Origin of the sequence: Mycobacterium sp. Marseille-P9652 (assembly GCF_902652685.1) — a bacterium.
Taxonomy (GTDB): Bacteria; Actinomycetota; Actinomycetes; order Mycobacteriales; family Mycobacteriaceae; genus Mycobacterium.
Window position 1 is genome coordinate 1 of record NZ_CACRUY010000039.1, and the last position, 50,946, is coordinate 50,946.

Below are 50,946 nucleotides of genomic sequence, written 5' to 3' on the forward strand. Positions count from 1 at the left end.
GTCCAGCTCCGTGTCGATGCGGCGCGGGTCGAAGGTTTCAGGCTGGAACATCTCCAGCTGGATGGCGGCGCTGGACGTGATGTAGTTGACCACGACGAGCCAGCCCTGCGCCTGATGCCACGTGTTGGCGCGCCCGGGAGGCCACCGCCTCGCTTGCGGCGGGTCGGGGGGGGGTTGCGCGGCGGCGCCGGGGGGCCCGGTGGCCCTGGCGGCGCGCTGGGCACCGGCGGCGCCTTCGGCACCGGGTCCACCAGCAACGGCAACCCCGGCGGCAACGGGACCGGCGGTGGCCCCGGCGCGCCCGGCCAGCACGGTTAATCCTCCCTGACACCGATACGGTGTCCGGGTGACCCGCGACCATCCCAGGCACCCCGGCGGCGGCTTCAACCCGCCCGAGCCCACTACCAAGGGTGGGCCCGATTATGGCCGGTTCATCGACGCGGTCCGCAAGATGCAGGACCACGCCCGCGCCGTCGACGCCCCCGACAAGGTGATCACCGAGGCCGCCGACCTGCTGGAGAAGGTGTCGGCGCTGCTGAGCCCGTTCGACGCCGACGAGTGGCACTCGCCGTCGGGGCGGCGGATGGACCTGCCGATGCGCGGCAACATCCTCACGGTGCCGATGGGGGCACGCAAAACCGATGACGGGCGCATCGAGGGCTGGGCCCGGTTCGGCAGGTACCACCTGGGCCGCAATGGCGCCGTGCACGGCGGCTGCCTCGGCATGCTGTTCGACACCGTGCTCGGCCTGGCGGCGGTGATCCTGACCGGGAGCCGTCGCCAGCGCACCGCCTACCTCAAGATCGACTACCGCAACATCGTGCCGATCGAAAAGGAGTTGCGGTTCGACGCCGGGGTGGATCGGGTGGAGGGCCGCAAGATTTTCGTGTCGGGGCGGCTGATGGACGGCGACACCCTGCTCACCGAGGCCGACGCCCTGTTCGTGCGGCTCAAGCCTGGCCAGCCCTGAGGCCAGTCGTCCCCCGATAGCATGGGCACGATCAATCACCCCACACTTTTGGAGACCCTGCCGCATGAGCGCCCCCGCTGACCCGACCCTCGCAGCCCCGATCCGGGTGCCCGCGGGGACCACCACGGCCGCCGCGGTCGGCGAGGCGGGGCTGCCGCGGCGGGGCGCGCCCGACGCGGTCGTGGTGGTGCGCGACGCCGAGGGCAAGCTGCGCGACCTGAGCTGGGCGCCCGACGCCGACGCCGAAGTGGTCCCCGTCGCCGCCAACACCGACGAGGGCCGCAGCGTCATCCGGCACTCGGCCGCGCACGTCCTGGCCCAGGCGGTGCAGGACCTCTTTCCCGGGGCGAAATTGGGCATCGGCCCGCCGATCACCGACGGCTTCTACTACGACTTCGACGTCCCCGACCCGTTCACGCCCGAGGACCTCGACAAGCTCGAGAAGCGGATGCGCCAGATCGTCAAGGACGGCCAGCTGTTCGCCCGGCGCGTCTACGAGTCGAAGGATCAGGCCCGCGCGGAGCTGGCCGACGAGCCCTACAAGCTCGAGCTCGTCGACGACAAATCGGGCGACCCGGACGTCATGGAAGTAGGCGGTGATGAGCTCACCGCCTACGACAACCTCAATCCCCGCACCCGCGAACGGGTTTGGGGAGACCTGTGCCGGGGTCCGCACATCCCCACCACCAAACACATCCCGGCGTTCAAGCTGACCAGGAGCTCGGCGGCCTATTGGCGCGGCGACCAGCAGAACGCCAGCCTGCAGCGCATCTACGGCACGGCGTGGGAATCGCAGGAGGCGCTCGACCGCCATCTCGAGCTGCTCGAGGAGGCGCAGCGCCGCGATCACCGCAAGCTGGGCGCCGAGCTGGACCTGTTCAGCTTCCCGGACGAAATCGGTTCGGGCCTCGCGGTTTTCCACCCCAAGGGCGGCATCGTGCGCAGCGAGCTGGAGGACTACTCGCGGCGCAAGCACGCCCAGGCGGGCTACGAGTTCGTCAACACCCCCCACATCACCAAGGAGCAGCTGTACATCACCTCGGGCCACCTCGAGTGGTACGCCGAGGGCATGTTCCCGCCGATGCACATCGACGCGGAGTACAACCCGGACGGCACGGTGCGCAAGCCGGGGCAGGACTACTACCTCAAGCCGATGAACTGCCCGATGCACCACCTGATCTACCGCTCCCGCGGCCGTTCGTACCGCGAACTTCCCTTGCGGCTCTTCGAGTTCGGCAGCGTCTACCGGTACGAGAAGTCGGGCGTGGTGCACGGGCTGACCCGGGTGCGCGGCATGACGCAGGACGACGCCCACATCTACTGCGCCGCCGAACAGATGCGCGACGAACTGGCGTCGCTCCTGCGGTTCGTGCTGGACCTGCTGGCCGACTACGGGCTCAACGACTTCTACCTCGAGCTGTCCACCAAGGACCCGGAGAAGTTCGTCGGCTCCGACGAGGCGTGGGAAGAGGCGACCGACGTGTTGCGGGAGGTGGCCGAAAGCTCCGGCCTGCAACTGGTTCCGGATCCCGGAGGTGCGGCGTTCTACGGCCCCAAGATCTCGGTTCAGGTCAAGGACGCGCTGGGCCGCAGCTGGCAGATGTCGACCATCCAGCTCGACTTCAACATGCCGGAGCGATTCGATCTCGAGTACACGGCCGCCGACGGCACGCGGCGGCGGCCGGTGCTGATCCACCGGGCGCTGTTCGGGTCGATCGAACGGTTCTTCGGCATCCTCACCGAGCACTATGCCGGCGCGTTCCCGGCGTGGCTGGCCCCGGTTCAAGCGGTCGGCATCCCCGTGGCCGACGAGCACCTGCCCTACCTGGAAGACGTTGCAGCACAATTGAAGTCGCACGGTGTGCGGGTCGAGGTGGACGCCAGCGACGACCGGATGGCCAAGAAGATCGTCCACCACACCAACCAGAAAGTGCCGTTCATGTTGCTGGCCGGCGACCGCGACGTGCAGGCCGGGGCGGTCAGCTTCCGCTTCGGTGACCGCACCCAACTCAACGGCGTGCCCCGCGACGACGCGGTCGACGCGATCGTGAAGTGGATCGCCGACCGGGAGAACGCCGCTCCGACAGCCGATCTGGTGAAAGTGGCGCGAGGTGAGTGACGAGCAGCGGGCCGAGCGCGCCGAGGAGACGATCCTCGACACCGGCGTCGGCCAGCGCGACCACCTGATCCGGCTGTGGACGCCGTACCGGATGACCTACCTGGCCGAATCGCCGATGAAGCGCGAGAACGCCGGGCCGGCGGAGCCTTTCACCGACATCCCACGGATGTCGGACGAGGAGGGCTTGGTGGTTGCCCGCGGCGACCTGGTCTACGCCGTGCTGAACCTGTACCCCTACAACCCCGGCCACCTGATGGTGGTGCCGTACCGGAAGGTGTCGGAGCTCGAGGACCTGAGCGAGGCCGAGAGCGCCGAGCTGATGGCGTTCACCCAGAAGGCGATTCGCGTCATCAAGGCCGTGTCGCGGCCGCACGGCTTCAACGTGGGCATGAACCTGGGCACGTCGGCGGGCGGCTCGCTGGCCGAGCACCTGCACGTCCACGTGGTGCCGCGCTGGGGCGGGGACGCCAACTTCATCACGATCATCGGCGGGTCGAAGGTGATCCCGCAGCTGCTGCGCGAGACGCGCCGGCTGCTGGCCACGGAATGGGCCAACCAGCAATGAGTAAGGTGCCGTTCCTGTCCCGGGCGGCATTCGCGCGGGTCACCACCCCGACCGCCCGCGCCTGCCTGCGCCTGGGACTCACCCCGGACATCGTGACCGTCCTCGGCACCACCGGGTCGGTGGCGGGAGCCGTGGCGCTTTTCCCGATGGGCAAGCTGTTCGCGGCCTCGTGCGTGGTGTGGTTCTTCGTCCTGTTCGACATGCTCGACGGCGCGATGGCCCGGGAGCGCGGTGGCGGCACCCGGTTCGGCGCGGTGCTGGACGCGACGTGCGACCGGGTGAGTGACGGCGCGATATTCGGCGGCCTGCTCTGGTGGATCGCGTTCGGAATGCACGACAAGCCGCTGGTGGTGGCGACGCTGATCTGCCTGGTGACCTCGCAGGTGATCTCCTACATCAAGGCGCGCGCCGAGGCCAGCGGTCTGCGCGGTGACGGCGGCATCATCGAGCGGCCCGAGCGGCTGATCATCGTGCTCGCCGGCGCCGGCGTGTCCGACTTCCCGTTCGTCGCCTGGCCGCCGGCCCTGCCGATCGCGATGTGGGCGCTCGCGGTGGCCAGCGTGGTCACGTGCGTGCAGCGGCTGCGCACGGTGTGGACGTCCCCCGGCGCGACGGAGCGCATGCCGTGATCCTCGATCTGGGCGGGAGGGCCACCGACTGGGCGTACGCGGCCGGCTGGATGACCGTGCGCTCGCTGCCGGAATTCGCCGCGCGCACCGCGTTCGACGCCGGGGCGCGCTACGCGGCCCGCGGCGGCGGGCCCGAGCAGCTGCGCAAGAACCTGGCCCGCGTGATCGGGGTGCCGCCCGCCGAGGTGCCGGACGCGCTGATGCGCGCGGCGCTGGCGTCCTACGCCCGCTACTGGCGCGAGGCGTTCCGCCTGCCGACGATGGACCTGCGCGCGGTGGCCCGCGAACTCGACAAGTCGATGCAGCCGAGCAAAGACAATTTGGACGCCGCGCTGGCGAAGGGCCGCGGGGCGGTGTGCGCGCTACCGCACAGCGGCAATTGGGACATGGCCGGGGTGTGGCTGGCGCAGACGCGCGGCACCTTCACCACCGTCGCCGAACGCCTCAAACCCGAGTCGCTGTATCGGCGTTTCGTCGCCTACCGGGAAACCCTCGGGTTCGAGGTGCTGCCGGCCTCCGGCGGCGAGCGGCCGCCGTTCGAGGTGCTGTGCGAGCGGCTCCGTGACAACCGGGTGGTCTGCCTGATGGCCGAGCGCGACCTCACCCGCTCGGGCGTGGAGGTCGACTTCTTCGGCGAGCCCACCCGGATGCCCGCGGGCCCCGCCAAGCTGGCGATCGAGACCGGGGCGGCGCTGCTGCCGGCGCACTGCTGGTATGAGGCCGACGGCTCACGCGTCTGGATACAGCCGCCGCTGGACTGCAGTAGCGGCGACGTCGGGGTGATCACCCAGGCGCTGGCCGACCGGTTCGCCCACAACATCGCCGGCCACCCGGAGGACTGGCACATGCTGCAGCCGCAGTGGCTGGCCGACCTGTCCGAGGCGCGACAGGCCCGGCTGAAGGCGACCTGATGCGGATCGGGATGGTGTGTCCGTACTCGTTCGACGTGCCGGGCGGGGTGCAGTCTCACGTGCTGCAGCTGGCCGCGGTGATGCGGGCGCGCGGGCACGAGGTGAGCGTGCTGGCGCCGTCGTCGCCGCACGCCTCGGTGCCCGACTACGTCGTCTCGGCGGGCCGCGCCGTCCCGATTCCCTACAACGGCTCCGTGGCGCGGCTGCGGTTCGGCCCGGCGACGCACCGCAAGGTCAAGAAGTGGCTCGCCGACGGCGATTTCGACGTCCTGCACCTGCACGAGCCGAACGCGCCGAGCCTGTCGATGCTCGCGCTGAACATCGCCGAGGGGCCGATCGTGGCGACGTTTCACACGTCGACCACCAAATCGCTGACCCTCACGGTCTTCCAGGGCATCCTGCGCCCGATGCACGAGAAGATCGTCGGCCGCATCGCGGTCTCCGACCTGGCCCGGCGCTGGCAGATGGAGGCGCTGGGCACCGACGCAGTGGAGATCCCCAACGGCGTCGACGTCGACTCGTTCGCCTCCGCGCCGCCGCTCGACGGCTATCCGCGGCCGGGCCGGACGGTGTTGTTCCTGGGCCGCTACGACGAGCCCCGCAAGGGCATGTCGGTGCTGCTCGACGCGCTGCCGCGGGTGGTCGAGCGCTTCGCAGGGGTGCAGCTGCTCATCGTCGGCCGCGGCGACGAGGAGGAACTGCGCGAGCAGGCCGGCGAACTCGCGGCCCACCTGCGTTTCCTCGGGCAGGTCGACGACGCCGCGAAGGCGTCGGCGATGCGCAGCGCCGACGTCTACTGCGCCCCGAACACCGGGGGCGAGAGCTTCGGCATCGTGCTGGTCGAGGCGATGGCCGCGGGCACCGCCGTGGTGGCCAGCGACCTGGACGCGTTCCGGCGCGTGCTGCGCGACGGCGAGGTGGGGCGGCTCGTGCCCGTCGGTGACGGCGCCGCCCTGGCCGCCGCACTGATCGCCGTGCTCGAGGACGACGCGCTGCGGCGGCGGTACGTCGCGGCCGGCGCCCAGGCGGTGCAGCGCTACGACTGGTCGGTGGTGGCGAGCCAGATCATGCGGGTGTACGAGACGGTCGCCGGCTCGGGCGCCAAGGTTCAGGTGGCCAGCTGATGACGTGGCTCATCGTGGCCGTCGCGCTGCTGGTCGTGGCGCTCGCCGTGGCCGGCGCCTGGGCGTACCGCACGGCCAACCGGCTGGACCGGCTGCACGTCCGCTACGACCTGTCCTGGCAGGCGCTGGACGGCGCGCTGGCGCGGCGGGCGGTGGTCGCCCGCGCGGTCGCGATCGACGCCTACGGCGGCGCGCCCGAGGGCCGGCGGCTGGCGGCGCTGGCCGACGCCGCCGAGAACGCGCCACGCACCGCGCGCGAAGCCTGCGAGAACGAACTCTCGGCCGCCCTGGCGCTCGTCGACCCGGCGTCGCTGCCGACGGGCCTCATCGCGGAGCTCGCCGACGCCGAGGCTCGCGTGCTCCTGGCCCGGCGGTTCCACAACGACGCGGTGCGCGACACGCTGGCGCTGCGTGAGCGATTCCTGGTGCGCACGTTCCGGCTGGGCGGAACGGCCGCCCTGCCAAGCTATTTCGAGATCGCCGAGCGGCCGCACGCGCTGGCGCACGGCGATCACGGCGTGCTCAACCACCGCACGTCGGCGCGGGTCGTGCTGCTCGACGAGGCGGGCGCGGTGCTGCTGCTCTGCGGGTCGGACCCGGCGGTCGACGAGGATCAGCCGCACACCGTCGCCCCCAGGTGGTGGTTCACGGTGGGCGGCCAGGTGGGGCCGGGGGAGCGGCTGGCCGAGGCCGCCGCCCGGGAACTGGCCGAGGAGACCGGCCTGCGGGTCGCGGCCGCCGACATGATCGGGCCCGTCTGGCGGCGCGACGAGGTGTTCGAGTTCAACGGCTCGCTGATCGACAGCGAGGAGTTCTTCTTCGTCCACCGCACCCGCCGGTTCGAGCCGTCCTGCCTCGGCCGGACCGAACTCGAGCGACGGTACATCCACGGGCACCGCTGGTGTGACGCCGACGACATCGCCGGCCTCGTCGCGGACGGGCAGACCGTCTACCCGATCCAGCTGCCCGAACTGCTCGGCCAGGCCGCCGAAGTCGCCGCCAGCCGCGCGCCGCGGCAGCTGCAGTCGATCCGCTGAGCCACCCCTTGACGCCCAACGTCGAGTTGTAGCGGCTAGTCGGCGCTCGGGACGACAACAACTCGACGTTCGGCGGGAGCTTTTTGGCCACCACTAGACTGGTGCACGCACCAAGACGATCGAAGGAGAGTTGTGGATACCCACGCCCAGTCCGGCCAGACCGGAACGGCGCGCGTCAAACGCGGCATGGCCGAGATGCTCAAGGGCGGCGTCATCATGGACGTCGTCACCCCCGAGCAGGCCCGCATCGCCGAGGGCGCCGGCGCCGTCGCCGTGATGGCGCTGGAGCGGGTGCCCGCTGACATCCGCGCCCAGGGCGGCGTGTCGCGGATGAGCGACCCCGACATGATCGAGGGCATCATCGAAGCCGTCACCATCCCGGTGATGGCCAAGGTGCGCATCGGGCATTTCGTGGAGGCGCAGATCCTGCAGAGCCTCGGCGTGGACTACATCGACGAGTCCGAGGTGCTGACCCCCGCGGACTACTCCCACCACATCGACAAGTGGAAGTTCACTGTGCCGTTCGTGTGCGGGGCGACCAACCTCGGCGAGGCGCTGCGGCGCATCAGCGAGGGTGCGGCCATGATCCGCTCGAAGGGCGAGGCCGGCACCGGCGACGTCTCCAACGCGACCACCCACATGCGGGCCATCAGCGGCGAGATCCGCCGCCTGACGTCGCTGTCCGAGGACGAATTGTTCGTCGCGGCAAAGGAATTGCAGGCCCCCTACGACCTCGTCGTCGAGGTGGCCCGGGCGGGCAAGCTGCCGGTGACGCTGTTCACGGCCGGCGGCATCGCGACGCCGGCCGACGCGGCGATGATGATGCAGCTCGGCGCGGAGGGCGTGTTCGTCGGCTCCGGCATCTTCAAGTCCGGCGCGCCCGAGCACCGCGCCGCCGCGATCGTCAAGGCCACCACCTTCTACGACGACCCCGACGTGCTGGCCAAGGTGTCGCGCGGGCTGGGCGAGGCGATGGTCGGCATCAACGTCGAGGAGATCGCACAGCCGCACCGGCTGGCCGAGCGCGGCTGGTAAGAACGTCTCCGTGTCGATCGAGCAGATCCTCGATCTCGAGCAGCTCGAGGTCAACATCTACCGCGGGCGCGTGTTCAGCCCGGAGTCGGGCTATTTCCAGCGCACGTTCGGCGGTCACGTGGCCGGCCAGTCGCTGGTGTCGGCGGTGCGCACCGTGGAACCCGGCCACCTGGTGCACTCCCTGCACGGCTACTTCATCCGGCCCGGGGACGCCAAGGCGCCGACGGTGTTCATCGTCGAGCGCATCCGCGACGGGGGCTCGTTCTGCACCCGGCGCGTCAACGCCATCCAGCACGGCGAGACCATCTTCTCGATGTCGGCGTCGTTCCAGGCCGACCAGGAGGGCATCAACCACCAGGACGCCATGCCGGAGGCACCCCCGCCCGACGCCGACCTGCCGGGGCTGAACTCGATCAAGGTGTTCGACGACGCCGGGTTCCGCCAGTTCGAGGAGTGGGACATCCGGATCGTCCCGCAGGACCGCTTGCAGCGCCTGCCAGGCAAGGCCTCGCAGCAGCAGGTGTGGTTCCGCCACCGCGACCCCCTGCCCGACGACCCGGTGCTGCACATCTGCGCGCTGGCCTACATGAGCGACCTCACGCTGCTGGGCTCGGCGCAGGTCAATCACCTCGACGAGCGCGAGCACCTGCAGGTGGCGTCGCTGGACCACGCGATGTGGTTCATGCGGATGTTCCGGGCCGACGAGTGGCTGCTCTACGACCAGTCGTCGCCGTCGGCCTGCGGCGGGCGGGCGCTGTGCCAGGGCAAGATATTCAACCGGGCGGGGGAGATGGTCGCGGCGGTGATGCAGGAGGGACTGACCCGCTTCCCGCGCGGATACACCCACCGGTGAGCGCCCCGAAGATCGGCGTCCTGGCGCTGCAGGGCGACACCCGCGAGCACCTCGCGGCGCTGCGCGAGGCGGGCGCCGAGTCGATGCCGGTGCGCCGCCGCGACGAGCTGGAGGCGGTCGACGGGCTCGTGATCCCCGGTGGCGAGTCGACCACGATCAGCCACCTGCTGCTGGACTTCGACCTGCTGGAGCCGCTGCGGGCGCGGCTCGCCGAGGGGTTGCCGGCGTACGGCGCATGCGCGGGAATGATCCTGCTGGCCACCGAGATCCTGGACGCCGGCGCGCGGGGCCGGCAGGCCATTCCGCTGCGCGCCATCGACATGACCGTGCGGCGCAACGCCTTTGGCCGGCAAGTGGATTCGTTCGAGGGCGACGTGGCGTTCGCGGGCTTCGACGACCCGGTGCGAGGCGTGTTCATCCGGGCGCCGTGGGTCGAGCGCACCGGCGACGGCGTGCGGGTGCTGGCGAGCGCCGCGGGCCACCCCGTCGCGGTCCGGCAGGGCCCCATGCTGGCGACGGCGTTCCACCCGGAGGTGACGGGCGACCGGCGGGTGCACCAGTTGTTCGTCGACATCGTGACCGGCGAGGCGTGACGCCGACCGCCACGCTGGCGTGACACCCGGCGCCGAGTGCCACGCTGGCGTGACGCTCGGCGGCCCTCGGCGCCCACGTAGACTCGTTGGGCGAAGTTTGATGCAAGAGGAGAGGTACACCACGCGATGAGCGGCCATTCCAAGTGGGCCACCACCAAGCACCAGAAGGCCGTCAAGGACGCCCGCCGCGGCAAGGAGTTCGCCCGGCTGATCAAGAACATCGAGGTCGCCGCCCGTACCGGCGGTGGCGACCCGGCCGGCAACCCGACGCTCTACGACGCGATCCAAAAGGCGAAGAAGACCTCGGTGCCCAACGACAACATCGAGCGCGCCCGGAAGCGGGGCGCGGGCGAGGAAGCCGGCGGAGCCGACTACCAGACGATCATGTACGAGGGCTACGGGCCCAACGGCGTCGCCGTGCTGATCGAATGCCTGACCGACAACCGCAACCGCGCGGCCGGCGAGGTCCGGGTGGCCGTGACCCGCAACGGCGGCAACATGGCCGACCCGGGCTCGGTGTCCTATCTGTTCACCCGCAAGGGCGTCGTCACGCTGGAAAAGAACGGGCTGACCGAGGACGACCTGCTGACGGCCGTGCTGGACGCCGGCGCCGAGGACGTCAACGACCTGGGCGACAGCTTCGAGATCATTTCCGAGCCCACCGACCTGGTGGCGGTGCGCACTGCGCTGCAGGACGCCGGCATCGACTACGAGTCCGCCGAGGCCAGCTTCCAGCCGTCGGTCAGCGTGCCCGTCGACGTCGAGGGTGCCCGCAAGGTGTTCAAGCTCGTCGACGCCCTGGAAGACAGCGACGACGTGCAGAACGTCTGGACGAACGTCGACTTGTCCGACGAGGTTCTGGCCGCCCTCGACGAGGACTGACTACTCGTACCCGTGGCGCATGTCGTCGACGATGCGCGGGTTCTCCAGCGTCGACGGGTCCAGCGCACGCGGCCCGGTGTCGGTGGAGAACACCGTCGCGGCGTCGAGCACCTGCTGGTTGAGGAAGCGCAGCGGCGGCGCGTTCGGCGGCACCCGGGGAACCGGCGGGACATCCCCGCGGCGGGCCAGCGCGAAACCCCAGTCGCCGAACGTGGGCACGTGCACGTGGTACGGGGTGACCGCGTAGCCGGCGGCCCGGACCGTCGACACCGTGCGCCAGAAGGCGGTCGACGTCGAGAACGGGCTGCCCGCCTGCACCACCATCAGCCCCCCGGGCGCCAGCGCACGCGTGACGAGCGCGTAGAACTCGGTGGAGTACAGCCGGCCCAGCACCGGGGTGTCCGGGTCGGGGAGGTCGACGAGCACCGCGTCGAAGCGCTCGGAGGACGCCCGCAGCCACGTCATCGCGTCGTCGATCACGACGTTCACGCGGGGGTTGTCCAGTGAGCCGCCGTTGGCCTCGCGCATGGTGGTGCGCGCCAGGTCGATGACCGCGGGGTCCAGTTCGACCTGCACGATCCTGCCGATGCCCGGCTGGCGCAGCAGCTCGCGGGCCGCCAGCCCGTCGCCGCCGCCGAGCACCAGCACCGATCGCGCCCCGGCGCCGAGGGCCGGGTAGACCAGGCTCTCGGTGTACCGGTACTCGTCGCGGGTGGAGAACTGCAGCCCGCCGTCGAGGTAAAGCCGCATGTCGGCGCCGCGACGGGTCACCACGATCTCCTGGTAAGGCGTGTGCCGGTAGGCGATGATCGGGTCGGCGTAGAGCCGCTGGCGGCTGGTCGTCTCGACGTCGTGGGAGCGCACGAGCAGCGTGCCCAGGAGCGCGACGGCCGCCGCCAGCGCGCACAGCGCCGTCGCGAGCTGCCGGACGGGAACGGCGCGGCGCAGCAGGAAGACGGCCACGACGGCCGCGGCCGCCAGGTTGATCATGCCGGTCGCCGCCGCGCCGCGGATCATCCCCAGCTGCGGCAGCAGCAGGAACGGCCACACCAGCCCGCCGAGCAGCGCGCCGAGGTAGTCGGCGGCGTTGAGGTTGGCCAGCGTCCGTCCGGTGTCGGCGGCCGCGTCGGCCTCGCCCGCGACGCGCCCGCGCTGCAGCAACGTCATCAGCAGCGGCACCTCGGCGCCCACCAGGCCGCCGATCAGCGCCGTGCCCAGCGCCAGCACCCACGTCGACTCATCGTCGATGAACGCGAACACCGTGTACAGCGCGGCCGCGGACAGGCCGCCGACGACGCCCAGCAACGCCTCGACCGCCACGAAGGTGATCTCGGCGTGCGCCAGCAGCGGCTTGACCAGCAGCGCGCCGGCGCCCAGCGCGGCGATGTAGCCGGCCACGATCAGCGAGGTGGCGACGATTCCGCCGCCGTTGAGGCTGGCCGAAAGCGTCAGCAGCGCGAGCTCGTAGACGATGCCGCATGCCGCGCACGCGGCGACCGCGGCCAGCAGCACCGCCCGCCAGCGCGGGGAAACGGCCGTCATGAGATGGCGGCGGCGATGACCCCGCCCACGGCCACCAGCATGGTGGCCGTCGCGAAGGCCGCCGGGTGCAGCGTCTCCTCGTCGACGTGCTCGCGGAAATGCCCGGGCACGGCGACCTGCACGATCAGCAGCGCCCCGCCCTGCAGCACGACGCCGACCAGCCCGTACACCGCCACCCCGATCAACCCCTGGCCGAGCTGGCTGTAGCTGCTGGCGATCGCGCTGATGATGACGATCGCGAGCGCCACGTACATCGCCGACGCCAGCACGACCGCGTTGGGGCGGCGGTCGATGAACACGAGCCGGCGCAGATTCCCGGGCGTGAGCACGTCGACCATCAGGAAGCCGGCGATCAGGACTGCGACCCCGACGAGGAAATAGAGGACGACGGCGACCACGCCTTGGGCGATCGTGCCCATGTTGAGGGCGCCGAAATCGAGGGCCAGATACATGCCGATCTCCTTACTCACTTGATGCCGCCCGGGCCGCCCGGGCTGCCGCCGGTGCCGCCCGCCGGGGATCCCGGGCTGAACCCGGGGCCGAGGAAGATGAACCCGCCGTGGCTGTACCGGGCGCCGAGATCCTCGACGCGGATGGTGCACGGGCGGGTGCCGTCGGGGCCGACGATCACGATGTCGCCGCTGTAGCGCAGGTATTCGCTGTCGCCCTCGGCGGCGCGCGCCGCCGGGGCCTGGTAGCCGGCGAGCGTGTCGGCCACGTCGTCCGGCGACCCGCTGCAGTCGTAGCGTGTGCCGTCGGCGTCGCGGGCGTACTCGCGGTAGTGCGAGGCGATGTAGGAGTTGACGTCCGTGTGCAGCAACATGATTCCGGGCACCAGGCACGCGACGGCGGCGGCCGCCAGCCCGCCGGCGATCAGGAGGAGGCGGTTGCGGGTCACGGGCGCCACCGGCTCGTCGTGCGGACCACCATCCCGCCCGGGGTTCGGTGTTCCGGATACAGATGCCAGGTCTGCCAGCGCCAGCCGGCGCCGTCGGGTACGGCCGTCAGCGCGGTGAGCGCGGCGTCGTCGCCGGGGAAGGTGCCGCCGAGCCAGTCGGGTTCCCGGGCGCACCGCGCGCGCAGGTCACTCGCGATGCGCCGGAAGGTCGCCTCGTCGTGGGTGTCGGTCCGCGACTCGAGGTGGTAGCCCGGCGCGTCCGTGCGTTCCGGCAGCGCGGCGCCGCGCGCGGCGCACGACACCTGCTCGCAGAAGCGGTCGGCGCCGTGCTCGACCGCGACGACGTGCGAGGCGCCGAGGACGCCGAGCAGCAGCGCGCCGCCGTCGGGGTGGCTCAGCCGGCAGGTCGCGAGCGGGGTCGGCGCGGGCGCGTTGAGCAGCAGCCCGAGCGCCCGGCCGGACACGTCCGTCGGGGCGACGGCGAGCTGATGAAGCGGCACCGAGGCACTCCTATGGGGACGGGGGCGCCGCGTACACGGTGAGTTCGCCGGTCCGGACGGGCTTGCCGGTCGACACCTCCCAGGGCGTTTCGGGGGCCCAGCGTTCGAACGAGAGCAGCGTCTTCTCGTCGGCGCTGGCGCAGTCGACGAACTCCATCTCCCCGCCGGCGGGCAGGCCCGTCGTGCCCTCGGTCGTGTACGAGGCGCGACCGCGCTCGGACTCGTGGAAGGTCACGCCGTCGACGACGTAGGGGTCGCCGGGCTGCAGTGTCACGTCCTTGCGGGCGACCCACATCGCGAGCTCGAGGCGACCGTCGTCCTCCTCGACGCTGAACCAGAGGGGCTCATCGCCGCCCTCCAGCAGGTGCTCCCACCACACGAACGGCCCCTCGCGGTAGGTGACCGACCCGCGCACCACGTAGTCGACGCCGCCGTAGCTGACGATCGCGCCTGGGCCGAGCTGTCGCGGGCCGAACTCCGCGGGCGCGTCGGCCGAGAGCGGGTCGGTGCGCGCCGCGCGCGGCCGGGCCGTCGGCGTCTTACCCCGGCGCAGCGCCACGACGAGGACGACGACGGACGCGATGAACAACACCGCGGCGAGCACGAGGAGCAGCGGTCCCACGCGAGGAAATGTACAGCTTTTACGGCGCCACGCTCCGCGACTGCCGCAGAAACGCGCCGATCTCGGCGGCGGTGCGTTCCGGCTGGTCAAGCATCGTCAGGACGTACGCGTCGTCGATGTGGCGCCGGCGGGCACCGCGCAGCAGGGCGGCCAGCCGCTCGGCGTGGCTTCGGGGCATCACGGGGTTGTCGCTCCACAGCACCAGCGCCGGGCCGGCGAAGCCCGACAGCGCGTTGGTGGCCCGGATGAGTTCGCCGCGGTCGAACCGGGTGCGGCAGTATTTGACGAGGTCGCGGCGAATTCGCCGGTCGGCCAGCGCGGGTGCCAGCCACGCGTCGACAATGCGTTGCGGCACAGGGCTTTTGGCCATCATCCCGAAGATGGGATATTGCCGGCGCAGCCAGCCGGCCTTGAGCATTCGCAGGGTCGCGCGCACCGTGAGGTCGGTGCGGACCGCGAGCGCGACCACCTTGCCGGGAAAGCCCGGCGGGAAGTTGTCGAACGCCTCGCAGGGGCAGATCACCAGCCGGCCGATCCGCGCGTCGCAGCCGGTGTCGGTGAGGAACAGCGGACCGCCCCAGTCGGTGACCACCAGGGTGACGTCGGAAAGGTCGAGCGCGTCGAGGAAGTCCGCCAGGATGCCCACCATCCCGGGCATCGTCAGGTCGGCGTCGGGCCGCATCGGGACGCGGTGGCCCCCGAGGGGCAACACCGGCAGCAGGTAACGGAAGCCCGAGGGCAGGTGTGGCAGCGCCAGGTCCCACTGCGCGTCGTTCATGAGCAGGCCGTGCAGCAGCACGACCGGCGGTCCGGCCGGGTCGCCGAGCTCGCGGTACTCGACGGTCCCGGCGGCGACATCGACGGATTTCATGGCGGCTCCTTCGCTAGAACATCAATTCTAGAATGTATGCTCTAGTGTGACTGGAAGGGAGGCGCGATGGCAAGGTCCACCCGGGAGGCGATCCTCACCGCGACCATGGAGCTCCTGCGCCGCAAGGGGTACGACGCGGTGGGCATGAAGGAGATCGTCGCGGCGTCCGGCGCGCCTATCGGGTCGCTCTACCACCACTTCCGCGACGGCAAGGTGCAGATCGCCCGCGAGGCCCTGATCAACGCCGGTGACGCCTACGCCCAGCTCATTCCGTCGGTCATGGAGGCTCACACGGACCTCGGCGACGGGGTGGAGGCGGCGTTCGCCCAGGCGGCCGAGGACATGCGCGCCACCGGCTTCGCCAACATGTGCCCCGTGGCCAGCGTCGCGGGCGAGGTCGCCGACACGGTCGAGCCGCTGCGCGACGCCTGCGCGTCGGTGTTCACGTCGTGGTTCGACTCGGGCGCCGCGTATTTCGCCGCTCGTGGGGTGCCCCCCGAGGTCGCGCGGGAGGTCACCGTCGCGCTAGTGGGCGCGCTCGAGGGCGCCTTCGTGCTGGCCCGTACGCTGCGCGACACGGAGGCGCTGCTCGCGGCCGGCCGGGCGCTATCCCCCCGGTACCGCGGCGTCGCGCTGTCGCCGCGTGTCGTGCGCGCCGATGTCGCACCGAGCCGCTAGCCTAATCGAACAGGCGTTCGGCAGCAGGCGGGAGCGGGAATGCGGGTGATGGGTGTCGATCCGGGGCTGACCCGGTGCGGCCTGTCGGTCGTCGAAACCGCGCGCGGGCGGTCCGTGGTCGCCCTCGACGTCGACGTGGTGCGCACGCCATCGAGCGTCCCCCTGGCGAAGCGGTTGCTGGCGATCAGCGACGCGGTCGAGCACTGGCTGGACACCCACCGCCCGGACGTCGTCGCCATCGAGCGGGTGTTCTCCCAGCTGAACGTGACGACCGTGATGGGCACCGCCCAGGCCGGCGGGGTGGTCGCGCTGGCCGCGGCCAGGCGCGGGATCGACGTGCACTTCCACACGCCCACCGAGGTCAAGGCCGCGGTCACCGGCAACGGCACCGCGGACAAGGCTCAGGTCACGGCGATGGTGACGAGAATCCTTGCGCTGCAGGCGAAGCCGACGCCTGCCGACGCCGCGGACGCGCTCGCCCTGGCGATCTGCCACTGCTGGCGAGCCCCGATGCTGGCGCGGATGGCTCAGGCCGAGGCGCTGGCCGCCCAGCAACGGCACGCCTACCGGGCCAAATTGGAAGCCAAGCTGAAGGCCGCGCGGTGATCGCCTCGGTGCGCGGGGAGGTGCTCGAGGTGGCGCTCGACCACGCGGTGATCGAGGCCGCCGGTGTCGGCTACCGCGTGAACGCGACACCGTCCACGCTGGCCACCCTGCGGCAGGGCAGCGAGGCCAGGCTCGTCACCGCGATGATCGTCCGCGAGGACTCGATGACGCTGTACGGGTTCGCCGACTCGGAGACGCGCGACCTGTTCTTGATCCTGCTGTCGGTTTCGGGGGTGGGGCCGCGGCTGGCGATGGCGACGCTCGCCGTCCACGACGCCGCCGCGCTGAGGCAGGCGCTGCACGACGGCGACGTCGCCGCGCTGACCCGGGTGCCCGGCATCGGCAAGCGTGGCGCCGAGCGCATGGTGCTGGAACTGCGCGACAAGATCGTCGCCCCGGGACCGGCCGCCACCGGCGCCCCCGCGCTGAACGGCCACGCGGTGCGCGGCCCCGTCGTGGAGGCGCTGGTCGGGCTAGGGTTCGCGGCCAAGCAGGCCGAGGAGGCCACCGATAAGGTGCTGGCCGCAGAGCACGACGCGACGACCTCCGGGGTCCTGCGGGCGGCCCTCTCGCTGCTGGGTAAGTCCCGATGACCCGCGCCGGCGACGATGCAGAGCGCAGCGATGAGGTGGGGGCACCTCCCGCTTGCGGGGGAGAGCGGCGCAATTGACCGACGACGAATACGAGGAACGCGACGTGTCGCCCGCCCTGACCGTCGGCGAGGGCGACATCGACGTCAGCCTGCGGCCACGGTCGCTGAACGAGTTCATCGGGCAGCCCCGGGTGCGCGAGCAGCTGCAGCTCGTCATCGAGGGGGCGAAGAACCGGGGCGGCACGCCGGACCACATCCTGCTGTCCGGCCCGCCGGGCCTCGGCAAGACGTCGCTGGCCATGATCATCGCGGCCGAGCTCGGGTCGGCGCTGCGGGTGACGTCGGGGCCGGCGCTCGAACGCGCCGGCGACCTGGCCGCGATGCTGTCCAACCTGGTCGAGCACGACGTGCTGTTCATCGACGAGATCCACCGCATCGCGCGGCCCGCCGAGGAGATGCTCTACCTGGCCATGGAGGACTTCCGGGTCGACGTGGTGGTCGGCAAGGGGCCCGGCGCGACTTCGATCCCGCTGGAGGTGGCGCCGTTCACGCTGGTCGGGGCCACCACCCGGTCGGGCGCCCTGACCGGCCCGCTGCGCGACCGGTTCGGCTTCACCGCGCACATGGACTTCTACGAACCCGCCGAGCTGGAACGGGTGCTGGCCCGCTCGGCCGGCATCCTGGGCATCGAGCTGGGCGGCGACGCCGCCGCCGAGATCGCCCGGCGCTCCCGGGGGACGCCGCGCATCGCCAACCGGCTGCTGCGCCGGGTCCGCGACTTCGCCGAGGTGCGCGCGGACGGCCTGATCACCCGCGACGTCGCCAAGGCAGCGCTCGAGGTCTACGACGTCGACGAGCTGGGCCTGGACCGGCTGGACCGGGCGGTGCTGTCGGCGCTCACCCGCAGCTTCGGCGGCGGTCCTGTGGGCGTGTCGACGCTCGCCGTCGCGGTGGGCGAGGAGGCCGCCACCGTCGAGGAGGTGTGCGAACCTTTCCTCGTGCGCGCCGGCATGATCGCGCGCACCCCGCGCGGGCGGGTCGCCACCGCGCAGGCCTGGACGCACCTCGGCCTGACGCCGCCCGCCGGGGCTGTCGGGCTCGGACAACCGGGGTTATTCGACACCATCGACTAAGGCAAGGAGGACGAGATGCTCACGGCCGGATTGGTGTTCGCGGCGCTGGCCGCCCTCCTGCACGTATACATCTTCACGATGGAGTCCCTGACCTGGACCTCGGCGCGCACCCGGGCGGCGTTCGGCACCACCGCCGAGGAGGCCGAGACCACCAAGCTGCTCGCGTTCAACCAGGGCTTCTACAACCTCTTTCTGGCGATCGTCACCGGCATCGGGGTCGCGGCGCTCGCCCTCGGGCATCGCCCCGTCGGCGCCGCGCTGACCTTCGCCGGTGTGGGCTCGATGGCCGCCGCCGCGGCGGTCTTGGTGCTGTCGGCGCGCGACAAGGCCCGCGCGGCGGTGGTTCAGGGCGCGTTTCCCGTGGTCGCGATCGCGTTGCTGCTCCTCGGCCTGCGCTGACACGGCGATCCCCGAGTGTGGGCCAGGTTACATCGGGGTCTCCTGGGGTAATCAGCGCTCACCCGATTACTCGAGGAGTTGTCATGAGAAACGCAGAATACGACCGCCCGCACCGGGTGGGCATGCCCCGCTCGCGCGGCGCGCTCAGCGGATTGCTGCTGATCCTGCTGGGGGCGTGGGGAGCCCTGATCCCGTTGATCGGACCCGCCGTCAACTGGGCGTACACGGCCGACCCGGCCTGGACCTGGACCACCGCGAAGGGCTGGCTCGAGGTGCTGCCCGGAGTGGTCACCGCCGTGGGCGGGCTGCTGCTCCTCGTGTCCGGCAACCGCGGAAGCGCGGTCCTGGGTGGCTGGCTGGCGGTCGTCGGTGGCGCCTGGTTCGTGGTGGGCCAGGCCTTCGCCCCGACGCTGAGCATCGGCGACGTCGGTCAGCCGGTGGCGTCGACGGACCTCAAGCGAGCCCTGCTCGAGATCACCTACTTCACCGGCCTGGGTGCGTTGATCGTCTTCCTCGGCGGAGCGGCCCTGGGTCGCGTCGCGGTGCGGCACGCGCGTGACGTCGTCGTGGCCGACCGCGCGGCGGTGGCGGCCCCGGTCGCGGCCGGCGCGGCCCCGGCGGGCGAACCGGCGATGTACGACGAGTCGCGCGTGGCGGCCGAGCCGGAGCCGCGGGCCCGCGGTGGGCTGTTCGGACGGCGCGACGGCGGCGGCCTGTTCCGCCGGCACCATCACCACGCCGGCGTCTAAAGCTGGGCGTCTAAAGCGCCGCACACCGGTAGCCCGCCCGCAGGGCCGGCTACCGGTGTGGTCGCGCGGGTTAGATCGCGGCCCGGCGGGTACCCGTATCGGGCCGGAATTCGGGCCGGCGCCATAGGAGGGGAGACAAGGGGAATGAGAAACGCTGACAGGGACTATCCCGGCGCGCTGACGATGCCGCGCTCGCGCGGTGCGGTGAGCGGCCTGCTGCTGCTCATCTTGGGCGCCTGGGGGGCATTGATCCCGTTCGTCGGTCCTCGAATCAACTTCGCGTACAGCCCCGATCAGGACTGGGCGTGGAATTCGGCGCGCGGCTGGCTCGAGGTGCTGCCGGGGGCCGCGACGGCGCTGGGCGGCTTCCTGCTGATCGTCGCCGGCAACCGCGTGGCGGCGATGCTGGGCGGCTGGCTCGCCGTCCTGTCCGGCGCGTGGTTCGTCGTCGGCAACCAGGTCGCCCCGCTGATCGGGATCGGCTCGCCGGGCGACCCGATCGCGGCGACCGAGCGCAAGCGGACCGTCCTGGAGATCTGCTACTTCACCGGGCTGGGCGCGCTCATCATCTTCATCGGCGGCGTCGTCCTGGCGCGCACCGCCGTGCGCCTGGCCCGCGATGTTCCCGCGGTGACGGCGACCCCGCCGGCGGAGGCGCAGGCCGCGGCGCCCTATGACGAGTCACTGGAGGAACCGGTGTCCTCGGGTGCGCTGACCAAGCCGCGGGTGGACCGCTACGGGCCGGCCAGCGCCCAGCCCAGGCGCGGATGGCGCCGACCGGGCGCCGGCTCGGGTTCGAGCCAGAACGCCGCGTACCTGAGGTGGCCGCACCCCCAGTAATTCGGGCAAACACAACTCGCCCGGTCCTCTCGGGACCGGGCGAGTTGTTGTCGCGGTACTTACAGCAGCCCGAGCAGCTGCAGGTCGGTGATGTACTTGACGATCACCGGCGGCGAGACGTGCGGGATGTCCTTGTCGGGGCCGATCTTCGCCTCCTGCACCGCCGCGCGGAACCGGTCCGTCGGGGCCAGCGACCCGCGCAACGGCTTCTCCGGCCGCTGGTAGTTGTGCAGCAGCGGCAGCAGCGAGTACTGGCGCTGACGGTCCGGCAGGGCCCGCAACGAGGTCTCGAACCGGTGCAGCCAGTCGGAGTAATCGGCGATCCGCCGGATCGAATAGCCGGCCTCGACCAGCCAGTCGACGTACTCGTCGAGCCCGATCCCGTCGTCGTACGGGTTCATCACGTGGTACGTCTCAAACCCGGCACCGTCCAGCGCCTGGGCCCCCAGCGTGGAGATCGCCGCGGCGATGAACTCCACCGGCAAGCCGTCGTAGTGGGCGCGCTGTCGGTTGCCCTCGGCGTCCAGCTCGTAGAACGAACCGGGCGCGATGCCGGAGGCGACCAGGCTCAGCATCAGCCGGGTGAACATGTCCGGCAGGTTGAGCTGACCGGCGTAGGTGGTGTCGGCGAGGATCATGTCGCACCGGAACACCGCGACGGGCAGGCCGCACAGGTCGTGCGCCTCGCGGAGCAACACCTCGCCGGCCCACTTGCTGTTGCCGTAGCCGTTGGCGTAGTTGTCGTTGATCGCCCGTGTCGCGCTGATCTGCCGGATGTCGGCGTCCTCGACGAACTGGCCAGGCTGGATCTGGTCGCCCACCCCGATCGTCGACACGTAGGTGAACGGCTTCAGCTTGGTGGTCAGCGCGATCCGGATCAGCTCCGCGGTGCCCAGCGCGTTCGGGCCGAACAGCTCGCTGTACGGCAGCACATGGTTCACCAGGGCCGCCGGGTCGACGATCAGGTCGACGGTGTCGGCGAGCCGCTGCCACGTCTGCGGGTCGAGGCCCAGGTTGGCCTCGCCCTTGTCGCCGGCGAGCACCTCCAAGTGGGCCGCGAGCTCGCGGTAGTGCGCGAGCAGGGCGGGGTCGCCGCTGTCGAACGTCTTGTCCAACCGGGCCCGGGCCTCCTCGTCGGACTTGGCGCGCACCAGGGCGATCACCTTGCCGCCGGCCAGGTCCATCCGCTCGAGCCACTCCAGGGCCAGGTAGCGGCCCAGGAAGCCGGTCGCTCCGGTCAGCAGCACGGTCCGCACCTCGGCGGCCGGCTTCGGCAACCCGGGCGCGGCGGACAGCGTCGCCTCGTCGAGGAACTTGTCGAGCGTGAGGTCGCTTGCGCGCACCTCAATCGCGTCGCGGCCGTGCAGCGAGGAGAAGGTCGGGCGCTTGGTGCCCTGACGCTCGGCCTCGATGTAGGCGGCGATCGCGGCCAGGTCATTGGCCGGGCTGACGATGACACCCACCGGCACGTCGATGTCGAAGATCTCGCGCAGCAGGTTGCCGAATGTCAACGCCGACAACGAGTCTCCACCGAGTTCGGTGAAGTGGGCGTCGGGCGCCAGGTCGGTGGCCGCCGTGCCCAGCATGGCCGCCGCGGCCCTGCTCACGGTCTGCAGCACGGGCGCGTCGGCGCCGCTGTTGCGCAGCTCGGCCAGCTCGTTGGCCTGCCCCTCGGCCAGGTCGGCGTAGAGCTGTTCCAGCCGCTCGCCGTAGTGCTGCTTCAGCTTCGGCCACGCCAGCTTGCGGATCCCGGTCAGCAGCCCGTTCTCCAAAGTGAACGGGGTGGTCTCGATGATGAAGTCGCGCGGCACCTCGTAGGACTGCAGGCCGGTCTCCCGGGCGACGTTCTGCAGCGAGTCGGCGATCCTCGGCTTCAGCGCCTCCAGGTCGCCATCGGCCAGGGCCTCGTCGGTCGGCACGACGACGGCCAGCAGGTAGGGCTGCGCGCTGTTGCCGTAGACGTAGATCTGGCGGATCAGCGGGCTGTTGCCGAACACCGCCTCGAGCTTGGCCAGGGTGACGAACTCGCCCTGCGCGAGCTTGAGCACGTTGTTGCGGCGGTCGACGTACACCAGACGGTCGGGTGCGATCTCGGCGAAGACGTCGCCGGTGCGGTAGTAGCCGTCCTCGTCGAACACGCCCGCGGTGGTCTCGGCGCGCTTGTAGTAGCCGGGGAACATGTTCTCGGTCCGCAGCAGCAGTTCACCGCGCGGGTGCGGCCGGTCGGTGGAGAAGTAGCCCAGGTCCGGGACGTCGACCAGCTTGTAGTCGATGACCGGCGGCCGCTGGATCTCGCCGTCGAACAACACCATCCCGGCCTCGGTGGAGCCGTAGCCGTCGAGCAGGTGCATCTCGAGCAGGGCCTCGACCCACTCGCGCAGCTCGGGCGAGGTGGGCGCCGAGCCCGTCATCGCGAAGATGAACCGCCCGCCGAGCTGGTATTGGCGCTGCTCGTCGATGACCTCGGCCTCGACGGCCCGGCGCTCCTCGGGGTCGGTGCGGTCGGACAGCCGCCGCTCGACCTGCCGCTGGAACTCGCCGTACAGCGTCTCCCAGATGCGGGGCACGAAGTTGAGCTCGGTCGGCCGCACCAGCTCGAGGTCCTCGAGCAGCGTCGAGAGGTCGCTCTTGGCGGCGAAGTAGGCGGTGCCGCCGTTGCCGAGCGTGCCGTAGAGGATGCCGCGTCCCATGACGTGGCTCATCGGCATGAAGTTGAGGGTGATCGACGCGGCCGTCTCCCCGAACCAGTTGCGGCTGGAACGGCGGAACATCTTGCCGACGTTGCTCTGCGGGTACATGGCCCCCTTGGGCGCGCCGGTGCTGCCGGAGGTGTAGATCAGCAGCGCGAGCGAGTCCTCGTCGCGGGCTGCCGGGAAGTCCGTCTCGGGCAGGGTGGCCCCGAGTTCGAGGAGGTCGGCCAGCGCGCGGACGCCGACTCCGAGGCCGGCCAATCGCTCGCGGACGGCGTCGACGGCCTCCCGCTCGTCGTCGACCTCGGGGTGGTAGTCGAACACGATGAGCTCCGACGGTGCGGGCCCGCCCTCGATGAGTTCGGCGGCCTCGGTGAGCTGGTCGACACTGGCGGCGACGACGCTCGGCTCGGTCTCGGCGATGATCGGCTGCAGCTGGGCGGTCGCGGCGCTGGTCTGCAGCGGCACGGACACGGCACCGATCTGGCCCAGCGCCATGTCGATGGTGGCGTAGTCGACGCTGTTGAAGCCGAGCACGCAGACGCGGTCGCCTGCCGAGACCGGCCCGTCGGCCAGGGCGCGGGCCAGAGCACCGACGCGTTGGCCCAGCTCGCCGTAGGTGATCGTCTCGTAGCGGGGGAGCAGCGCCAGCGTCGTGCGCCCGGTGGCGGGGTCCTTGACGTATTCCACCGCGCGCTGCCCGAGCGCGGGCCGCTCGGCGTAGCCGTTCAGCAGCGTCCGCACGATCTCCGGCAGGCGCAGGCCGGGCTGCTCGAGGGCCGCGGCGATCGCCGGGTCGGGCGCGGCGGCGGCGAACTGCGGGTCGGTGGCGGTCAGGTGGTCGATGCGGCGGGCGAGTCGCTCGTCAATGGTGGGTGTCGACATGCGGTTCCTTACAAATGGAAGTTAGTGAGCTTGATTCGCGCCAACAGCGCTGCCGTTTAGAACGTTAGCTAAAGTAACTTTAATCCTCCATGGGCAGTGCCGTGGGCGGTGATGTGAGATTGCCCACCGGCGCGGGCGCCGGGCTTCGGGTTACAGATCGCCCAGCGTGCTGACGAGGACGTCTATTCCCTCCGCCAGCAACTCATCGCTGATGGCCAGTGGGGGCAGCAGGCGGATGATGTTGCCGAACATGCCGCAGGTCAGGACGATCACTCCGGCCGCGTGGGCGGCCTTGGACCACTTCTTGGCCAGTTCCCCGTCGGGCTCGGTGGATCCCGATTTCACCAACTCGACGGCGATCATCGCGCCGCGGCCCCGTACCTCGCCGATCCGGTCGTCGCCCGCCTGCAGGCGCAAGAGCGGCTCGGTGATCAGCCGTTCCATCTGTCGCGCCCGCTCGACGAGGCCGTCCTTCTCGATCGTCTCGATCGTCGCCAGCGCCGCGGCACAGGCAACGGGGTTTCCGCCGAATGTGCCCCCCAAACCGCCCAGGTGCGACGCATCCATGATTTCGGCGCTCCCGGTGACCGCCGACAGCGGCAGGCCATCGGCGATCCCCTTGGCGGTGCAGATCAGGTCCGGTTCGATCCCCTCGTGTTCACAGGCGAACATCGCGCCCGTCCGCGCGAACCCGGTCTGCACCTCGTCGGCGATGAACACCACCCCGTTGTCGCGGCACCAGTCCCGCAGCGCCGGCAGGAAACCCTCGGCGGGGACGATGAAACCGCCCTCGCCGGCGATCGGCTCGATGATGACGGCGGCCAGGCTGTCGGCGCCGACCTGGCTGTCGATGATGGTGATGGCGCGGGCGGCGGCCTTCTCGCCGTCGGTGGCCAGTTCCTTGTCCAGCAGGCCGTCCCGGAAGGGGTAGGACATCGGGGCCCGGTACACCTCGGGAGCGAAGGGGCCGAAGCCGCTCTTGTAGGGCATGGACTTGGCGGTGAGCGCCATCGCCAGGTTGGTGCGGCCGTGGTAGGCGTGATTGAACGCCACCACCGCGGGCTTGCGGGTGTGGGCGCGCGCGATCTTGACGGCGTTCTCGACGGCCTCGGCGCCGGAATTGAAGAGCACCGAGCGCTTTTCGCCGGAGCCGGGGGTGATCCGGTTGAGCTCCTCGGCGACCGCGACGTACTGCTCGTAGGGGGCCACCATGAAACAGGTGTGGGTGAACTCGGCGACCTGCGCCCGCACCGCGTCGACGACCCGCGGCGCCGAGTTGCCGATCGTGGTGACGGCGATGCCGGAGCCCAGGTCGATGAGCCGGTTGCCGTCGACGTCCTCGACGATGCCGCCGCCGGCGCGCGCGACGAACACGGGCACCGACACGTTGACCCCGTGGGAGACGGCGGCGGCGCGGCGCTTGGTGAGCTCCAGCGATGCGGGGCCGGGGATTTCGGTGACCAGCTGGCGGCTTTGCTCGAGGCTGGCCACTCTCGTTCTCCTCACCGCGGCGCGCGTCTCACGTCGCGGTTAAAGCCTAGCCGTCGCCCGCCGCCCGCGGCCTGCCAAACTGGACGGGCAGACTGGACGCAACACCAGTGGCGAAAAAGAAAGACGGGTCTCCGGGTCGCTATGAACTCCCTTGTCATGTTCCTGCCGTTCCTGCTCATCATGGGCGGCTTCATGTACTTCGCGTCGCGGCGCCAGCGGCGCGCGATGCAGGCCACCATCGACCTGCACGAGTCGCTGCAGCCGGGCGACCGGGTGCACACCACGTCGGGCCTGCAGGCCACCGTCGTCGACATCACCGACGACACCGTCGACCTCGAGATCGCGCCCGGTGTGGTGACGACGTGGATGAAGCTCGCGATCCGCGACCGCATCCTGCCCGACGACGACCTGGACGACGACGGGACCGAGGCCGACGGCCTGGCCGGCACCGAGGGCGTCGAGGGCTCCGCCGGCGTCGCCAAAGATTCCTGACGCTCGTCACCACGTAGGCTCTGTCGGGGTCGGGAACCGATTCCCGGGCCAGAAGGGAAGGGAAGGAACGTGGCATCGTCTTCGGCGCCGGTGCATCCTGCCCGCTACCTGTCGGTGTTCCTGCTCTTGCTCGTCGGCGTCTACCTGCTGGTCTTCCTCACCGGTGACAAGCGCGCGGCTCCCAAGCTGGGCATCGACCTGCAAGGCGGCACCCGCGTCACGCTGACCGCGCGCACACCCGACGGCTCGCGCCCGAGCCGGGAGGCGCTGGCCCAGGCGCAGCAGATCATCAGCGCCCGGGTCAACGGGCTCGGTGTCTCCGGGTCCGAGGTCGTCGTCGACGGCGACAACCTGGTGATCACGGTGCCCGGGAACGACGGGACCCAGGCCCGCAACCTCGGGCAGACGGCCCGGCTGTACATCCGCCCAGTCATCCTCGCGGTGCCGGCCCAGCCCGCCCAGCAGAAACCGCGGCAGCCCGCCGGCGCGCCCCCCGGGCGGCCGCGCCGGGGCGAGGGCGGCGGGGGGGCGGGGGCGGCGGGGCGGCGGCCCGGGGCGGCGGGGCCGCCGGCCTCCTGGCGCCCCGCGGGGGGGGTGCGGGGCCCGCCGCCCGCCATGATCAGCCCCTGCGGGGTGACCGCCGGCGGCGTCTGCGCCAGGAACCCCAGCGGCGCCGACCACTTCGGCTTCCCGTCGGCGGCCCGCAGCGCCCACAGCCGCTGGTCGCGGCCGTTGACGTACACGGTCGACCCGTCGGCGGAGAGGACCGGGCTGCCGATGACGCCGGCGCTCACGGCGTCGCTCGTCCAGTCGCGCACCAGCAGCGGGGTCTGCCCGGGGTGGTACTTGAGCCCCACCAGCGCCGCCGCCGGCGCGCCCGGCTGCCAGACGCCGATCACCACGGTCCCGCCGGCCGCCGCGAAGGCGGGCGCCGCCGCCACCGGGCAGCCCTCGCGGGCGGGCGCGCAGTCGGCGAGCCCGCGGGTGGCGTCCGTCGGGTCGACGCCATCGACGAGGTCCAGCGGGGTGCCGACCACCTCGCCGCGGTGGGCGTTGAACACCAGCACCTGGCCCAGGTGGGTGGTCACCAGCAGGAGGCCGGGCCCGAGGAAGCGGGGGGTGGTGGGCATCCCGATCACCGGCGCGCGCCACCGGGTCCACTGCGTCACCGGGAAGGAGAGGAAGGCCCCCGGCTGGCCGACGTAGAGGTTGTCGAAGCCGTCGAACAGCGGCCCCGCGAAGCCGCCGCCCTGGACGAGCCGGACGCACCAGCGCTGCCGGCCCTTGTCGTCGTTCTCCCACTCCATCAGCGAGCACCCGCCGGGCGTCTGCGCGTTGAGGGCCAGGTAGTTGCGCGCGCTGAGCGCCGGACCGGCCGCCAGGCTGCCCTTGACCGACCGCGTCCACTGCAGCGACAGCTTGGCCGCCCCGCCGACCGGGGTGTAGCCGCTGTTGGCGGCGTCGCCGAACTGCGCGGGCCAGCCCTGCGCGGGGGAGGCGTCGACCCAGGAGTCGGTGTCGCCGCAGCCGCCGAGCCCGAGTGTCAGCAGGGCCGCCAGAACCACGGATGACCAACACCGGAGCCCACGCGGGAGATGTCGGGCAAGCACGTGGTTTTCCAAAGTCCTTGAGTTCTGGGGCCGAACGTCGAGTTGTTTAGGCACACACCCCCGCAACGACGCAACGACTCGACGTTCGAACGACGGATTGCAGGTACAGGTGAGGGTAACCCGTGACGATCGCGTCTCGGGCCATCGCTAGGCTTTCCGGCCATGACGAGCATGTGGGGGGCCCCGGTTCACCGCCGCTGGCGGGGATCGAACCTGCGGGACCCGCGGCAGGCCAAGTTCCTCACGCTGGCCTCGCTGAAATGGGTGCTGCGCAACCGCGCGTACACGCCCTGGTACCTGGTCCGCTACTGGCGGCTGCTGAAGTTCAAGCTGGCCAACCCGCACATCATCACCCGCGGCATGGTGTTTCTGGGCAAGGACGTCGAGATCCACGCGACGCCCGAGTTGGCGCAGCTGGAGATCGGCCGCTGGGTGCACATCGGCGACAAGAACACCATTCGCGCGCACGAGGGCTCGCTGCGCTTCGGCGACAAGGTTGTGCTGGGCCGCGACAACGTGATCAACGCCTACCTCGACATCGAGCTCGGCGACTCGGTGCTGATGGCCGACTGGTGTTACGTCTGCGACTTCGACCACCGCATGGACAACATCAACATGCCCATCAAGGACCAGGGGATCGTCAAGTCCCCGGTGCGAATCGGACCCGACACGTGGGTCGGCGTGAAGGTGACGGTGTTGCGCGGCACGTCGATCGGGCGCGGGTGCGTGCTGGGCTCGCACGCGGTGGTGCGCGGGGAGATCCCCGACTACTCGATCGCCGTCGGGGCGCCGGCCAAGGTGGTCAAGAACCGCCAGCTGTCGTGGGAGAACTCGGCCGCGCAGCGCGCCGAGCTGGCCGCCGCGCTGGCCGACATCGAGCGGAAGAAGGCCGCCCGCTAGGTCAATGGCGGTGACCCGCAGCGCCCGGCTTCGCCTGTTGGTGGCGACCCGTCCCCAGCTCCGCGGGGGCCCATCGCCCGGCTACGCCGCGCTCGCGATCGCCACGGCCGCGCTTGCGATCCCCGCTAGGGGTTCGGCTCCGGGTGGTCGTCGACCTTGAAGTCGAAGGTGACGTCGCCGGCGTCGACGTTGGTGACCGTGACGTTCACCCCGTACGTCTGGGTGCCGTCCTTGAGCTGGCACCGCAGGGTCGCGCCCTGAACGCCCTTGAGGTTGTCGGGGCACGTCACCGAATCGGGCCGGCTCCCGACCTGCTGGGCGAGCTTGTCGCTGATCTCGCTGGCCACCTGGACCTTGTCGACGGTCTCGACCATGTCGAACTTGACGTTGCTGCCCTCGACGCTGGTGACGGTGACGTTGACGTTGAAGGTCTGGTTCTTGACCTTCATCGTGCAGTTCAGCTGCGCGCCGACCTTGGCGGGCAGGTCGTTCGGGCAGTCCACGGTGTCGGGCTTGTTGCCGGCCGCGTCGGTCAGCTTGGAGGTGATCTGGCTCGCGACGTCCTTCTTGTCCACCGCGTGCGACGACGATCCGACGGAACACGAACAGGCGCCGGTGCCGACCATCAGGCCGGCCGCGGCGGCCGAGAGCAGCGCTGCGCGAACGATCGAGTGAGCCATCATCCCCTCCGATGCCAGGGTCACAGCGGGTTTACTGTGAGTCGGCTGATAATGGCATGCCAACTAGCTTGGAGTAAACGATTCGTTCCGAGAGTGCGTGGGACGGTGCGGCGCTCAGATGCCCTGGTAGCGACGCAGCGCCTCGGCGCGTTCGGCGGCGTGGTCGACGATGGGTGCCGGATACCCTTGCGGGCGTTCGCCTTTCAGCAAATGGACGTCGTCGGCGGCGCGTAGTTCCGGCACCCACTGGCGGATGTAATCGCCGTGGGGATCGAATTTCTCGCCCTGTGTGGTCGGGTTGAACACGCGAAAGTAGGGCGCCGCATCGGTGCCCGATCCCGCGCACCATTGCCAGCCGTGCTGATTGTTGGCCATGTCGCCGTCCACCAGTTGCTCGAGGAACCATTCGGCACCCCACTGCCACGGCAGGTGGAGGTCCTTCACGAGGAACGACGCCACGATCATCCGCACCCGGTTGTGCATGTAGCCGATCTCGCGAAGTTGACGCATGCCCGCGTCGACGACGGGAAATCCGGTTTCCCCCGCCTTCCAGGATTCGAAGCGCCGCTTGGCCTCCGGCCCGGTGTCGACTTCGATGGCGTCGAAGTTGCTGTTCCAGTTTCGCCACGTGCTGGCCGGCCAGTGATGCAGGACGTCGGCGTAGAAATCACGAAATGCCAACTCGCGCAGGTACGCAGCCGCCCCGGGGTTGCGGCCGTCGAGGTCGGCGGCCAGCGTGCGCGGGTGGATGGTGCCGAACTTCAGGTGCGCCGACATCCGGCTGGTGCCCTTGACGTCGGGGCGGTTGCGGTCGTCGCCGTACCGCTTTAACCCGTTGTGGACGAACGACTTCCACTGCTCCAGTGCGGCGGGCTCGCCGGCGGGGACGTCGAGCGTGGCGCCCGGGTCGGGGATGTCGCACGCCGGGGTCCGCAACTGCGCGGGATCGATCCAGCGCGCCGATCCCGCGCCCGACTGCGCGGGCGCGCGCCAGCCCACCTCACGCCACTGGCGCAGGAACGGCGTGAACACCCGGTAGGGCGAGCCGTCGTTCTTGGTGACCCGGCCGGGCGACACCAGGTACGGCGACCCCGTCGCGACCAGCGGCACCGTGCCCAGCGCCGCGCGCACCCGTTCGTCGCGGCGTTTCCCGAACGGCGCGAAGTCCTCCGAGATGTGCACCGCCGCCGCGTCGATCTCGGCGGCGATGCGGGGGATCGCCTCCTCGGGCCGCCCGCGGGTGACCAGCAGCCGGCCGCCGAGGTCGTCGCGCAGGCGGCGCAGCGAATCACCCAGGAACTGCAGGCGGCGTGGGCCCGACGACGCCTCCAGCCGCGGGTCCAGCACGAAACAGGCGAGCACTTCCCCGTCGCGGGCGGCGGCGGCCAGGGCGGGGTGATCGCTCAGCCGCAGGTCGCGGCGAAACCACAGCAGGCTAGGCACCTTCGCAGAATCCCTCAGCGGTTGAGCCGCCAAACATGGGTGGCCAGCACCGTGGCGAAGCTGGTCCACACCGCGTACGGCGACATGGCCAGACCGGCCCGCGGGTCGGCCTGCGCCGTGCGGCGCACCAGGTCGGCGCTGCTGGCCGCCAGCACCGCCGCGCCGATCGCGGACGCACCGAGCCGGTGGTACCGGAAGAACAACCAACTCCAGCTGCCGTTGAGCACCAGGTTCACCCCCAGCGCCGCGGTGTAGCGGCGCGCCTCGTCGTCACGGCCCGCCGCGCGCAACCGGTCGATGGCCACCGCTGACGACGCCGCGATGTCGGTGTAGAGGCTGGTCCACACGATCGGGAAGACCACGTTCGGCGGCTGGTAGGGCGGCTTGCGCAGCCGGTCGAACCACACGGTCCGGGCGCTGGCGACGCTCCCGGCGCCCGCGGCGGTGGCGACGGCGGCCGACGTCGCGGCCAGTATCGACTTCTTCACAGCGTGCTCTCCTCTTGTAGGGCCCTATCTTCTTGCGTACGAGCATGTTTGGCGCGCCTCGGAACGGCCGGCCACCAGACGCGGTCGCCGATCAGGGCGAACAGCGCCGGGATGACGAGCGTCCGCACGACGAACGTGTCGAGCAGGATGCCCAGGCCGACGATGATGCCCAGCTGGGTGAGCACGATCAACGGCAGCACGCCCAGCACGCAGAAGACGGCGGCCAGCACGATGCCCGCGCTGGTGATGACGCCGCCCGTGGCCGACACGGCGCGGACCATGCCGCGGCGCGCGCCGTGGTCGGCCGCCTCCTCGCGGGCGCGGGTGACCAGGAAGATCGTGTAGTCGACCCCCAGCGCGGCCAGGAAGAGGAAGGCGAACAACGGGGTGCTGTTGTCGAGCGCCGGGAAGCCGAACACGTGGATGCTGGACCAGCCGCCGAGGCCCAGCGCGGCCAGCGCGCCCAGGATCGTCGCCGCCAACAGGATCGGCGGCGCCAGCGCCGACCGAAGCAGCGCGAGCAGCACGAGGAAGATCACGCCGAGGATGGCCGGGATGACCAGGTGCCGGTCGTGGGTGGCGGCGTCGCGCACGTCGAGCGCCTGGGCGTCGGGGCCGCCCACCAGCGCCCCGGCGTCGGCCGCCCGCGCCGAGGCCCGCAGCGCCGCGATGGTGGCGAACGCGCGGTCCGAGGCGGGCGGCGCGTCGATCACCACCGACCACTTGGTGAGGCCGCTCGCCGACCGGCCCGACGGGGTCGCCGAGACGACGCCCGGGGTGGCCGCGACTGCCTCTTGGACGCGGGGCGCGGCGGCCGTGGAGGCGACGACGAGGGTGGGGTTGGCCAGCCCGGCGGGGAAGTGCGCCGCCACGATGTCGTAGCCGGTCACCGAGTCGGCGCGCACCCGGAACTGCTCGGTCTGCGACAGGCCGATCCGCGTTCCCAACAGACCGGTGGCCAGGGCCGCCAGGACCACGACGGTGACCGCCCCCACCGCCGCCGGACGCCGGGCGACCCACTCGGCGACCCGGTGCCACGGCCCGGACTCCAGGGTGTCGCGGTCCCCGGGGTGCGGGATGAACGGCCAGAACAGCCGGCGGCCGAGCAGCCCGAGGAGCGGCGGGAGCACCGTGAGCACCGAGACCGCGGCCACGAGCAGGCCGCACGCCGCGAGGGCGCCGAGGCTGCGGGTGCTGGGCGTGGAGGCGAACAGGAGGGTGAGCAACGCCAGCACGACGGTGGCGTTGCTGGCGACGATGGCCGGGCCGGCCATGCGCACCGCCCGGCGCAGCGCGTCACGATGGTCTTGGCGCAGCGCGCCAGCATCCACCGGGTGGCGCGACAGCTCCTGCCGGTAGCGCGAGATCAGCAGCAGCGCGTAGTTGGTCCCCGCGCCGAACACGAGGACGCTGGTGATCCCCGACGTGGCGCCGTCGAAGCTCAGCCCGAGCAGCGGAGCCACCGCCGTGCCGGCCGCGGCGGCGACGCGGTCGGCGAAGCCGATCACCACCAGCGGCACCAGCCACAGCACCGGCGAGCGGTAGGTGGCGATCAGCAGCAGGGCCACCACCGAGGCCGTCACCGCCAGCAGGGTGACGTTGGCGTCGGTGAACGCGCTGGCGATGTCGGCCCCGAAGGCGGGACCCCCCGTGACGTGCGCCTTGAGGTCTTCGGGCAGCCCCTTCGCGGCGGCCGCGCGCAGCGCGGCGACGCGGTCGTTGAGGTCCAGTCCCGACAGGTCGGCGCTGACGGGGACGACGCCGATGGCCGCCCTGCGGTCCGCCGAGACCGTCACGGGCGGGCCGCCGCCCGCGTCGGTGCCACCGGCGACCCCCTGCATCCGGTCCCGGGCGGCCCCGGCGGCGGCCGTGTCGGCGGCGCTCAGCTCGGCGCCGTCCGGGCGGCTGACCACGAGGATCAGCGGCGCGCGGTCGCCGCCGGGGAACTGCCGGGCCAGCGCGTCGACCCGGGCGGAATCCGAGTTGGGCGGGACCGACAGCGGCGCCTGGCCGGCCGCGGCGTTCCCGCCGACGAGCACCATGAAGCCGATGCCCAGCAGCACGACGGCCAACCCCAGCAGCCACGACCGCCGCCCCGTCACGGCGCCGGCCACACCCTCCCATGCCATACCACAAGCATTTCAGTTGCTTAACCATTAATCAACTGAAATGCTGTCCCCGAGCACTGGGCGAGCGAAGTTGCGCCGGGCGGCGCGCGGTGGAAGGCAAAATGGTGAGCATGCACTGGACGCGGGCGGCGAGCCCGCCGGTCACCGGCCGAAGAGTCGCGGCGGGCCGGCCATGAGCGCCGACCCGCGCGCGATGAGCACCCGCAAGCGACGGCACATCGACGTGTGCCTGACCGAGCGGGTCGACTACGAGGCGCTGAGCACCGGGCTGGAGCGCTACCGGCTGCCCTACAACGCGTTCACGCAGACGAACCTCGCCGACATCGACCTGTCCACCGAGTTCTTCGGCGCCGCGCTGCGGGCCCCGGTGCTGATCGGCGCGATGACAGGCGGCGCCGAGCTCTCGCGGACCATCAACCGCAACCTCGCGACCGCCGCCCAGCAACTCGGCGTCGGGATGATGCTCGGTTCCCAGCGGATCATGCTCGACAGCGCCATGGGCGAGCGCGCGGCCCGCAGCTTCGCCATTCGCGACCTGGCTCCGGACGTGCTGTTGTTCGGCAACATCGGGCTGTCGCAGGTGACGAAGGCCGTCGTGCCGGACCTCGTGAAGGCCCTCGACCGGGTGGGCGCCGACGTGCTGGCGGTGCACACCAACCCGCTGCAGGAGGCCATGCAGCACAACGGGGACACCGACTGCACCGGGTCGCTGGGCAGGCTGCGCGAGGTCGCCGACGCGATCGGCTATCCCGTGCTGCTCAAGGAGGTCGGCCACGGGATCGGTGGGGCCGCCGTCGCGGAACTGCTTGGGGCCGAGGGCAATCTGCCGGTGGCCGGCATCGACGTGGCGGGTGCCGGGGGCACCTCCTGGTCACGCGTCGAGCAGTTCGTCCGCTACGGCGAGCTGCGCTACCCGGACCTGGCGGACTGGGGCATCCCCACCGCGCGGGCGATCGTGGAGGTGCGCGAGGCCCTCCCGGGCGTCCCCCTGGTGGCGTCCGGCGGGATCCGCACGGGCATGGACGCGGCCAAGGCGATCGCACTGGGCGCCGACGTGGTGGCGATCGCCCGGCCGCTGCTGGCGCCCGCGATCGAGTCCGCGGCCGCGGTAGTCGACTGGCTGCAGCCGTTCCTCGACGAGCTGCGCGTCTGCCTGCACGGCTGCGGCGTGGCGGACGTCGCGGGCCTGCGCGCCGTCACCCCGATCCAGTGACTCCGACATGTCCGTGATCCTGGCGTACGGCTCGCCCAGCCTGGGCCACCTGCTGCCCATCGGCGCGCTGTTGCGCGAGCTCGCGCGGCGGGGCCACGAGGTGCACCTGCGCTCGATGTCCACCGGCGTCGCGACCATGCGCGCGGCCGGGGTGTATGCCGAGCCGGTCGACCCCGCGATCGAGGCGATCGTCGGGGAGGACTGGCGGGCCCGTAACGCGTTGGGGGTGCTGAAGCGTTCGATCGACGTACTGTGCCGGCGCGCCGTCCTGGAGGTCGGCGACCTGCGTCGCGCGGTGGAGGAGATCCGCCCCGACGCGGTCATCATCGACGCGAACTGCTGGGGCGCGATGTCGGCGGCCGAGGCGGGATCGGTTCCGTGGCTGATCTTTTCGCCCTTCACCCCCTATCTGGCCTCCCGAGGGGTGCCGCCCTTCGGGCCGGGGATGCGGCCGCTGCCGGGCGTCGCCGGCGCCGTCCGTGACGCCTGCGTGCGCCCGATCGTGCGCTACCTGTTCGACGCGCCAATGCTGCCGCGGGTCAACGCGATTCGCGCCCGCCTGGGTGTGCCTGCGGTCGCTTCGGTCGACGAGTTCATGCGACGTGCGCCGCTGCTGCTTGCGGTCGGCGGTGAGCCGTTCGAATACCCGCACCCCGACTGGGGCGATCTGGTGCACCACATCGGGGCGTGCGTGTTCGAACCCTCGACCGCGAGCGCACCCGAGTGGGTGGAGGCCATCGACCGGCCGCTGGTGCTGGTGAACACCTCCTCGATCAAGCAGCCCGATTCCGCGCTCGGCCGAACGGCATTGCAGGCGCTGGCCGACGAGGAGGTGCACGTGGTGGCGACGTTCCCGGCGGGCGTGCCCCGGGACCTGCCGCGTCCCTCCAACGCCACCGTGTGCCGGTTCGTTCCGCATGCGGCCATCCTCGACCGGGCCAGCTGTGCGATCACCCACGGCGGAATGGGCACGACGCTCAAGGCCCTCGACCGCGGGGTTCCCGTGGTGGTGGTCCCCTTCGCGCGCGACCAGGCCGAGGTCGCCCGGCGCGTGCAGGTCGCCCGGTGCGGGGCTCGCCTGCCGGCCAGCAGGCTCACCCCGGACAGGCTGCGGGCCGCGGTCCGCACGGCGATCACGATGGCCGACGGCGCGCGCCGAGTGGCCGCGGGCTTCGCCGCGACGGGAGGCGTCGCGCACGGGGCCGACCTGATCGAGCAGCGGGTGCTCGGCTTCACCGCCGAGCGGCCGGTGCACTGACTAGCGCGCGGCGCGCCGCCGGCCCCTGGTGGTGGCCGCCTTGGTCTCGGCGGCCTTCCCCTCGGCCACCCCGCCATTCTTCGCGGCCTTGGCGTGTTGCGAGAGCTCGGATTCGAAGTCGGCCATCGCCCCGATCATCGCCGTGAAGACGCGGTGGGCGGCGGCGAGGTCCCGGTCGGAGAGGCCCGCCAGCGCCGAATGCAGTTGCGCGCCAAGCGGAGTGAAGAAGGAACGGGCCAGCGCCATGCCGGGCTTTTCGTAGCGGAGCAGCGACTTGCGCCGATCGCCCGGGTCGGGCTCGCGGCGGATGTGGCCGGACTCGATCATCCGGTCCACCAGGTAGGTGATCGCGGCCGGTGAGACGTCCATGCGCTGACGCAGCTGGGCCAGCGTCAGCGGTTCACCCGCCGTCTCGGCGACCATGATGTGCAGCAACGCGTGGAAGTCGCTGCCGCCGACGTCGTTCTGGCGGGCGAAGTGGCGGCCGATGCGGTCAGATTGCGCTGTGATGGCGCGCATGTCGGAAGACATGAGCTTTTCCAGTTCGGCACGGTCGAGTCGCCGATCAGTAGCGCCGCGCTTGGTCACCTACCCGCATTCTTCTTAGAAGGTACGCCGCTCAGCGTATCGGTGACCGCGCGGTGCGGCCGACCCACGCTGTGGGCGTTTCTCTTTTCTCGTCGACGGTCAAGTGACAGTACTCGCCTCGCGGGCCGGTCGCGGCACCGGCGGCTCCAAACCGGTGGTCAGGTTTTGGCCGGGTCGTGCCCCCAGTTCATCAGCGAGTGGCGCCAGGCGGTGTCGTCGATGTTGCCCTTGGGCCGCTGCGCCAGGTGGCGCTTGGCGTACCCGACGACCTTGCGCATGTGCGCGTAGTCGTCGTCGGTGAGGTCGCCCTTCTTCGTGTGCAGTAGCTCGACGATGCGGCGGCCGCTGGCGTGACCGGTCGACTCGTCGCCGTCCCGTTTCTGTCCCACGCTCTGCGACTCGTCGGAATGCAGCCACTTCTCGAGCTCGCGTGCGGTCATGTTGACCGTCTCGTGGAAGCGGTCCCACGTGTCCTGGTCGTCGTCGGCCATGGTGGTCTCCTGTCAGTCCGCGCGGCGCAGCGCGTCGGGCTTGTGCACCGCGTCGGCGCCCGTCTTGTCGCTGCGCACGAGGTATTGCGGGTCGTCCTTGGAGGCGCGCACCCTGCGCCCGGCCGCCTCCGTGTCGGAGGTGATCTTCCGCTCGACCGTTCCCTCGACCGTTTGGCCGTGGCTCTTCCACTCGACCTTGTCGCCCTTGCGAAACGTCTTGTCGCTCATGCCAATCTGTCCTTCACTCGAGTCGCTCTCAACAATGTGCGGGGGCTGCGGCGGCGGTGGTCCCGTGCCGTGCGGTGGCGGTGATGTCGCGCGCGATGCCCCCGAACACCGCCTCCCGGGACGGTCCCGACGCGCTCCACAACAGTTGTCCCGCAAGGCCGTACGGCTGGAACATCGCGCGCTGCCGGTAGAGGGAACCGCCGTTGCCGTCGGAGGCGGCGGACAGTTCCAGCCACAGGCGGCCCGGGAGCGGGATGTCGGCCCGCAGCCGCAGCCGCCGCGGGGCGTCGACGCGTTCCACCCGCCACCAGTCCAGTGCCTCGCCGACGTGCAACCGGTGCCCGTCCAGCGGCCGGCGGCGCGCCCACACCACGCCGACGAGCCCGTTGATCCAGCCGCGCAACGGCCAGCCCAGGGGTGACACCGACCAATTGCGCTCGGCGACAGCGGTTTCGATGGCGCGCCACAGAGTCGCCGGGTCGGTGGGGCTGCGGTGCTGGCGGACGTCGTCGTACAAAGACCCGCCGGCCCACTGCGGGTCGGTGGGCAGGGGCCGGGACGGCTCGCCGTTGGTCTCGGCGCGCGTCCACCGGGTGGACAGGTCGTTGTCCCGCGCGTGGGCCAGCGCGAGCTCGACGGCCTCCTCGTAGTGGGTGAGGCCGCCCTCCGGGTCGGGGATGTGGCGGGCGATGTCGCGGTCGCCGCAGACCACGTCGTTCTCGAGGGACTTCATCAGCGAGACGGCAAGCTGGCGGGGGATGGGGGTCAGCAGGTCCACCCATGGCGCCGAGAGCCGCGGCGTGAGCAACGGCACCGGCAGCGTCGGGCGCCTGGTGAGACCCGCGACGGCGGCGAATTTGCGGATCATCTCCGTGTACGGGAAGCGGTCCGGGCCGCCGATGTCGAACGGCCGGTTGACCTCGGGCGGCAGCTCGGCCGAGTGCACCAGGTAGTAGAGCACGTCGCGCACCGCGATCGGTTGGACGCAGGTCTGCAGCCAGCGCGGCGTGACGATCAGCGGCAGCCGCTCGGTGAGGTAGCGCAGCATCTCGAAGCTGGCCGAACCCGCCCCGATGATCGCGGCCGCGCGCAGTTCCACGGTGGGCACGCCCGACTCCATCAGCACCTCGCCGACCTCGGCGCGCGACGCCAGGTGATCGGACAGCTTCTGGCCCTCCGGGATGATGCCGCCGACGTAGACGATTCGGGACACGCCGGCCTGCGCGGCGGCCCGGGCGACGGTGCGCGCGGCGCGGTGGTCGAATTCGACGAAGTCCGGCCGCATCAGCGAGTGCACCAGGTAGTAGAGAACCTGCTGACCCTCGAGCGCCGCACGGACGGTGTCGCCGTCGACGACGTCGCCCTCGACGACCTCGACGTCGCCGCGCCAGCTCACCGCGTCGAGCTTGGCCGGGTTGCGGGCCAGCACCCGCACGGTGTGCCCCTCCGACAGCAGCTGGGGGATCAGCCGCGTGCCCAGGTATCCCGTGGCGCCGAAGACGGCGCAGCGCAGCGAATCACTCATCGTGGTCGGGGGAGGCGGTATGGGCGGGGTGGCCGTGCGTGCGCCGGCGCTCCTTCATCCCGGCTTCGTGGAGGTGGCGGCGCCCGTCGGTGAGGGCGGTGCGCACCTCCCGTTCGATCTGTTGGAAGCAGCGGTAGTAGCCGTCGTCGTAGTCCTCGACGACCTGGAAGCTCCACCGGCCCGGCAGCACGTTGCGCCCGATCAGCTCGTCGGTGATGCGCTGCGCCAGGTCGGCCTGCCCCAGTTCGCGCAGCTTCGCCACCGCCTCGTCGAGCTGCAGATCGGCGCGGCCGGTAAGCTGGTGAAACGAATACAGGTGTCCGCGTGCCCGTTCGGTCGTCTCCAGCGCCTCGGTCACCTTGCCCACTGCCTGCGCGACGGCTTGGTCGTCACTGTCGTCGGTCATCGGTCTCCTCCCCGCGTGTCACCTGGATGACTTCCCAATGCGCACAGCCTCAATCGCAAAGGAGAATGAAGATCAGTTAAGAAACTTAATGATCAAGAGATAGCGGATTCGGGCCCGGCCACGCTCGGGTGAGGGAGAGCGGGCTAGAGCGGCCGCAGGTTCTTCTTGGCCGCGCGGCGGAGCTGGATCATGCGGGCGGCCCCGACCAGCACGGTGGTGGTGGCACCCGCGACGGCGGCCAGCAGGTAGCCCACCCCGACCGGCAGGTTCCAGTCGAACATCAAGAAGTGCACGGCGACGTTGTCGGTGTTCTGGGCGACGAAGATCAGCAGGATGATGAGGACGAGCAGTCCGAACACCAGCGCCCACCACGCGGCGGCGAGCCGCGTGAACGACGCCGCCCGGTTCGCCCGCGGCGGCACGGCGGTCGCGGGTCCGGGGGAGGCCGGGGAGGGGACGGACGGGTCAGTGCTCATGCCGCTGACTAGCCCTAAACGCGGTCGCCCAAACGCCCTGGGCGGTCGGGTTTGGCCGACGATTGCGCGGGTTAACCGGTCGCCATGGAATACACGGCGGCAGTGCGGCGCGTCCGGAACGGACAGAAGCGGGTGCTGCGCCTGCAGCGGCGCCTGTGGCTGGCCGAGTTGGCCCTCTGGCCGGCCGCCATCGCCTGCACGGCGCTGGTCGCGGCCGGCGGGTGGGTGTGGTGGCAACGCAGGTCGCGCGGCCGTCAAGCCGAGACGGCGGCCAACGCGTGGACGCCCGCCCCTGCACCCGATCCCGCCCCCGAACCGGCGGCCAGCGGGTAGCGGTCGTCAGCCCAGGCGCCGGAACGCCAGCACCGCCCACGAGACGGCGGCGGCGACGAACGCCAGCGCCTGCGCGGCGCCCGTGCGGCCTGTCGGATACACGACGCCCGAGACGTAGCGGTCGATGAAGCCCGTCTCCGGCAGCGGATTCATGCCGGCGCGCCGCCGCGCCCACGCTTCCAGGGCCGTCAGGGGGCAGGGCAGTTCCCAACCCACGACCGCGACCCCCCAGGCGACCACGGGCACGTGCAGCGCCATGGTCTTTGGCCAGCGCAGCGCGAGGAAGCCCCCGACCGGCAGATACATCAGGTAGGCGAAGTGGGCGCCGACGGTCGCGGCGACGGCGGCGGAGTACCCCTTCCTCACGGCCGGTGCGGGGGCTGGGCTGAGCGCAACGCGTACCGGCGCTCGGCGTACGCGATGTCGTCGCGCCACAGGCGCGCCGCCGCGTACCGCATCAGCGGGGAAACCAGGGGCGCGACGCGCGACGCCAGTCGGAACCCGGGGCGATGCGAGTGCGCGATGGTGGCCTCGAGCACGGCCGTCCGCGGCCGACCATCGGGCCCCAAACCGATTGGGGTGGCGTGGGTTTCGACGGTGCTGCCCACGCCCTCGCCGTCCACGATGCGCATCACGATGGTGCGCGCCTCCGGGCAGCTGAATTCGGCGATGACGGGCACGCCGAGGCGACCGAGCCGGAAGGTGACCGCGACGAGGAAGTGGTCGGCCTGCTCGGTGGGCGTGGTGAGCACCTCGAGCCGGGTGAACGAGTACGGGTGGAACCACGCGCCGTGCCACGGGTCGAGCCGGTTGGCGATGACGTCGGCCGGCTCGCAGACCCCGACCATGCCGGCGACGGCGACCATCGTGTCCCCGTCGGGTCGGGCCGGGATCACCGGCTCCTCCAGCGGCGCCTCGCCGCCCACCTTGTCGAGCCGGACCCACACCAGCGCGCCGTCGTCGTGGCTGGGCAGCGGGTTCCAGCCGAACTCGCGCCGCGTGCCGTCGAGCGCGAGACCGTGCCAACGGCACACCAGCGCCCCGTCGCACACGGCGCCGGTGGCCAGGTCGGCCCCGAGGTGGGGGCAGCTGCGCGGACCCACCCGCAGGCGGTGCAGGTCGTCGCGCCAGGCGACGACCTCGACGCCGGCGACGCGCGCGCCGAAGGGCCGGCCGGGCCGCACGTCGCGGCTGGCGGCGAACGCGTACCAGTTGCCGGTGGGCCTGCGCTGCGCGCGTCGCAGCGCGGACTCGATGATCGCGGGGTCGGCGTCCCGGTATGTCGGCCGCTGGCCGGCCCAGGATGTGCGCGGAATGACCTGCAGCGGTGGGTCTTTCGGCCACCTCCACCGGAGCTGTTCGCGGACGTTCATCATCGCCTGGCTCTTTCACGCGTGGCCAGCCTGCGCAGCAGCGGCGAGCGGCCTCGGGTGGGTACGGTCTGCAGCGGGTGACCCGCCAGTCCCCATGATCTCAGCAATTCGTTGGCTGCGCACCATCCGGTGGTGGCGGCGCGTTCCATCAGCGCCACCGGCAGGTCGACGCGGATGGCGTCCCCGGCCAGCAGCAGGCGGGGATGGGGCGTGACGACCCGCGGCCGGTGATCGTAGGTCCCTGGCGCGAACAGCGGGCAGTCCGCGCGTACCAGCGTCCGCTCGGAAACGATCTGTGCCGCTGCCGTTTCCGGGTAGATCCGGTGCAGCTGGCGCACCGCCTCGGCGCGGGAATCCTCGAATTCCATTGCGTAGCAGTGTAGTTCGACGACGGAGCCGGCGTGCGCGCGGGCCCAGTCGGCGGCCTCGCGTTCGTAGCGCTCCAGCACGCTGATGTTGTCCAGCGGCTTGTGGCCGGCGGTCCCTAGGAACGCCGGCCGGTCGGCGGCGACGGGGCGGTCGAGCCACAGCCGGTGCACGGCGAAGGGCGGGGCGATGCGCATCTGGGCGATCTGCGCGCGCCACGCCTCGCCGGACAGGCCATCTGAGGCGGCGACGATGCGCTGCAGGGCCGCGACGTCGGTGGCGAGCACGACCGCGTCTGCGTCGAGGTGCTCGCCGGTGTCGGTGTGCACCGTGAAAGGCGCGCCGCCACCCGTCTCGACCCGCAGGGCGCCGGTGCCGAGCCGGAACCGCACGCCGTGCTTCTCCAGGTAGCGCTGCAGCGGCCGCCAGAGGGCGGTGTCGTAGTTCGCGGTCGGGACGTCGAAGATGAGTCCCTCGCTGGAGCCGAGGAAGTAGATGTGGAACATCGCCGCCAGCTCGGCCGCCGACAGCTCCGACGGGTCGGCGAAGAAGCTGCGCGAGAACACCTCGAACGCCAGGTGGCGCGCCGCCTCGGGGAACCGGATGTCGGCGAGAAAGGTTGCGGCGTCCCGACTGTCGAGCCGCTCGTAGATCCCGGGGACCGACACCGCGGCCAGCGGCGCGGCGGCCCGGGCGTCGATGACCAGGAAGTCGCGCAACCGGAACGTCGGGCTGCGCGGGGCGAAGGCGACCGCGTTCCACGGCGGGCTCTGTGGCAGCCCGCGGAAGGTGTCGCGCCGGCCGTCGCCGTCGATCAGCGGGTAGTCGTCGACCGCGGTGAGCATGTCCAGCCGCGGGTCGATCCGGCCGAGCAGCGCGCGCAGGTTGTAGTACTGGCGGAAGAAGGCGTGAAACCCGCGATTCATGGCGAGTTCGGGGCCCGTCCCGTCGGCGTCCTCGGTCCAGCCGCCGACCCGGCCGCCCAGGTAGCGCTCGCGTTCGATCACCTCGACGTCGACGCCACGTTCGGCGAGCCCGGTCGCGGCGGTCAGTCCCGCGATGCCCCCGCCGACGACGACCACCCGCGGCCGAGATGGCAGCGCGGCGGCGTGGGGCAATCCGGCTGCGGCGGGCAGGGTTTCGCGGCGGCGGTCGGTGCCGTACTCAGTCATCGGGGGCGTCTGCGAGGAAGGTGTGAACAATGTTGGCCTCCCAGCCGGGCACCGTTTCGCTGCGCACGGCGGTGAAGCCGGCGTCGGCGAGGCGCTGCCGAAACTTCGTGGCGCCGTCGAAGGCCAGCACGCTGCGCCACAGGTAGCGGTACAGGCCCGCGTCGCGCGTGCGCCACCACCCGGACGGGATGATGATGCCCCAGCACACGGCGTGCCAGACGCAGGTGGCCACCCGGGAGTCGCCCACGGAGTATTCGTGCACGGCAAGCGTGCCGCCGGGGCGCAGCAGTTCGCGGAACCTGCGCAGCTGGCCGTCGCGGTCGTCGACATTGCGGATCAAGTAGGCGGCCAGGATGCCGTCGAACGGGCCGGTGACGCCGTGCTCGGCCAGTTGCTCGACGGGGGAGTGCACGAACCGCACCGTCGCCGGCCAGTCCTTGGCGAGCGCGGAGTCGAGCATGCCCTTCGAGGCGTCCACGGCGACGATCTCGGCCTCGGGGGCGGCCGCGAGCAGGGCGGCCGTCGACGCGCCGGTGCCGCAGCCGGCGTCGAGCAGGCGTAATCCCTTGCCCCTGTTGGGTAGGTGCATGCGCCGTGCCGACAGGGCCAGGTGGGCGTGATAGCCCGGATTGGCGCCGACGAGGCGGTCGTAAGCCGCCGCCCCGGCATCGAACGCGGCCGACAGGTCGCCCCGCGGCACACCGAGTTCACCCACGCGCACGTTGCCGTTCCCAGAGCAGGAGCACCGCTGTGACGAGGGCGAAGCCGAACAGGAAATCTTCGACGGGAATGTCGAACGGGAAGCGCACGCCGCTGGTCTGGCGGTCGTCGTAAATGACGACGGGGGCGCTCAGCTTGGTCAGCCACCCGTCGACCGGCACCTGGAAGCCCAGGACGATGAGCATGGACAGCCAGTAGGCCGGCCGCCGGAACAGGCCGGTGCGCAGCACCGCCAATTCCATTGCGCAGACCGCGATGACGGCCACGACCGCCGGCACTGTGTAACCCAGTCCGGTCACCGCTGGCGGACCTTCCCGAGGATGGTGCTGACGGCGTTGTAGGTCAGCAGGCCGCAGATCGGGATCACGAGAAAGAACAGCACCTCCTCGATCGGCACGTGGACGGGCACGCTCAGGCCGCTGATGTAGGCGGCGCTGTAGGTCCACACGTGCGCGGCGACGGCGATCTCGTCCCAGACGAGGAACACGGCCGCGACCGGCAGGACGGAGACGGCGAGGCGCCGCCACTGGCGGTAGACACCCGGACCGAACAGCTCGAGCGGCGCGGTGACGGCCAGACATGCGGCGAGAACCAGAAGGTACTGCCACCGATCGCTCATGCGGCTCCCGAATTCCGGGGATCAGGGACGTTTGCCGCGCTGCCGCGCGCCCGCCACGACCGTATCAGCCCGACACCGGCGACCTGCAGCCGTCGAGCCTTGCCGACGGTGGCCCGGTGGCTGAACACGGCGAAGTCGCTGGCCTCGATGCGGTCCAGGATTTCCGAGTACAGCTCCGACGCGGTCGCGACGCACGGGCGGGAGCGGGGCGCCAGCGTGGCGATGCCCGCGTCGGCGAAACGGTATGTGTCGCGCGTGATTTCGTGCTGGGCCGCCAGGGCCTCGCGCACGCGCGGTTCGGTGCGGCGGTTGCGGTGACACCACATGAGCAGGTCGCGGTCGACGCCGTGGGCCGCGAGCTCGTCGGCCGGCAGGTAGACCCGGCCGCGCAGCAGGTCCTCGTCGACGTCGCGCAGGAAGTTGGTGAGCTGGAACGCCCGGCCCAGCCCGGCGGCGTAGGGCGCCGCCTCCTCGACGGGCACCACGGTGCCGAGGATCGGCAGCACCTGCAGCCCGATGGCCTCCGCGGAGCCGCGCATGTAGAGGTTGAGCGCCTCGCGGTCGGGATAGTCGGTGACGGTGAAGTCCATCCGCATCGACGCGAGGAAGTCCTCGAACAGCGCGGCGTCGATCCCGTACCGCCGCACCGTGTGGAGGACGGCGGTCAGCACCGGGTCGCCGGCGTGGTCGCCGGCGAAGAACCGGTCGGTGAGTTGCTGCAGCCGCTCGGCGCGGACGTCGGTGCCCAGCGCCGGGTCGAGGTCGTCGAGGATGTCGTCGGCGTAGCGGGCGAAGCCGTACAGCGCGTGGATGCCCGGCCGTTGGTCGGGCGCCAGCAGCCGGGTGGCCAGAAAGAACGTCCGGCCGTGCGCGGCGTTGAGTTCGCGGCAGCGGCGGTATCCCTCGCGCAGGGCGGGATCGTCGATACCGGCCGCGTCCAGTTCGCTGCGCATCATGGCAATCCAGCTTTCATGTCGATCTGCGTCGGCCTGCGGTCAGCCCGCCCGCCGTCTGGTCCGGTGACGCGGTCGGCGGCCAGCCGCCCCGAGATCAGCGCGGTGGGCACGCCCACACCGGGGACGGTGGACGACCCGGCCAGCACGGCGTTCTCGATTCCGCGCACCATGTTGCCCGGGCGGAACGGGCCGGTCTGCCCGAACGTGTGGGCCAGCGCGAACGGGCTGCCGGCCGCCATGCCCTGGCGGGCCCAGTCGGCGGGGGTTACGACGTCGAGGACGGTCGCGTCCTCACGGAGGTGGGGCAGCAGCCGGTCGGTCACCTCGTCGATCATCGTCTCGGTGTAGGTGTCGCGGACGGCGGCCCAGTCGACGGTGCCGCGCTCGAGGTTGGGCGCCGGGGCGAGCACGTACAGCAGGTCGCGGCCGGCGGGCGCGAGCGTGGGGTCGCTGGCCGTCGGCCGGGTGACGAGCAGCGACGGGTCCCGCATCAGCCGCCCGTCGCGGATGATGTCGGTGAACGTCTGGTTCCACTCGTCGCCGAACAGGATGGTGTGGTGCGGCGTCGGGGGCGTGACGGCGCGGCAGCCGATGTGGGCCACCACCGCCGACGGCGACGGCCGCAGCCGCAGCAGCCGCCGCGGCGTGCGGCCGAGCAGTGCATACGTCTGGGGCAGTTCGGTGGTGAGCACCACGGCGTCGCACGGAATCCGGCCGGTTTCCTGCGTGCGCACGGCGCTGACCCGGCCGGCGGTGCGTTCCAGGCCGGTGACCGTGGCGCCGTAGCTGAACCGCACACCGGCATCGACCGCGGCGGCGGCCAGCGCGTCGGGCAGGGCCCGCACACCGCCGCGGGGGAAGAACACGCCCGAGATGGTGTCCATGTAGGCGATGACGGCGTAGGCGGCCAGCGCGTCGCGCGGCGCGACGCCGGCGTACAGCGACTGGAATGTGAAGACCCGCTGCAGGCGGTCGTCGCTGATGTAGCGCCGGACCATGCGCCCCCACTTGCGGAAGCCGCCGATCGCGGCGAGTCGGGCCAGCTGCGGGGTGAGCAGCGACAGCGGGGAGTCGAAGTTGGCGGAGATGAACCCGTCGAACTCGACGCGGTACAACCGCTCCAGCCACTCGCGCAGCCGCTGGTAGCCGGCCGCCTCACCGGCGCCGGCGAACTCCTCGATCGCGGCCGTCATCCGCGCGGCGTCGGAGTGCACGTCGATCGCGCTGCCGTCGGCGAACGCGGCGCGGTAGGCCGGGTCGACCGGCAGCAGCTCGAGCCGGCTGGACCGGTCCTCGCCGACGGCGGCGAAGACGTCGTCGATGATGTCGGGCATCGTCAGCACCGTCGGGCCCGTGTCGATGCGGTAGCCGTCGACGTCGAGCCGCCCGGCCCGCCCGCCCGGCCACGGGTTGCGCTCGACGACGGTGACCGCGCGGCCCCGGCCCGCCAGGTGCAGCGCCGCCGCCAGCCCGGCCAGGCCGGCGCCGACGACCACCACGTGGTCGCCTCGTCCCTCGATGGTCCGCATGGTCACTCCGATACCACCTTCGTCATGTCAGACGGCCCTGTCGGTGCAGGCGGCCGCCATGTTGTGCAGCGCGGCGCGCAGCGCGTCGTCGATGCCCAGGTCGTCGATCTGCTCGCGCGCCGACGCGACGCGCCCACTGATCATCTCTTCTATCAAGTCGGCCGCGCCGGTGGCGGCGATCAGGCCTTTCCACCGGTCGATCGCGGCGTCGTCGAGGCGCTCGGCGTTCATCAGCTCGCCCATCTCCCTGCGGGCGGACGCGTCGGCCAGTTGGTAGGCGGTGACGACGACGCTCGTCGCCTTGCGTTCGAGCAGGTCGCCGGCGTTGGGCTTGCCCGTCGTCTCCGGGGTGCCGAAGACGCCCAGCAGGTCGTCGCGAAGCTGGAAGGCCTCGCCGACGGCGTCGCCGTAGCGGCCGAGGTGCGCGAGGGTCCGCTCGTCGCAGTCGGCCATCGCCGCGCCGATCTCCAGCGGACGGCGCACCGTGTAGTTGCCCGACTTGCGCCTCGCCACGTCGAGCACGGTCTCCAGCGACGGCAGGCAGCGGACGTCGTTGGCCAGATCGGCGAACTGTCCCACCGCGAGTTCGGTGCGCATGGCGTCATAGCGCCGGCACACCCGCTGAAGGCTTTGCGGATCGGGGATGTTTTCGCGGAGCATCTGTTCGGCCCAGATCAGGCACAGGTCGCCCAGCAGGGTCGCCGCGGATTCGCCGAACCGCCAAGCCGAGCCCGACAGGCCGCGCCGGCGATGCCAGTCGGCGAATTGCAGGTGCGCCGCGGGCCGGCCGCGCCGTTCCGCGGATCCGTCCATCACGTCGTCCTGCAGCAGGGCGAAGGCGTGCAGCAACTCCAGGCTCGCCGCGGCCTTTAATGCCGCGCGGTTCGGCGCGGCCCCGCACAGCCAGCCCAGGTACATGAAGGTCGAGCGCAGGCACTTGCCGCCCGAGACGAACTCGACGAGCACGTCGCCCGCCACGTCGACCCCCGTCCCGGCCAGGTCGGTGACCCGGCGTTCGGCGACGAACTCGGCGACCTCGGCGAGGACGGCGCGCCGCACCCCCGACCGCCAGCCGTCGAAGTCGTCCGTGTCAGGCCAGGTGGGCACCGCCCGGGTGGCGGTCCTCAATGTCAAAGCACGCATTCGCCCACGCGCTCCCTTCCGGATGGTTCGGCTTCGGCAGGCTCCAACGGCTCAAACACCGCGGTCATACCCCCGGTCGACGGGGGCAAAACCGCGACGTCCTCGCTGACCGCCGGGCCCTGTCGACGTACACGATGGGTCAAGCTCGTAGGTTCAATTTCTTAAAGATTAATTTAGTGAAGGTCATCCTGCACGGTCGACGGAGGGTGGGATTGGTGGAGCTGCCCAGCCGCCGTTAAGCGACTTAACCGTTAACGAACTGAATAATTTCCCATTTGCGGGATATGCTGAGTTCGTTATGGACGCTGACGACCAGCGCTGGGGGCGGGACGCCCTGGAGTGGCTGATCTCGGCCGATCTGCGCGAGGTCTCGACCGAATCGGACCAGATCGGCCGCCTGTTCGCGTTGTCACACGACTTGCGGCCCAACGACTTCCGGGCACTTTTACACATCATGGTGGCCGAGACCGCCGGGCTGCCGATGACCTCCGGCGACCTCAGTCATCGGATGGGACTGTCGGGGTCGGCCATCACCTACCTGGTGGACCGTCTGATCGAGGCGGGCCATATCCGCCGCGATTCCCACCCGGATGACCGTCGCAAGGTGGTCCTGAGGCACGGGGACTCAGCCGTCGCGACCGCCCGCTCGTTCTTCAGCCCGCTCGGCGAACACACCCACATCGCACTCGCGGACCTTCCCGACAGCGACCTGGAGGCGGCGCATCGCGTGCTCACCGGGCTTATCGCCGCGATGCGCGGGTTTCGGGAGGAACTGGGCGCCCCCCAGGGCTGACGGCCGTCGTTTCAGACGTCCTCGAGGCCGCATCACTATGGGCGGGGGCGGTCCGGACTCGGCGGGTGGAGAATATTCCGCCGACCCCTGGTCGGATAATCACCGGACCAATTCAAATAAGAATGGATCCTTCCCGTGTCATCGAATCTTCGAAAGGCAACAGCTTAGCGGCGCTGGTAATTCAATACAGTCGTCCCGTCGGAGGCGGCGCAACACCGCCGTCGCTGATGTGGACAAGGTCCGCCACGAACTGAAATCACCTAGCCGGCAGAACAACCGGTCGTCTATCAGTTGGCAAGCCTAGCCTTCGAGAACGGCTACTTCAGATTTTTCAGTATCGGCGGTTTCATCGCCGCCAATGGCGGTTTGGGTCGTAGCGCGGATTTCCATAAAGGCAATATTCCGGGCACGAGGTTCGGCTAAGATCACGGCATCACAAGTTCGATTTTGCGGGCAATGCCATGGCGCGCAGAGTAAGCCGGGGAGTGTTCTTCGATGACCATCCACTTCATCTCGGGTCTGCCGCGTTCGGGTTCGACGTTGCTGGCCGCGTTGCTCCGGCAAAACCCGCGGTTTCAGGCCGGGATGTCCGGTCCGCTGGCCGGGCTGTTCGGCGCTCTTCTGGGTGAGATGAGCGGGCGCAACGAGTTTTCGGTGTTCATCGACGACACCAGGCGCGAGCGCATCTTGAGGGGATTGTTCGACAACTTCTACGCCGACAGCACCGCCGACGTGATCTTTGACACCAACCGCGGCTGGTGTCAGTGGATGCCGGCGATCGCGCGGCTGTTTCCAGATGCGAAAGTCATCGCCTGCGTGCGCGAATTGCAGTGGATTGTGGACAGCATCGAGCGGTTGATCCAGCGCAACGTCTTCAGCCCGTCGTCGATCTTTAACTACAGTGCCGGCGGCACGGTCTACACCCGCGCGCAACAGGTGGTGGGTCCCGACGGCATGGTCGGTGGGCCCTACGACGCGCTCAAGCAGGCCTGTTATGGCGCGCAACGGGATCGCCTGCTGTTGGTGCAGTACGAAACGTTGACCGTCGACCCGGCCACGACGATGAAGGCTATCTACGCGTTCCTGGGCGAGCCACAGTTCGAGCACGATTTCAGCCACGTCGATTACGACGTCACCGAGTTCGACGAGCGGGCCGGCACCCCGGGCCTGCACACCGTGCGGGGCACGGTGAAGGCAGAACCGCGCGACACCTTGCTGCCCCCGGACCTGTTCAACCGTTTCCTCAACGACGCCTTCTGGCGCAACCAGGACCGGATTCCGCCCGGGCTGCAGGTCCTGTAGGGCTTCTCTTTTCGTAACGCTCAGTCGGACGGCCAAGGCGACTTGGCTCGCACGTCCTGTCTTCTCGGAGTTGATCGAGCACCGGGTCCTGCCCTGGCGCAGGCTTGGCCAACCGTGGGTGGTGCGATCGTGAGATCTACTCCACCACGTGGGGCTTGAGGCGCACTTCCTAAGTGCCGTGCCCCGACCGGGATCCACGCTCGGGCTCGGGACGGCGCCGACGAGCTCCGTCGCCGATTTGGCTGGCACCGCATCCGACCGGCACGAGTCGTGTTGGGCTCGCTGCCTAAAACCGGCAGCCGCGGCCGGTCCTTTCGGACCCAGCCGCGGCTGCCGTCTTCACCGGCCGACGACCTGTTATGGGAAGTTGAGGCCGTTGACGCCGTTGGTGCCGTTGACGTTGCCGATGCCATCGGTGGCCTGCTGCCCGAAGCCGCCGGCGCCGCCAATGCCGTGTCCGCCGTCACCGCCGTTGCCGCCGTGCCCGACACCGGTCAGGCTGCCCGCGCCACCGGCTCCGCCGTGCCCGCCGACACCGGACGCGTTGCCGTTGTTGCGGGCGTAGCCGCCGTTACCGCCGTTGCCGCCATAGGCACCGGGGACGGCACCACCGGCACCGCCGGCCGCGCCATAGCCGCCGGTGGCGTTGGCGGTTACGGTGCCCGCAGCCCCTTGGACCACGGCGAAGCCGCCGGTGCCTCCGTAGCCGCCCGCAGCCCCCGGAACGGTCCCGTTGCCGCCAGCCCCACCGGCCCCGCCGGTGGCGGTGCCGGTGACAATAGTGCCGGCACCATTGGCGAGTACTGCGCCGCTGCCGCCGGTCCCGCCGTGACCGCGAGAGGCCCCGGTGCCGCTGTCGCCACCGGCACCGCCGATGGCGTGGGCAGACTTGACGGTGCCGCCGTTGTAGCCGCCGAGGCGGGCGTATTGTCCGCGACCGCCGTAGCTGCCATCGTGCCCGGCGCCGCCCGCGCCGCCAATCGCGCTGCTATTAGCGATTGCGCCGCCGAAGAGGGCCCTGACGCTGGCGTAGCCTCCGCTCCGGCCGGCGCCGCCGTTGGTACCGGCACCGCCCGCGCCGCCGGTGCCGGTGGTGCCGGTAATGGTGCTGTTGCCGTAGGAGCTGACGATGACCCTGCCTCCGTAGCCGGTGAAGGCGCTGGCGTCACCGGCGCCACCGGCACCGCCGGTGAAGGTGCTGGCACCGATTGAGCCGCCGGTACTCACCCGGCTGTTGACATTGCCGCCGGCGCCGCCGGTGCCGCCATTGGTGCCGGCGCCGCCGGCGCCACCGGTGAAGGTGCTGTTGGCAACCTTGCCGGTGGAGTCTGCCCGCAAGCGGTTGTAGCCTCCGTTGCCGCCGTGGCCGCCGTTGCTGCCGGCGCCGCCGGCACCACCGGTGACGTTGCTGCCAGTTACGTTGGCGCCGCCACCGTAAGCCCCGACGCGGCCGTCAGCTCCGGCACCTCCAACACCGTTATCGCCGGCGCCTCCGGCAC

General features: G+C 71.1%; 54 protein-coding genes and 4 pseudogenes. 27 read left to right on the forward strand and 31 right to left on the reverse strand.

Features of this window, described 5'->3' with window-relative positions:
- Nucleotides 1-312: pseudogene (locus GPY60_RS27170) on the reverse strand (hypothetical protein); the annotation flags it as partial.
- A gap of 34 nt (nt 313-346) precedes the next feature.
- On the opposite strand from GPY60_RS27170, the gene GPY60_RS18750 reads away from it, so the two are divergent.
- The 11 genes from GPY60_RS18750 (at nt 347) to GPY60_RS18800 (ending at nt 10,718) form a co-directional block, all read left to right on the forward strand.
- On the forward strand, nt 347-970 hold the full coding sequence (locus tag GPY60_RS18750) for a PaaI family thioesterase (protein ID WP_156689195.1): 624 nt from the start codon (nt 347-349) through the stop codon (nt 968-970).
- A gap of 64 nt (nt 971-1,034) precedes the next feature.
- Nucleotides 1,035-3,089 (forward strand): threonine--tRNA ligase, encoded by a 2,055-nt coding sequence (gene thrS, locus GPY60_RS18755; RefSeq protein ID WP_156689196.1) that lies wholly within the window; start codon nt 1,035-1,037, stop codon nt 3,087-3,089.
- On the forward strand, nt 3,082-3,654 hold the full coding sequence (locus GPY60_RS18760) for an HIT family protein (RefSeq protein WP_156689197.1): 573 nt from the start codon (nt 3,082-3,084) through the stop codon (nt 3,652-3,654). The genes thrS and GPY60_RS18760 overlap by 8 nt, the downstream gene beginning before the upstream one ends.
- Nucleotides 3,651-4,283, forward strand: a complete 633-nt coding sequence (gene pgsA, locus GPY60_RS18765; RefSeq protein WP_156689198.1) for a phosphatidylinositol phosphate synthase — start codon at nt 3,651-3,653, stop codon at nt 4,281-4,283. Before GPY60_RS18760 ends, pgsA begins: the two co-directional genes overlap by 4 nt.
- The gene (locus GPY60_RS18770) at nt 4,280-5,194 is read left to right on the forward strand and encodes a phosphatidylinositol mannoside acyltransferase (protein ID WP_231639719.1); all 915 of its coding nucleotides are present in this window, start codon (nt 4,280-4,282) and stop codon (nt 5,192-5,194) included. Before pgsA ends, GPY60_RS18770 begins: the two co-directional genes overlap by 4 nt.
- Nucleotides 5,194-6,318 (forward strand): glycosyltransferase family 4 protein, encoded by a 1,125-nt coding sequence (locus tag GPY60_RS18775; protein ID WP_156689199.1) that lies wholly within the window; start codon nt 5,194-5,196, stop codon nt 6,316-6,318. The genes GPY60_RS18770 and GPY60_RS18775 overlap by 1 nt, the downstream gene beginning before the upstream one ends.
- Nucleotides 6,318-7,355: an NUDIX hydrolase gene (locus GPY60_RS18780; protein ID WP_156689200.1), complete on the forward strand. Its 1,038-nt coding sequence runs from the start codon at nt 6,318-6,320 to the stop codon at nt 7,353-7,355. The genes GPY60_RS18775 and GPY60_RS18780 overlap by 1 nt, the downstream gene beginning before the upstream one ends.
- A 132-nt stretch (nt 7,356-7,487) precedes the next feature.
- The gene (gene pdxS, locus GPY60_RS18785) at nt 7,488-8,390 is read left to right on the forward strand and encodes a pyridoxal 5'-phosphate synthase lyase subunit PdxS (protein WP_156689201.1); all 903 of its coding nucleotides are present in this window, start codon (nt 7,488-7,490) and stop codon (nt 8,388-8,390) included.
- 10 nt (nt 8,391-8,400) lie between these two features.
- Nucleotides 8,401-9,243 (forward strand): acyl-CoA thioesterase II, encoded by an 843-nt coding sequence (gene tesB, locus GPY60_RS18790; protein WP_156689202.1) that lies wholly within the window; start codon nt 8,401-8,403, stop codon nt 9,241-9,243.
- Nucleotides 9,240-9,836, forward strand: a complete 597-nt coding sequence (gene pdxT / locus GPY60_RS18795) for a pyridoxal 5'-phosphate synthase glutaminase subunit PdxT (RefSeq protein ID WP_156689203.1) — start codon at nt 9,240-9,242, stop codon at nt 9,834-9,836. Before tesB ends, pdxT begins: the two co-directional genes overlap by 4 nt.
- Nucleotides 9,837-9,962: 126 nt before the next feature.
- Nucleotides 9,963-10,718 carry a YebC/PmpR family DNA-binding transcriptional regulator gene (locus GPY60_RS18800; RefSeq protein WP_156689204.1) on the forward strand — a complete coding sequence of 252 codons (756 nt, stop codon included), beginning with the start codon at nt 9,963-9,965 and terminating at the stop codon, nt 10,716-10,718.
- Here GPY60_RS18800 and GPY60_RS18805 read toward each other — a convergent pair whose 3' ends face one another.
- Genes GPY60_RS18805 through GPY60_RS18830 form a run of 6 tightly spaced genes read right to left on the reverse strand, consistent with a single transcriptional unit; the run spans nt 10,719 to nt 15,151 of the window.
- A complete protein-coding gene (locus tag GPY60_RS18805) occupies nt 10,719-12,260 on the reverse strand; it encodes a polyamine aminopropyltransferase (protein ID WP_156689205.1) in 1,542 nt (513 codons plus the stop codon).
- Nucleotides 12,257-12,712, reverse strand: coding sequence for a DUF350 domain-containing protein (locus GPY60_RS18810; protein WP_197283739.1), 456 nt, complete (start codon nt 12,710-12,712; stop codon nt 12,257-12,259). The genes GPY60_RS18805 and GPY60_RS18810 overlap by 4 nt, the downstream gene beginning before the upstream one ends.
- A 14-nt stretch (nt 12,713-12,726) precedes the next feature.
- A complete protein-coding gene (locus tag GPY60_RS18815) occupies nt 12,727-13,158 on the reverse strand; it encodes a DUF4247 domain-containing protein (protein ID WP_156689206.1) in 432 nt (143 codons plus the stop codon).
- Nucleotides 13,155-13,658 (reverse strand): DUF2617 family protein, encoded by a 504-nt coding sequence (locus GPY60_RS18820; RefSeq protein ID WP_156689207.1) that lies wholly within the window; start codon nt 13,656-13,658, stop codon nt 13,155-13,157. Before GPY60_RS18820 ends, GPY60_RS18815 begins: the two co-directional genes overlap by 4 nt.
- Before the next feature lie 10 nt (nt 13,659-13,668).
- Nucleotides 13,669-14,280, reverse strand: a complete 612-nt coding sequence (locus tag GPY60_RS18825) for a DUF4178 domain-containing protein (protein ID WP_156689208.1) — start codon at nt 14,278-14,280, stop codon at nt 13,669-13,671.
- Between the two features lie 19 nt (nt 14,281-14,299).
- Complete coding sequence (locus GPY60_RS18830; protein ID WP_156689209.1) at nt 14,300-15,151, reverse strand: alpha/beta fold hydrolase; 852 nt, start codon at nt 15,149-15,151, stop codon at nt 14,300-14,302.
- A gap of 66 nt (nt 15,152-15,217) precedes the next feature.
- Between GPY60_RS18830 and GPY60_RS18835 the strand changes: the two genes are divergently transcribed.
- From GPY60_RS18835 to GPY60_RS18865, 8 genes and pseudogenes are all read left to right on the forward strand, one after another.
- Nucleotides 15,218-15,829: a TetR/AcrR family transcriptional regulator gene (locus GPY60_RS18835; RefSeq protein WP_156689210.1), complete on the forward strand. Its 612-nt coding sequence runs from the start codon at nt 15,218-15,220 to the stop codon at nt 15,827-15,829.
- A 39-nt stretch (nt 15,830-15,868) separates the two neighbouring features.
- Nucleotides 15,869-16,435, forward strand: a complete 567-nt coding sequence (ruvC, locus tag GPY60_RS18840) for a crossover junction endodeoxyribonuclease RuvC (protein WP_156689211.1) — start codon at nt 15,869-15,871, stop codon at nt 16,433-16,435.
- Complete coding sequence (gene ruvA, locus GPY60_RS18845; protein WP_156689212.1) at nt 16,432-17,028, forward strand: Holliday junction branch migration protein RuvA; 597 nt, start codon at nt 16,432-16,434, stop codon at nt 17,026-17,028. The genes ruvC and ruvA overlap by 4 nt, the downstream gene beginning before the upstream one ends.
- Before the next feature lie 6 nt (nt 17,029-17,034).
- Nucleotides 17,035-17,104, forward strand: a pseudogene (locus tag GPY60_RS27175) (hypothetical protein); the annotation flags it as partial.
- On the forward strand, nt 17,102-18,160 hold the full coding sequence (gene ruvB, locus GPY60_RS18850) for a Holliday junction branch migration DNA helicase RuvB (protein WP_156689213.1): 1,059 nt from the start codon (nt 17,102-17,104) through the stop codon (nt 18,158-18,160). The pseudogene GPY60_RS27175 and the gene ruvB, both read left to right, overlap by 3 nt.
- Nucleotides 18,161-18,175: 15 nt before the next feature.
- Entirely contained in the window at nt 18,176-18,559 is a 384-nt protein-coding gene (locus GPY60_RS18855) for a DUF1304 domain-containing protein (RefSeq protein ID WP_156689214.1), read from the forward strand.
- 83 nt (nt 18,560-18,642) lie between these two features.
- A complete protein-coding gene (locus GPY60_RS18860) occupies nt 18,643-19,308 on the forward strand; it encodes a hypothetical protein (RefSeq protein WP_156689215.1) in 666 nt (221 codons plus the stop codon).
- 144 nt (nt 19,309-19,452) lie between these two features.
- The gene (locus tag GPY60_RS18865; RefSeq protein ID WP_156689216.1) at nt 19,453-20,148 is read left to right on the forward strand and encodes a hypothetical protein; all 696 of its coding nucleotides are present in this window, start codon (nt 19,453-19,455) and stop codon (nt 20,146-20,148) included.
- 59 nt (nt 20,149-20,207) lie between these two features.
- Here the strand turns inward: GPY60_RS18865 and car are convergent, their stop codons facing one another.
- Both car and gabT read right to left on the reverse strand, forming a co-directional pair.
- Complete coding sequence (car, locus tag GPY60_RS18870; RefSeq protein WP_156689217.1) at nt 20,208-23,723, reverse strand: carboxylic acid reductase; 3,516 nt, start codon at nt 23,721-23,723, stop codon at nt 20,208-20,210.
- A gap of 150 nt (nt 23,724-23,873) precedes the next feature.
- Nucleotides 23,874-25,214 carry a 4-aminobutyrate--2-oxoglutarate transaminase gene (gene gabT, locus GPY60_RS18875; RefSeq protein ID WP_156689218.1) on the reverse strand — a complete coding sequence of 447 codons (1,341 nt, stop codon included), beginning with the start codon at nt 25,212-25,214 and terminating at the stop codon, nt 23,874-23,876.
- A gap of 141 nt (nt 25,215-25,355) precedes the next feature.
- Here gabT and yajC point away from each other — a divergent pair, with 141 nt between their 5' ends.
- Both yajC and GPY60_RS18885 read left to right on the forward strand, forming a co-directional pair.
- On the forward strand, nt 25,356-25,706 hold the full coding sequence (gene yajC / locus GPY60_RS18880) for a preprotein translocase subunit YajC (RefSeq protein WP_156689219.1): 351 nt from the start codon (nt 25,356-25,358) through the stop codon (nt 25,704-25,706).
- A gap of 69 nt (nt 25,707-25,775) precedes the next feature.
- Nucleotides 25,776-26,321 (forward strand): annotated as a pseudogene (locus tag GPY60_RS18885) (protein translocase subunit SecD); the annotation flags it as partial.
- Here GPY60_RS18885 and GPY60_RS18890 read toward each other — a convergent pair.
- Nucleotides 26,264-27,271: pseudogene (locus GPY60_RS18890) on the reverse strand (outer membrane protein assembly factor BamB family protein); the annotation flags it as partial. The pseudogenes GPY60_RS18885 and GPY60_RS18890 sit on opposite strands and share 58 nt — an antisense overlap.
- A 207-nt stretch (nt 27,272-27,478) precedes the next feature.
- Between GPY60_RS18890 and GPY60_RS18895 the strand changes: the two are divergent.
- On the forward strand, nt 27,479-28,216 hold the full coding sequence (locus tag GPY60_RS18895; RefSeq protein WP_156689220.1) for an acyltransferase: 738 nt from the start codon (nt 27,479-27,481) through the stop codon (nt 28,214-28,216).
- A gap of 125 nt (nt 28,217-28,341) precedes the next feature.
- Here the strand turns inward: GPY60_RS18895 and GPY60_RS18900 are convergent, their stop codons facing one another.
- From GPY60_RS18900 to GPY60_RS18915, 4 genes are all read right to left on the reverse strand, one after another.
- Nucleotides 28,342-28,896 carry a DUF4333 domain-containing protein gene (locus tag GPY60_RS18900; protein ID WP_156689221.1) on the reverse strand — a complete coding sequence of 185 codons (555 nt, stop codon included), beginning with the start codon at nt 28,894-28,896 and terminating at the stop codon, nt 28,342-28,344.
- A gap of 114 nt (nt 28,897-29,010) precedes the next feature.
- Complete coding sequence (locus tag GPY60_RS18905) at nt 29,011-30,339, reverse strand: cryptochrome/photolyase family protein (protein ID WP_156689222.1); 1,329 nt, start codon at nt 30,337-30,339, stop codon at nt 29,011-29,013.
- Nucleotides 30,340-30,353: 14 nt separating this feature from the next.
- Nucleotides 30,354-30,827: a TspO/MBR family protein gene (locus GPY60_RS18910; protein WP_156689223.1), complete on the reverse strand. Its 474-nt coding sequence runs from the start codon at nt 30,825-30,827 to the stop codon at nt 30,354-30,356.
- Complete coding sequence (locus tag GPY60_RS18915; RefSeq protein ID WP_156689224.1) at nt 30,824-32,956, reverse strand: MMPL family transporter; 2,133 nt, start codon at nt 32,954-32,956, stop codon at nt 30,824-30,826. Before GPY60_RS18915 ends, GPY60_RS18910 begins: the two co-directional genes overlap by 4 nt.
- Before the next feature lie 172 nt (nt 32,957-33,128).
- Here GPY60_RS18915 and fni point away from each other — a divergent pair, with 172 nt between their 5' ends.
- Both fni and GPY60_RS18925 read left to right on the forward strand, forming a co-directional pair.
- Nucleotides 33,129-34,169, forward strand: coding sequence for a type 2 isopentenyl-diphosphate Delta-isomerase (gene fni / locus GPY60_RS18920; RefSeq protein WP_156689225.1), 1,041 nt, complete (start codon nt 33,129-33,131; stop codon nt 34,167-34,169).
- 7 nt (nt 34,170-34,176) lie between these two features.
- Nucleotides 34,177-35,427, forward strand: a complete 1,251-nt coding sequence (locus tag GPY60_RS18925; protein WP_156689226.1) for a glycosyltransferase — start codon at nt 34,177-34,179, stop codon at nt 35,425-35,427.
- Here the strand turns inward: GPY60_RS18925 and GPY60_RS18930 are convergent, their stop codons facing one another.
- From GPY60_RS18930 to GPY60_RS18955, 6 genes are all read right to left on the reverse strand, one after another.
- Nucleotides 35,428-36,015, reverse strand: a complete 588-nt coding sequence (locus GPY60_RS18930; RefSeq protein ID WP_156689227.1) for a MarR family winged helix-turn-helix transcriptional regulator — start codon at nt 36,013-36,015, stop codon at nt 35,428-35,430.
- 158 nt (nt 36,016-36,173) lie between these two features.
- Nucleotides 36,174-36,506: a DUF3140 domain-containing protein gene (locus GPY60_RS18935; RefSeq protein ID WP_156689228.1), complete on the reverse strand. Its 333-nt coding sequence runs from the start codon at nt 36,504-36,506 to the stop codon at nt 36,174-36,176.
- A 12-nt stretch (nt 36,507-36,518) separates the two neighbouring features.
- Nucleotides 36,519-36,734: a DUF2945 domain-containing protein gene (locus GPY60_RS18940; RefSeq protein WP_156689229.1), complete on the reverse strand. Its 216-nt coding sequence runs from the start codon at nt 36,732-36,734 to the stop codon at nt 36,519-36,521.
- A 28-nt stretch (nt 36,735-36,762) separates the two neighbouring features.
- Nucleotides 36,763-38,259: a DUF2867 domain-containing protein gene (locus GPY60_RS18945; protein ID WP_231639720.1), complete on the reverse strand. Its 1,497-nt coding sequence runs from the start codon at nt 38,257-38,259 to the stop codon at nt 36,763-36,765.
- Nucleotides 38,252-38,665, reverse strand: a complete 414-nt coding sequence (locus GPY60_RS18950) for a hypothetical protein (RefSeq protein WP_156689230.1) — start codon at nt 38,663-38,665, stop codon at nt 38,252-38,254. Before GPY60_RS18950 ends, GPY60_RS18945 begins: the two co-directional genes overlap by 8 nt.
- A 143-nt stretch (nt 38,666-38,808) precedes the next feature.
- The gene (locus tag GPY60_RS18955; RefSeq protein ID WP_156689231.1) at nt 38,809-39,141 is read right to left on the reverse strand and encodes a LapA family protein; all 333 of its coding nucleotides are present in this window, start codon (nt 39,139-39,141) and stop codon (nt 38,809-38,811) included.
- Nucleotides 39,142-39,243: 102 nt separating this feature from the next.
- Between GPY60_RS18955 and GPY60_RS18960 the strand changes: the two genes are divergently transcribed.
- Nucleotides 39,244-39,474: a hypothetical protein gene (locus GPY60_RS18960; RefSeq protein ID WP_156689232.1), complete on the forward strand. Its 231-nt coding sequence runs from the start codon at nt 39,244-39,246 to the stop codon at nt 39,472-39,474.
- 6 nt (nt 39,475-39,480) lie between these two features.
- Here the strand turns inward: GPY60_RS18960 and GPY60_RS18965 are convergent, their stop codons facing one another.
- The 9 genes from GPY60_RS18965 to GPY60_RS19005 are packed head-to-tail and all read right to left on the reverse strand — an operon-like array spanning nt 39,481 to nt 47,352.
- A complete protein-coding gene (locus GPY60_RS18965) occupies nt 39,481-39,840 on the reverse strand; it encodes a DUF2784 domain-containing protein (protein WP_156689233.1) in 360 nt (119 codons plus the stop codon).
- A complete protein-coding gene (locus tag GPY60_RS18970; RefSeq protein ID WP_156689247.1) occupies nt 39,837-40,847 on the reverse strand; it encodes a DUF5914 domain-containing protein in 1,011 nt (336 codons plus the stop codon). The genes GPY60_RS18965 and GPY60_RS18970 overlap by 4 nt, the downstream gene beginning before the upstream one ends.
- On the reverse strand, nt 40,847-42,385 hold the full coding sequence (locus tag GPY60_RS18975) for an NAD(P)/FAD-dependent oxidoreductase (protein WP_156689234.1): 1,539 nt from the start codon (nt 42,383-42,385) through the stop codon (nt 40,847-40,849). Before GPY60_RS18975 ends, GPY60_RS18970 begins: the two co-directional genes overlap by 1 nt.
- The gene (locus GPY60_RS18980) at nt 42,378-43,106 is read right to left on the reverse strand and encodes a class I SAM-dependent methyltransferase (protein WP_156689235.1); all 729 of its coding nucleotides are present in this window, start codon (nt 43,104-43,106) and stop codon (nt 42,378-42,380) included. Before GPY60_RS18980 ends, GPY60_RS18975 begins: the two co-directional genes overlap by 8 nt.
- Nucleotides 43,093-43,404, reverse strand: coding sequence for a lycopene cyclase domain-containing protein (locus GPY60_RS18985; RefSeq protein WP_156689236.1), 312 nt, complete (start codon nt 43,402-43,404; stop codon nt 43,093-43,095). Before GPY60_RS18985 ends, GPY60_RS18980 begins: the two co-directional genes overlap by 14 nt.
- Nucleotides 43,401-43,724 (reverse strand): lycopene cyclase domain-containing protein, encoded by a 324-nt coding sequence (locus GPY60_RS18990; RefSeq protein WP_156689237.1) that lies wholly within the window; start codon nt 43,722-43,724, stop codon nt 43,401-43,403. The genes GPY60_RS18985 and GPY60_RS18990 overlap by 4 nt, the downstream gene beginning before the upstream one ends.
- The gene (locus GPY60_RS18995; RefSeq protein ID WP_156689238.1) at nt 43,721-44,680 is read right to left on the reverse strand and encodes a phytoene/squalene synthase family protein; all 960 of its coding nucleotides are present in this window, start codon (nt 44,678-44,680) and stop codon (nt 43,721-43,723) included. The genes GPY60_RS18990 and GPY60_RS18995 overlap by 4 nt, the downstream gene beginning before the upstream one ends.
- Nucleotides 44,677-46,209 (reverse strand): phytoene desaturase family protein, encoded by a 1,533-nt coding sequence (crtI, locus tag GPY60_RS19000; protein ID WP_156689239.1) that lies wholly within the window; start codon nt 46,207-46,209, stop codon nt 44,677-44,679. The genes GPY60_RS18995 and crtI overlap by 4 nt, the downstream gene beginning before the upstream one ends.
- A gap of 27 nt (nt 46,210-46,236) precedes the next feature.
- The gene (locus GPY60_RS19005) at nt 46,237-47,352 is read right to left on the reverse strand and encodes a polyprenyl synthetase family protein (protein WP_156689240.1); all 1,116 of its coding nucleotides are present in this window, start codon (nt 47,350-47,352) and stop codon (nt 46,237-46,239) included.
- Between the two features lie 298 nt (nt 47,353-47,650).
- On the opposite strand from GPY60_RS19005, the gene GPY60_RS19010 reads away from it, so the two are divergent.
- Nucleotides 47,651-48,145, forward strand: a complete 495-nt coding sequence (locus GPY60_RS19010) for a MarR family winged helix-turn-helix transcriptional regulator (protein ID WP_156689241.1) — start codon at nt 47,651-47,653, stop codon at nt 48,143-48,145.
- A 300-nt stretch (nt 48,146-48,445) separates the two neighbouring features.
- Here the strand turns inward: GPY60_RS19010 and GPY60_RS27440 are convergent, their stop codons facing one another.
- On the reverse strand, nt 48,446-48,574 hold the full coding sequence (locus GPY60_RS27440) for a hypothetical protein (RefSeq protein WP_255457252.1): 129 nt from the start codon (nt 48,572-48,574) through the stop codon (nt 48,446-48,448).
- Between the two features lie 66 nt (nt 48,575-48,640).
- Here GPY60_RS27440 and GPY60_RS19015 point away from each other — a divergent pair, with 66 nt between their 5' ends.
- Nucleotides 48,641-49,447, forward strand: coding sequence for a sulfotransferase family protein (locus GPY60_RS19015; protein WP_156689242.1), 807 nt, complete (start codon nt 48,641-48,643; stop codon nt 49,445-49,447).
- A 357-nt stretch (nt 49,448-49,804) separates the two neighbouring features.
- Here GPY60_RS19015 and GPY60_RS27565 read toward each other — a convergent pair whose 3' ends face one another.
- Nucleotides 49,805-50,785, reverse strand: a complete 981-nt coding sequence (locus GPY60_RS27565; RefSeq protein WP_156689243.1) for a hypothetical protein — start codon at nt 50,783-50,785, stop codon at nt 49,805-49,807.
- Nucleotides 50,786-50,946 lie beyond the last annotated feature (161 nt).

Bases quoted from the DNA above. Each gene is read 5' to 3' on its own strand.
- GPY60_RS18915 (WP_156689224.1), bottom strand. From the start codon at position 32,956: ATGGCATGGGAGGGTGTGGCCGGCGCCGTGACGGGGCGGCGGTCGTGG.
- fni (WP_156689225.1), top strand. From the start codon at position 33,129: ATGAGCGCCGACCCGCGCGCGATGAGCACCCGCAAGCGACGGCACATC.
- GPY60_RS18925 (WP_156689226.1), top strand. From the start codon at position 34,177: ATGTCCGTGATCCTGGCGTACGGCTCGCCCAGCCTGGGCCACCTGCTG.
- GPY60_RS18860 (WP_156689215.1), top strand. From the start codon at position 18,643: ATGAGAAACGCAGAATACGACCGCCCGCACCGGGTGGGCATGCCCCGC.
- GPY60_RS18970 (WP_156689247.1), bottom strand. From the start codon at position 40,847: ATGAACGTCCGCGAACAGCTCCGGTGGAGGTGGCCGAAAGACCCACCG.
- crtI (WP_156689239.1), bottom strand. From the start codon at position 46,209: ATGCGGACCATCGAGGGACGAGGCGACCACGTGGTGGTCGTCGGCGCC.
- GPY60_RS18935 (WP_156689228.1), bottom strand. From the start codon at position 36,506: ATGGCCGACGACGACCAGGACACGTGGGACCGCTTCCACGAGACGGTC.
- GPY60_RS18780 (WP_156689200.1), top strand. From the start codon at position 6,318: ATGACGTGGCTCATCGTGGCCGTCGCGCTGCTGGTCGTGGCGCTCGCC.
- yajC (WP_156689219.1), top strand. From the start codon at position 25,356: ATGAACTCCCTTGTCATGTTCCTGCCGTTCCTGCTCATCATGGGCGGC.
- thrS (WP_156689196.1), top strand. From the start codon at position 1,035: ATGAGCGCCCCCGCTGACCCGACCCTCGCAGCCCCGATCCGGGTGCCC.
- GPY60_RS18800 (WP_156689204.1), top strand. From the start codon at position 9,963: ATGAGCGGCCATTCCAAGTGGGCCACCACCAAGCACCAGAAGGCCGTC.
- GPY60_RS18940 (WP_156689229.1), bottom strand. From the start codon at position 36,734: ATGAGCGACAAGACGTTTCGCAAGGGCGACAAGGTCGAGTGGAAGAGC.
- GPY60_RS18955 (WP_156689231.1), bottom strand. From the start codon at position 39,141: ATGAGCACTGACCCGTCCGTCCCCTCCCCGGCCTCCCCCGGACCCGCG.
- GPY60_RS18895 (WP_156689220.1), top strand. From the start codon at position 27,479: ATGACGAGCATGTGGGGGGCCCCGGTTCACCGCCGCTGGCGGGGATCG.
- GPY60_RS18945 (WP_231639720.1), bottom strand. From the start codon at position 38,259: ATGAGTGATTCGCTGCGCTGCGCCGTCTTCGGCGCCACGGGATACCTG.
- GPY60_RS18830 (WP_156689209.1), bottom strand. From the start codon at position 15,151: ATGAAATCCGTCGATGTCGCCGCCGGGACCGTCGAGTACCGCGAGCTC.
- GPY60_RS18995 (WP_156689238.1), bottom strand. From the start codon at position 44,680: ATGATGCGCAGCGAACTGGACGCGGCCGGTATCGACGATCCCGCCCTG.
- GPY60_RS18835 (WP_156689210.1), top strand. From the start codon at position 15,218: ATGGCAAGGTCCACCCGGGAGGCGATCCTCACCGCGACCATGGAGCTC.
- GPY60_RS18775 (WP_156689199.1), top strand. From the start codon at position 5,194: ATGCGGATCGGGATGGTGTGTCCGTACTCGTTCGACGTGCCGGGCGGG.
- GPY60_RS19010 (WP_156689241.1), top strand. From the start codon at position 47,651: ATGGACGCTGACGACCAGCGCTGGGGGCGGGACGCCCTGGAGTGGCTG.
- GPY60_RS18950 (WP_156689230.1), bottom strand. From the start codon at position 38,665: ATGACCGACGACAGTGACGACCAAGCCGTCGCGCAGGCAGTGGGCAAG.
- pgsA (WP_156689198.1), top strand. From the start codon at position 3,651: ATGAGTAAGGTGCCGTTCCTGTCCCGGGCGGCATTCGCGCGGGTCACC.
- ruvC (WP_156689211.1), top strand. From the start codon at position 15,869: ATGCGGGTGATGGGTGTCGATCCGGGGCTGACCCGGTGCGGCCTGTCG.
- GPY60_RS18900 (WP_156689221.1), bottom strand. From the start codon at position 28,896: ATGGCTCACTCGATCGTTCGCGCAGCGCTGCTCTCGGCCGCCGCGGCC.
- GPY60_RS18810 (WP_197283739.1), bottom strand. From the start codon at position 12,712: ATGTATCTGGCCCTCGATTTCGGCGCCCTCAACATGGGCACGATCGCC.
- GPY60_RS18990 (WP_156689237.1), bottom strand. From the start codon at position 43,724: ATGAGCGATCGGTGGCAGTACCTTCTGGTTCTCGCCGCATGTCTGGCC.
- GPY60_RS18975 (WP_156689234.1), bottom strand. From the start codon at position 42,385: ATGACTGAGTACGGCACCGACCGCCGCCGCGAAACCCTGCCCGCCGCA.
- GPY60_RS18865 (WP_156689216.1), top strand. From the start codon at position 19,453: ATGAGAAACGCTGACAGGGACTATCCCGGCGCGCTGACGATGCCGCGC.
- car (WP_156689217.1), bottom strand. From the start codon at position 23,723: ATGTCGACACCCACCATTGACGAGCGACTCGCCCGCCGCATCGACCAC.
- GPY60_RS18805 (WP_156689205.1), bottom strand. From the start codon at position 12,260: ATGACGGCCGTTTCCCCGCGCTGGCGGGCGGTGCTGCTGGCCGCGGTC.
- GPY60_RS19005 (WP_156689240.1), bottom strand. From the start codon at position 47,352: ATGCGTGCTTTGACATTGAGGACCGCCACCCGGGCGGTGCCCACCTGG.
- GPY60_RS18855 (WP_156689214.1), top strand. From the start codon at position 18,176: ATGCTCACGGCCGGATTGGTGTTCGCGGCGCTGGCCGCCCTCCTGCAC.
- GPY60_RS19015 (WP_156689242.1), top strand. From the start codon at position 48,641: ATGACCATCCACTTCATCTCGGGTCTGCCGCGTTCGGGTTCGACGTTG.